The organism is Arthrobacter sp. B1I2, from assembly GCF_030816485.1.
Classification (GTDB): Bacteria; Actinomycetota; Actinomycetes; order Actinomycetales; family Micrococcaceae; genus Arthrobacter.
In genome coordinates, this window is the sequence record NZ_JAUSYC010000001.1 from 1,135,748 (window position 1) to 1,190,709 (window position 54,962).

Sequence of the window (54,962 nt, forward strand, 5' to 3'; positions counted from 1 at the left end):
CCTGGCACAGTGGGCCATGGCTGCTGTCTACGTGGTGATGGTGCGCCGCAGTGCCGTGCGGCATGGGGTAAGCCTGCTTCCCAGCTGGCGGGGCATCCGCAGCATGACGCGCGTGGGATCGTGGCTGATGCTGCGCACGCTCAGCCTGCGCGCGGCAATCCTGGCCACGGTGCTGGTGGTGACCGCCCAAGGTGAGGTCAATCTTGCTGCCCACCAGCTGGCCATGACCATCTTTTCCTTCCTGGCATTCGCCCTGGATGCCCTGGCGATCGCGGCGCAGGCACTCATTGGGAAGGAGCTTGGCGCGTCCAATGCGGCCAAGGCCCGGTTGCTGACCGGGACCATGATCCGCTGGGGCGCCGGGTTCGGCGTGGTGACGGGCCTGCTGCTGGCCGCGGCAGCACCCTGGGCAGGGGCGCTGTTCACTCCGGATCCCCAGGTTCAGCAGGTGCTCACCATTGCCCTCTGGATCCTGGCGGCAGGGCAACCGATCGCCGGGTACGTGTTCGTCCTGGACGGCGTACTGATCGGCGCGGGGGACGCGCGGTACCTCGCCTTGGCGGGGCTGGTGAACCTCGCCGTCTACGTGCCGTTGCTGGCATGGGTTGCGCTGTCCGGTGCCACCGCTGCCACGGGGCTCGGATGGCTCTGGGTGGCCTTCGGGCTGGGGTACATGTCGGCGCGTGCCCTGACCCTGGGCCTGCGTGCGCGGTCGGACCGCTGGATGGTGCTGGGTTCGGCCTGACAACGGGGCAGTCCGGTTAAACGTTCCAGCTGCCCCCACTAAACTGGACCGGTGACGCAACCATCCACCCCCGCGGGCGCTGCCCCCGGAACCGCCCCCCGCAGCGACCTCTGGAAGCCTGTCCTGCTCCGTTCGGCCGCTGCGCTGGTGTTCGGCGCCCTAACGGTCTTCTGGACGTCGCCTTCCGTGGAGGTCATGGGCTGGGCCGGGGGCCTCTACCTTCTGGCCACCGGCGTGGTGTCGCTCCGAACGGTTCCGGCAGCGGGGTTCGCCCAGAATTCGGCGCCCGGCAAGCTGCTGTCGGCCGGCGGCGCGGTCCTGGCCGGTGCCGGCTTTGCGGTGCTCCTCCTGCACAGCGACCTGTTGTTCGGGGTGATCGCAGCCCTTGGCCTTGGCGTGGCCGGCGTCCAGGAGCTCGTCTGCGGCCTGCAGTACAGGGGCCGCCATGTTCTTGCCCGTGACTGGATTGCCTCCGGGATTATCGGGATTGGAACCGCAGTGCTGCTGCCGTTCTTCATCAACCTCGGTGCCCATGCCCTGTTGGGCGTGGCTGGCGGTGGGGCGATTATTTCCGGCGTTCTGTGGGTGCTTTCCGGCCTGACGCTGCGGCACGATGCCGGTGCCGGGGCGGGGAAGCCGTAAACTAGGGGGAGCGCCCTTCTACTTTCTGTAGAAAATCCGGTGTGACACCGCAAGACGTAAACCAGGCCGGCCGTGCGCCGCCTGCAGGGAGGAACCACTGTGGCTGACCAGCATCAAGGAAAACCGCGCAAGCTGCGGACCTCGGTGAAGGGGCCGCTGATGTTCTCGGCGTTCTGGGCCGTCGTCGCCTTCGTCGCAGTGTTGATTTTCGCCTCCGGGGGAAGCGCGCGTGCACCGAGGTTCGACCTCGCCTTCACGGCGGCCGGCATCGCCTTCATCGCGACCCTGGTGATCGCCGCGATGCTCTCGATGAGCTACAAGGAGAACGCCGAACACCTGGGCAAGGGCTCGGGGGTAAACCTCAGTTCAGCACCCAAGTCCAGCCACGGTTTCGGGACGCAAGCCGCCCAGAACCCGCCGGTGCCGGATGATGGCGCAGACGGCACTTCCCAGCGCTAGGCGGTACTGCCGCGGCGGTGCGTTAACCGGCGGCGGCCTGCCGCGCCCGGTAAGCCGCAACGTGTGCCCGGTTGGCGCAGTTACCGGTATCGCAGTACCGCTTGGACCGGTTCCGGCTCAGGTCCAGCACGGCGGCATCGCAGTCCTCCGACTCGCATACACGCATCCGGTCCATTTCCTTGCTGCGGATCACATCAGCCAGGGCCATGGCCGCTTCAGTACTCATCCGGTCGGCAAGGGGGGCCTCCGGTGCCGTGGCATGGAGATGCCAGTCCCATCCGTCGTGCTTCATCAGTTGCGGCAGCGCATTCGCGTCCCGCAGCAGCCGGTTGACCGTCTCCACTGCAGCGTCTTCATCCGCGGTCCACACTGCCGACAGTTCGCGGCGCAGCTGCAGCACGCTTTCCAGTTCCCCGGCGTCCCTGCTCCGGGATCCGGAAAACCCTTCCGCGGCCAGGAAGCTGTCCAGGTCCGCAACGGAGGCCAACCCTTCCCTGCTGTTCGCGGCGGTGTTGATGAGGTTCACCACCGTACGCAGCGCCACTTCTGTGTCAGGGGCGAAAACCATGTTGACTCCTTACAGCACCCACGCGTAGTGTCATGGGCATTACCCCACTTTACTCCTGACAGGAGGCGACGGTGCCTGCCGCCGAGAACCACAACCCCGCCCCGGAGCTGCCTACCCGGAGGCCCGGTTTCCAAGCCTCCGGCCTCGGTATCGCGCTGTTCTCCTCCGCCGTCTTTGGCCTGTCCGGATCCTTTGCCAAGTCACTGCTGGAAACCGGCTGGTCCCCGGGGGCGGCAGTCACCGCCCGCCTGACCGGCGCGGCCCTGCTCCTCGCCGTGCCTGCCGCGTGGGCGCTTAAGGGCCGCTGGCACCAGCTGCGGGACAACTGGCTGACCATCGTGCTGTTCGGGCTCATTGGGGTAGCCGCCTGCCAGTTGTTCTACTTCAATGCGGTGGCCCGGCTCTCCGTGGGCGTCGCGCTCCTGCTGGAGTACCTGGCTCCGGTGATCATCGTCCTGTGGCTCTGGGCCGCCAGCCGCCGGCGACCCAGCGTGCTGACCGCCGGCGGGACCCTGCTGTCCCTGGCCGGGCTGGTGCTGGTCCTTGACCTCACCGGGGCCGTGAAGGTGGACCTGGTAGGGGTTTTATGGGGCATGGCGGCCGCGGTCTGCCTGGCCATCTATTTCTTCATCACTGCCAGGGAAAATGACACCCTGCCACCCATCGTGCTGGCCTCGGGCGGCCTCATGGTGGGCGCTGCCGTCATGTGGCTCGCTGCCGCCACGGGCCTGCTGCCCATGGCCTTCAGCGCTGCGGATACCGCCCTGGGTCCTTGGACCACGCCGTGGTGGGCCCCGCTTGCCGGGCTGGTGGTGCTGGCCACCGTGCTGGCGTATGTGTCGGGTGTCATGGCCGCCCGGGCGCTCGGCTCCAAGGTGGCATCGTTCGTGTCACTCACCGAGGTCCTGTTTGCCGTGGTGTGGGCGTGGCTGCTGCTGGGAGAACTGCCCGGCGCCATCCAACTCCTGGGCGGGATATTCATCGTCGGCGGGGTGATCCTGGTCCGGCTCGACGAACTGCGGGTCCCCGCCACATCTGCTCCCCGCGACGGCGGAAAGGGCACCCGCGTGCCCGCGTCACCGCTGGAGCACGCGAACGACGTCGAGCCCGTGCCTTAAGCCGCGCCCGTCACGTAAGAAGAGCCCGCGCCTTAAAGACGACGGCCCGGGCACCTTGCGGTGCCCGGGCCGCTTAGGCGGCACTTCGTGCCGCCTAAGGCATTAGCCGTTCGAGGCCTGGCTCTGCTGCTCTGCGTTCCGCTTGGCCTGGCTGCCGGCCTCTTTCAAGGCTTCGGCAACCTTGGTCAGCATGGTGGCGTGCTGGCCATCCCATTCGCCCTTGAACTTGTCCGCGTCCGGGCCCTTCCAGTCGGTCCCGTGCAGAAGCTTGGTAAGAGTGGATTTCTGCGTCTCGATCTCGGACGCCCCTGCCTGAAGCTTGCTGCCGAGCTGGCGAAGCTGCTCAACGTCTGCACCCCAAATAGCCATCAGTTTCTCCTTGTTAGATCGTGGATCCGAACCAGATCGGCATCCCCAGCGGCCCCCCGGCTCATCCGGAAGATCCATTGCCTAAAACCTATCCCGGCCCCCAAACAGTGTCGATGGGCAGCCCTGCCCATGCCGGGCTCCCCATGGACGCCGGGCGGAGACCATGACAAAGGGGTCGATCCCAGGCGTTGGAAGAGCCTAGCATGGCGTTATGTGCCGGAATATCCGAACCCTTCACAACTTCGAGCCACACGCCACGTCCGACGAAGTACACGCGGCGGCGCTGCAGTATGTCCGCAAGATCAGCGGCAGCACCAAGCCGTCCAAGGCCAACCAGGAAGCCTTTGACGAAGCCGTGCACCAGATTGAGCACGTCACGCAGCACCTGCTGGAATCCCTGGTGACGCAGGCACCGCCCAAGGACCGTGAGGCCGAAGCGGCCAAGGCCAGGGCACGCGCCGCCGAACGTTACGGCGCGGCCTGAGCTCAGCGCCGGGTATTGCCGAAGCTGCGCAGCCGCAGCGAGTTGGCCACCACCAGGACTGAACTGGCCGCCATGGCCGCGCCGGCGATCATCGGATTGAGGAGTCCAAGGGCAGCCACCGGGATTCCCACCGCGTTGTAGAAGAACGCCCAGAACAGGTTGGTCTTGATGGTGCCCAGGGTCTTCCGGGAAAGCTCAATGGCCTGCGCCACCTGGGCGAGGTCATTGCCCATCACCGTCAGGTCCGCGGCTTCGATGGCCACATCCGTTCCCGATCCCATGGCAATCCCGAGATCCGCCTGCGCGAGTGCCGCAGCGTCGTTGACGCCGTCTCCCGCCATGGCCACCGTGGCCCCGTGCGCCTGGAGTGTGCGTACTGCCTCCACCTTTCCTTCCGGCAGAACGCCGGCATAGACGTCGTCCGGAGCGATGCCGACGGCGGCAGCCACCCGGGCGGCAACGGCGGCGTTGTCCCCGGTCAACAGGATGGGCCGCAGCCCCAGCGCCTTCAGCCGGGCGACGGCGGCGGCGGAGCCTTCCTTGACGGTGTCCCTGAGGCTGATGATCCCGGCCGGCACTCCATCCACCGCGACGCAGATTGCCGTGGCGCCGCCTTCCTCGGCAGCTGCCAACTGCGCCTGCTGGCCGGTGTTCAGGACAATTCCTCCCTGCTCCAGCCAACCGCTCCGCCCAGCCATCACGTGCCTGCCCTCAACGGTTCCCCGCACTCCGCCGCCCGGGGCGGAACTGAAAGCCTGCACTGAAGGCAGGGTGCCGGCGTCGTCCGCTGTGTCTGCCAAACGTGCGGCAGAGGCTGCTGCCGCCGCAACGGCTCGGGCCACTGGGTGCTCGCTGGCGGCCTCGAGTGCTCCGGCGAGCCGGAGGACGTCCTGTTCGTCGAAACCCGGGAATGCCGTGGTGGCGTCAACGGCCAGGATGCCGGTGGTGACGGTCCCTGTCTTGTCCAGCAGGATGGTGTCCACGGTGCGTGTGTCTTCCAGGACCTGGGGGCCCTTGATCAGGATGCCCAGCTGGGCGCCACGGCCGGTGCCGGTCAGCAGGCCCACCGGGGTAGCCAGGCCAAGGGCGCACGGGCAGGCGATCACCAGCACCGCGACGGCGGCCGTGAACGCCTGCCGCAGCTGCCCGCCGTCGGCGCCTGGGCCGGAGATAAGCAGCCAAAGGACGAACGTCAGGGCGGCAACGGCCAGGACCACCGGTACGAAGACGGCGCTGATGCGGTCGGCCAGCCGTGCGATGGGGGCCTTACCGGTCTGTGCCTGCGATACCAGGCGCGCCATCTGGGCCAGGGTGGTTTCGGAGCCGACGCGGGTTGCCCTGACCAGCAGGCGGCCGGAGGTGTTGAGGGTGGCACCCGTGACGCGGCTGTCCGGCCCCACTTCGACGGGGACCGATTCGCCGGTGACCAGGGAGGCATCCACGGCGGAGGCGCCGTCCACCACCACGCCATCGGTGGCGATCTTCTCGCCCGGGCGGACCACCAGGACGTCGCCCACCTGCAGCCGGTCGGCCGGGATCTTCTCTTCCAGGCCGCCGCGCAGGACGGTGGCGTCCTTGGCTCCCAAATTCAGCAGGGCCTGGAGGGCGTCGCCGGCCTTCTGCTTGGCGTTGGCCTCCAGGTACCGGCCCAGGAGCAGGAAGGTGGTGACCACGGACGCCACCTCAAAGTACACGCCGCCGGACATGCCCTCCATGCCCGGGTGCTCCGTCATGCGCGGGTCCGCCACCAGCTGCCAGGCCGAGAACAGGTAGGCTGCGGCCACGCCGAGCGACACCAGGGTGTCCATGGTGGAGGCGAGATGGCGGGCATTGATTGCCGCCGCGCGGTGGAAGGGCCACGCCGCCCACGTGACCACCGGCAGTGCCAGGACGGCCGCCACCCAGCCCCAGTTGGGGAACTGGAACGCCGGGACCATGCTGATGAGGAATACCGGGACGGTCAGGACCGCGGCGAGGATGAGGCGCGGACGGAGGGTGCGGGCAACGCCGGGCACTCGCTCTGCATGCTCGCTCGTTCCTCGCTCATACGCATGCCGCCGCAAGTACCCGACGTCGTCGCCCGCGGGCAACGTAGCGCCAGCGACTGCGTCGACCCGCGCATGACCCTGCTGGCGGACCGTCGCCTTGTATCCGGCTGCTTGCACCGTTGAGGTGAGCTGTTCGTCGGTGATGCCTTCGGGCACCGTGACGTAGGCCGACTCCAGTGGCAGGTTGACCGTTGCCGCCACGCCGTCGATCTTGCCGAGCTTCTTTTCCACCCGGTTCACGCAGGACGCGCAGGTCATGCCCTCAATGTCCAGTTCGACGACGCGGTTGCCCGGCGGGTGCAGCAGTTCTTGGTGGCTCATGTCAGCTTTCCGGCTTGAAAGGGTTTGCTAGGCCTCGTTGGCCACCACCAGGTAGCCCGCCTCGGCGACGGCCTCCCCGATGTCGGAGGCCGGGAGTTCCTTGCTTGAGGTGATGGTCACGGTGGAAACGCCGCCGGCGTTCAGGTCGACATCGACTGCTTCAACGCCTTCGATGGCTTCGAGCTCTTCGCTGACGGCCGACACGCAGTGCCCGCAGGTCATGCCGGAGACGCTGATGGTTGTGGTGGTGGGGGAGGTAGTGCTCATGGCTTGCTCCTTCATGTCCCGGCGGTGGCCGGGGCTTGGGTGTGGGTTGGTGTCAGCGGAGCAACCGGCCGATGGCGTCGGCAGCTTCCTTGACCTTCGCATCAATGGCGTCAGCGCGTGCTTCCGGGTCCGGTTCGGAGGCTGCACCCACCACGCAGTGGCCGATGTGTTCCTCGACCAGCCCGAGGCTGACTGCATGGAGGGCCTTGGTAACGGCGGCAACCTGGGTGAGGATGTCGATGCAGTACTTGTCCTCATCCACCATCCGGGCAATGCCCCGTACCTGCCCCTCAATGCGCTTCAGGCGCCGAAGGTACGCGTCCTTGTTTCCCGTATAGCCGTGGTGGGGTGCGGCGCCGGTTCCGCTGGCCGCTGATTCGGCTGCCACGGCCGCGACGGCTTCTTCAATAGCGTCCATACCGCAACGATATACCCCGTGGGGGTATAAAGGCAAGTACCCCGGAGGGGTATCTGGAGGCAAGTTCTTATCGCGGGCCCCAACAACCGTGCAGCTGCAGTCAGGGCACAAAAAAGCTCCGGAGTGCGTTATTGGGGGATACGCACTCCGGAGCAGCTCTTGGGCAATTCCGGCTTCCACCGGGTGGATCGGTCTTGCTTGAATTAGCTTACTGGCTGGCACCGGCACTGCGCCAGCGGTGCGAATAACTACTTTCGCTTTACTTTAAAGCGGGCCGTCAGGGTATTGGCTTCCGCTTCCGCCGCTCATGGCCTGTCCACATGTGCGGGCATCCGGTAGGGAACCACCAGCACCGGCCGGCTCTGGTGGTGGCTTAACCACGCCCCCACCGATCCGTTGAGAGCCTCCGAGAGCCGGTGCGCGAAACCCCGTTCGGAGGTGCCCACAATGATCAATGGTGCGTCCATCTCGGCTGCCAGCTGCCCCAGGGCGCGGGCAGGGTCCCCGGTCAAGGTGCGGAAGGACCACTGCAGCGGCGCGCCGTCGGACGGCAGCATGCCCACGGCGGCCTGGACCTGCGCTTCCAACTCCCTTGTCAGCGCCAGCATGTCGTCGTTTGCGTCCGGGTGCCGGGACAGCCGGTGGGCGGAGCGGGCCGGGTCCCATTCCACCAGGTAGCTGGCTTCGTCCACATACGCACAGACCAGGGGCGTGCACAATCGGGCAGCCAGGGTGGCCGCGGCCCGGAGAACCTCCGGGTGCTGTTTGGGCATGATCCCCACCAGCAGCGGGCCGCCGTCGAAGTCTTCCCATGTCATGCTGCCAATTGTCCGCCCGCCGGGGCGGTGTGAACAGGTACCTTGGGCCCGTCAACTCCCGCCAGCGCCGGCCCGGAGACGCTAGGAAACACTGGGGTATGCGGTGACCACAACGTTCTTGCCCCACGGATCCTCCGTGTAGCAGCTGATGAGGACAAGCCGGTTGGGCACCATGTCCCAGACGGGACTGTCCTTGAGGCTGGACTTCAGGTACGTCGTGATGCTGTCCACCCGGTAGCTGATGGTTCCGGCCGCCGTTTCCACATCCAGCCGGTCACCGACTGCTGCTGCTGAGCTGAGGTGGTTGAAGGGCGCGTCCGCGCCTTCCCAGCTGTGGCCCACCACGTAGGTGGTGTTGCCGGAGCCCCGGCCCGGAACCCCGAACGGTGTCAGCCAGTATCCGTCCTTGGTGGCAGGCGGCTCGATGGTCCGGCTGGATTGGGCATCGCCGTCCAGGTCCAGCGGATGGATGGCAACATCGAAGGCGGCCGACGGGTAGTGGATATGGACGGGCTGGGCAGCCGCGGGAAGTTCGGGTCCTGCAGGCGCCTCCGCTGCAGTCCCGCCAGGGGCCTCGGCTGTTGCGGCCTGATTCTGTGCCGTGGCGTCGTGTGCCGCCATACCATTCGGTGTGCCGGTCCCCGCTATCGGAGCCGCCCCGCCGGCGGAAGCAGGGCCGCCGGGAACCAGGGCGGCCGACGCAGGGGCCTCCGTTGCCGGCGGCGGTGCCGGGTGAAACAGGGGAGCGCCGAGGGTGAACGACAGGAAGGCGAGGACGCCACAGAACAGGATGGCAACGTCACCGGTGTTCCATCGGCGCCAGGCGCGCCGCCAAGCCCCCGGCGTGGGGGCTGCGTGCCGGCTTCGATCCTGGCGCATGGCACTCCTCACGGGTCGGGCGGGGTTGGAAGGAAGGCGTCCTGCCGGGCACTGGCAGGACGCCTTCCTTGTCAAGGGGCCACGTGTTGTGGCCGTTTGCGGGCTACCCGCCGGTGTGCAGCAGACGCGGCCGGCGGCGTACTGCCACCGCTGCTCCCGCTGCGGCCAGTGCCGCTGCGCCGGCAAGCCAGCCCGGACCGGCGTCCGGTGCTCCAACCGCCGTCTGCGCGTTGTAGCCCTGGTTCGTGCCGACGCTGACGGGGGCTGCCGCGGGGGCAGCCTTGGGTGCTGCCTTCGGTGCGGCGGCAACCTGCTTGGCCGGTGCGGGCTGGGCGGTTACAGTAGCCGTGGCCACTTCGGCCGGGGCTTCCACCGATGGGGTTTCCGCTATGGCTTCCGTCAGCGGTTGCACCACGGGCTGCTCCGGCACAGAATTATCGACGACGACGGGCTGCTCCACCACGGGCTGGTCGACGACCACGGGCTCCTCGGCGGGAGGCGTCACGGGAGTATCGACGACGACGGGTGGCGCCGGGACCGTCGCAACACAGCCGTTCGCGAAAATGGCCTTGCCAGTGTCCCAGTTCAGGCCGTCCGGGAGCCCCTCACCCGGTGGGATGATGTCCCCGTCGTGCCGGTCGTGACCCTCGAATCCGGAACTCGAGATGCTCACGGTTAAGTAGCCGTTCCCAACGGCGTGGCAGAAGGATTTGTTGTTGTTGTCCGCGGTGGCGGGGGCAGCGACGGCCAGTGCCGCCAAGCCCACGGCGCCCAGAGTGGCTAAGGTGCGTTTCATGTTGTCTCCCCATATTTGTGTGAAACGGACCATGGTGGGGAAAGGCCAGCGGTGGCACCGTTTGCCCCAGCAGCACGGTCAGCTTGCTTGAGATTTCAGGCTAGGGGCGCCGCTTGGGGCAGTCGCCAGTAGGCGATACTCGTCTTTTCCTGGCTTTTAGGTGCGGTGTTACTTGTGGGTACCCGAATAATCCACACAGCTACTTGCTGCCTGCACAAGTCCTTGTAGCCATTCCCGGCCCGACCTAACGTTGAACCAGGCGACGAAAGGGTGCGTCATGGAAATCTTCATGTGGTGGCTGGACCTGGATCTTGAGAGCAAGGAATGGCTGCGCGAAAACCTGCGCGCCGAGGAACTGCCGCTCCCGGTCCTGCAGGGGATCGCCGAAGCCGGCGGACCCCACCCCGGCAACCCGGCCGCCGTGCTGACCGCCGCGGACTGGGACTTCATCCAGACACAGTCCGAGTTCGTGGACTGACTCCTGCCGAGTAGATTGGCTCCTCTACCTACACCACTGGGGAGCTGGGGGGGCTGACAACCGTTGCGCAGCGGCCCATCCGGTGGTTGCATGGTCCGCATGGCAACGGCGGCAGAATCATTTGTCCTGGCAATCGGGACCAAAAAAGGGCTGTGGCTGGCCACGAGCCGGGACAGGCAGGAGTGGTCCTTCACCGGTCCCCACTTTTTGATGGCGGAGATTCCCAGCATCGGGATCGATACCCGGGAAGGCCGCACCCGGATCCTGGTGGGGGTCCGCAGCCCGCACTGGGGACCCACGGTTGCACATTCCGATGACCTCGGCGCCACCTGGACCGAGCCGGAGCAGGGCGCCATCACGTTTCCCGGGGATACCGGGGCAGCAGTGGAGCGCGTGTGGCAGATTTACCCGGACGCCGAGTCCCGTCCCGGGGTTGTGTGGGCGGGAGCCGAGCCCATTTCCGTCTGGAAATCCACGGACGGCGGAGAGCACTTCGAGCTGAACCGCGGCCTGTGGGACCACCCGCACCGCAGTGACTGGGGAGCAGGCTACGGCGGTGCGGCGGCGCATTCGATCGTGGTGGACCCGGCGGGCGAAACGGTGCACGTTGCCATGAGTACCGGCGGCGTTTACCGTTCGCTCGACGGCGGCACCTCCTGGGAGCCGCGCAACAAGGGCATCTCGGCCTACTTCATGCCGGATCCCAATCCGGAGTTCGGCCAGTGCGTCCACAAGATCGCCGCGGACGCCGCAGTGGCGGGACGCCTCTACGCCCAAAACCATCACGGGGTCTACCGTACGGACGATAACGCAGACAGCTGGAACTCCATTGCGGCGGGCCTGCCGGCAGACTTCGGCTTCGTGATGCTCACCCATCCCCGCCGGGACGGCACCGCCTGGGTTGTTCCACTGAAGGCCGACGGCGAACGCATCCCTCCGGACGGAAAGCTCGCGGTCCACCGCACGGATGACGCCGGGAACACCTGGAAGCGGCTCAGCAGCGGACTCCCTGAGCACGAATACAACAGCGTGCTTCGGGACGCGGCGTCGGTGGACACCGCAGAACCCGCCGGGGTGTACTTCGGTACGCGGGGCGGGACGGTCTACGCGAGTGCGGACGAAGGGGAAACGTTCCGGGAGGTGGCTTCCCACCTGCCGGATGTCCTGTGCGTCAGGGCGGCCGTGGTGGCCGGTGCCTGAGATTTCGCTGCTGCTGCCCAGCGTCCTGCAGCCCCTGGCCGGCGGGCGGTCCGTGCTGACTGCGCCCGCTGACGGGCCGGTGACGGTGGCGCGCCTGCTTGATGCGGTTGCCTCCGACTATGCCGTGCTGGGCCGGCGGCTCCGCGACGAGACGGGCGCACTGCGCAGGTTCGTCAACATTTACGTGGACGGTGATGAGGTGCGGCGGCTCCAGGGACTGGATACCCAGGTAGCACCCGGCCAGGAGGTCCTGGTGATCCAGTCCGTTGCCGGCGGCTGACCGGGAAGTGGGCAAGGCGGCGGGCAGCCCTTACTGGCTACGCCCGCAGCCCAACGGCCATCTCCCTATGCCACGCGCCATACGCTGCATTCGTCCGTATTGATAGCTTTCCGGACCCCCGTGATCCGGTCCAGGATCCATACCACGCCGATGCCCGGCGCCGTTTCCTGCACGCTCCCGCGGCGGATCACCACGTCGTCGTAGGACGGGCCCACGGAGAGGCGGGCTTCGATTTCGTCACCGCGATGGAGCTGGTCCAGTGCTCGGACCCTGGTTACATGCGTGGTCGCTTTCTTCAACATCGGGGGCCTCCTGGCTGGAGCTGGTGCCGGCTCTTGCCTGCACTAACCAGTGTGGGCGGAGAATGTTGCGTCCCCGTTTCCCCGCGGTTATGGCGCGGTTAGTTCTTGGAGCCGCTGCTGTTTCAGGCGTCGACGCTGCTGCGGTAGGCAGCCAGGAAGGTGGAGATCCTTTCCACCGCCTCTTCGATCTCCAGCACCGACGGCAGGATCACGAAGCGGAAGTGGTCCGGCGCAGGCCAGTTGAAGGCGGAACCGTGCGACACCAGGATCTTTTGGTCCCGGAGCAGGTCCAGGACAAACTGTTCGTCGCTGGAGATGGGGTACACCTCAGGGTCCAGGCGCGGGAAGAGGTACATGGCGCCCGACGCCGGGACGCACGTTACGCCGGGGATGGCCGTGAGGAGCCTGTGGGCGAGGTCCCGCTGCTCGCGGAGCCGGCCGCCCGGCTTCACGAGCGTCTCAATGCTCTGGTAACCGCCCAGGCAGGTCTGGATGGCGTGCTGGGCGGGAACATTGGCGCACAGGCGCAGCGAGGCCAGGAGCTCCAGGGCTTCCCGGTAGCTTTCGGTGGCTGCCCGTGGCCCGGTAATGGCCACCCACCCCGCCCGGTAGCCGGGCATCCGGTACGCCTTGGACAGGCCGCTGAAGGTCAGGCAGCACAGGTCTTCGGCCACGGCAGCGGTGTGGATGTGCCGCGCTTCTCCGTACAGCACCTTTTCGTAGATTTCGTCGGAGAAGAGGACCAGGTTGTGCTTCCGGGCCAGGTCCGCGAACTGCTCCAGGATGTGGCGGGGGTAGACCGCGCCCGTGGGGTTGTTCGGATTGATGATCACGATGCCCTTGGTGCGGCTGGTGATCTTGGCCTCGACGTCCGCCATGTCCGGCCACCAGTTCTCTTCCTCGTCGCAGAGGTAGTGCACGGGCTTCCCGCCGGTCAGGGTCACCGCGGCGGTCCAGAGGGGGTAGTCCGGCGCGGGGACCAGGATCTGGTCGCCGTTTTCCATGAACGCCTGCAGGCACATGGAGATGAGCTCGCTGACACCGTTGCCGATCACGATGTCCTCGACCCCGATGTTCATCAGTCCACGGGTCTGGTAGTACTGCGAAATGGCTGTCCGGGCTGTGAAGATGCCCTTTGAGTCGCTGTAGCCCTGGGCCCCGCGAAGGTGGTGGATCATGTCCACCACCACGGACTCCGGCGCTTCCAGCCCGAACGGTGCCGTGTCCCCAAGGTTCATCTTGAGGATCCGGTGCCCTTCGGCTTCCATGTTCCTGGCGGCCTGGAGGATGGGTCCGCGGAGTTCGTAGCGGACGTCCCGGAGTTTGCTGGAATGCTGCATGGCGTGCATGGTTGATCTTTTCACAAACGCACGACGGCGGCGCGCGGCTACGGTGCCAGCCGGTCGCCCTTGCGGTGCACGCGGAACCAGCGGTACCCGTACCGCCCCAGCTCAACGCTGAAGCTGCCGTCAGGCTCCAAGGGGGCGTTGCCGCCGTCGAACAGGTCCAGCAGCAGGGCGTCCCGGTAAGCCTGGCGCGGGCCGTCCTCCGGTCCCACCATGCCGCTGACCTTCACCGTGTCTTCGCCGAGGTTGTGCAGCAGCACCAGCGTCCCGCCGTCGGAACTGCAGGTGTGGGCGAACACCGCAGGCTCGGGCTGGTCGATGACCGCGAACTCGCCCCAGCCCAGCTCGGGCGCCTCGCGGTACCGGGCGATCAGCATGGCCATGAAGTTGAACAGCGAGCCCGGGTCCCGCTTGGCGGCTGCGGCGTTGACGCGGTCGGGGCCGTACTCGCCCCGTACCAGGGGCGCCACCAGGTCCGACGCCCTGGCGTTGGAGAAGCCGCCGTTCCTGTCGCTGTTCCACTGCATGGGCGTGCGCACGGCGGCCCGGCTCTTCTGCCGGAGGTCCTCACCCATGCCGAGCTCCTCGCCGTAGAACAGCACTGGGGTGCCGGGCAGGGAAAACATGAGCGAGTACACCATCCGCAGGCGCTCCTGGTCCCCGTCCAGCATCGGCGGAAGCCGCCGCCGCAGGCCCCGGCCGTAGATCTGCATGTTCTTCTCCGGCCCGAACGCGGCAAAGACCTCCTGGCGCTCGCCGTCGCTCAGCTTGTCCAGCGTGAGCTCGTCATGGTTCCGCACGAACATGGCCCACTGGTTGTCCGGGTGGATCGGCGGGCGGCTCTTGAGCGTCTCGGCCAGCGGCCGCGCATCCTGCCGGGCCAGGGACAAATAGATGTGCTGCATGGACAGAAAGTCGAACTGCATGTTCAGCTCGTTGCCCTCAGCGCCGCCAAAATACTCCAGCTGCTCCTTGTAGGGCAGGTTCACCTCCCCCAGGAGTACGGCGCTGCCGTTGCGCCGGGTCAGGAAACTGCGCAGTGCACTCAAATAGCCGTGGGGATTGATGTTCGCTGCCTCGTCCTTGGGCTGGCCCCGCGTCTCCAGGAAGAACGGCACGGCGTCCAGCCGGAAACCGTCCAGCCCCAGTTCCAGCCAGAGCCCCATGGCCTTGGCGATCTGGTCCCGGACCTGGGGATTGGTGACGTTGAGGTCCGGCTGGTGCTTGGCGAACATGTGCAGGTACCACTCGCCGGTGGCCTCGTCCTGGGTCCAGAGCGAGTTTTCCTCCCCGGGGAACACAACCTCGGAGGATGTGTCCGGGGGAGTGTCCTTCCGCCACACGTAAAAGTCGCGGAACGGGTTGTTGGTGGATTTCCGGGCTTCCACGAACCACGGGTGCTGGTCAGACGTGTGGTTCACCACGAAGTCCGCGATCACCCGCATGCCGCGGTCCTTGGCGGCGCGGATGAACTCCACCAGGTCACCCAGGGTGCCGAGCCGCGGGTCCACGCTGAAGAAGTCCGTGACGTCGTAACCGTCGTCCCGGTCGGGGGACGGGTAGAACGGCATCAGCCAGATGCAGGTCACGCCCAGTGCGGCGAGGTAGTCCACCCGTTGGGTGAGGCCGGCGAAGTCCCCGGTGCCGTCGCCGTCGTCGTCGAAAAACGTCTCCACGTCCAGGCAGTAGATGACGGCGTTCTTCCACCACAGGTCCGACGTCTCGGCGATCCTCATGCCGAAGCGTCCGACGCCGGGTTGGCGGCTGCCGCCGCCAGCTGCGGTTCCGTATGGGTGCGGTCAGGGGTGCCTCCGGTAGTGCGAACCTGCGGGAGCACTTCCGCGGCGAACGCGTCGATGAAGGGAGCCTGCTCCTGGCCCACAAAGTGCAGGTACAGCTCGTCGAAGCCCAGGTCCACGTATTCGGACAGCCACTCCACGTGCCGGCTAAGGCTGGCCGAAACATTCACCGTGCTGCGCACATGCTCCTCGCGCACGTGCTCGGCAACACCGTCGAAATGCCCTGCCGTGGGCAGGTCCCAAGGGATGGGCGGCGCGAACGTGTTGGTCCGCCACTGGTCCAGGGCGATGGCCGCCGCCTCCTCCTCGCTGCCGGCCCAGGACAGGTGGACCTGCAGCACCGCCTTGCCCTTGCCCCCATTGTCCCGGTAGGCGGTCAGCATGTCCCGGAGCTTCGACGCCGGCTGGTTGACGGTGACCAGACCGTCCGCCCAGGCCGCGGCCCGGCGGGCGGTCTCCACACTGATGGCAGGGGCGATGAGCGGCGGCGGGGAGTCGGGGACATCCCAGATCCGCGCCTGTTCCACGGTCACCAGGCCCCGGTGGGTGACCTCCTCGCCGCGGTGCAGCCGGCGGATCACGTCCACGCACTCCTCCAGCCGCCGCTGCCGGATGTCCTTGGGCGGCCACGCGTCCCCGGTGACATGCTCGTTCATGTTTTCACCGCTGCCCGGGGCGAACCAGAACCTGCCGGGGAACATGCCGGCCAGTGTTGCGGAAGCATGGGCGATGATGGCCGGGTGGTAGCGCTGGCCCGGTGCGGTCACCACCCCGAACCGCAGGCCCGTGGTGGCCAGGGCTGCCCCCAGCCAGGACCACGCGAAGCCGGAGTGCCCCTGCCGGGCGGACCATGGCTCGATGTGGTCCGAGCACATGGCCGCGTCAAAGCCTGCGCGCTCCGCGTGCTGGACGTCCTTGAGCAGCTGGCCGGGACTGATCTGTTCATGGGAAGCGTGAAAACCGACAGTAACCATCGTTAAGCTGTACCGTCCCCGGAGGTGCCATGTCGAGGGGTACCCCGGACAGGCCTGTTGGACAGGTGGCGGGGCATGGGCGACTTGTTCGATAAGTTTGAGGCTTGTAGTACGGGCTCTGCGGCAGTGCAGGGCACGGCGGAACCGGAAGGAAGTACCCCAAGTGGGCGGTGTGCTCATCGGACTGGCGGTGATCGGCGTCGTCATCGCCGTGGGATACATCGCGGCACGCTGCGGGCTGGGCGATGAAGCCACCATCTCGGCACTGACCCGTACCGCCTTCTTCATTACCAACCCCGTGCTGCTCTTCACCGTGGTGCTGAAATCAGACCTCTCGGTGGTCTTCTCCGCGTATGTTCCGCTTGCCATGATCACCGCGGCGGTCACCGCGCTCCTCTATGTGGCCGCCAGCCGCATCTGGTTTCGAAGGCCGCTCGCCGAGACGGCGGTCGGCGCGATGGCAGGCTCCTACGTCAACGCCAATAACATCGGCATCCCCATCACGCTCTATGCCCTGGGGGACGCCACCCCCGTGGCTCCGGTGCTGCTGGTGCAGCTGCTCCTGTTCGCCCCGCTGGTCCTGACCCTGCTGGACCTCTCCGAGGCCGGCCGGTTCTCGCCCCGGCTCATGCTGACGCAGCCCTTCCGCAACCCCATGATCATCGCCTCGCTCCTGGGCGTGGTCCTGGCTGCGTTCCGCGTGCAGCTTCCGGCGCCCGTCATGGCACCGCTGACGCTCCTGGGCGGCGCGGCCGTCCCGGTGGTGCTGCTGGCATTCGGGATGTCGCTGCGCGGAACCAGGATGCTTCGCAGCGGCGGCCACACCGCCGAAATCCTCGCTGCCACGGCACTCAAGTCCGCGGTGATGCCGGCGGTGGCGTTCGTCGTCGGGCGTTTCCTCTTTGACCTGGACCACCACATGCTCCTGGGCGTGGTGCTCATGGCGGCGCTTCCCTCAGCCCAGAACGTGTTCCTGTTTGCGAGCAAATACGGGCGGGGCGTGGCGGTGGCGCGCGAAACCATCCTGCTCTCCACGGCCGCCGCGGCGCCTGTACTGGTCCTCGTGGTCTGGCTGCTGGCCGCCTGAGCACCCCAGCGCAGCGCGCCGCCCTACCGCGCGGGGCGCCGTCCGGGCAAGAATGGGCACTATGGAACTTCCCGTGATGCCGCCCGTCCCGCCCATGCTCGCCAAGGCCGTCAGCGGCATCGGCGGCATCCCGGAAGGCGGCGGCCTCAGTTACGAGCCCAAGTGGGACGGCTTCCGGTCCATCATCTTCCGTGACGGCGATGACCTGGAGATCGGCAGCCGCAACGAGAAGCCCATGACGCGCTACTTTCCAGAGCTGGTGGCGGCTCTGAAGGAAAACCTGCCGCCACGGTGTGTGGTGGACGGCGAGATCATCCTGGTGGGAACCTCCGGGGACCGGCTCGACTTCGACGCGCTGCAGCAGCGCATCCACCCCGCCGCCAGCCGGGTGAAGCTGCTGGCCCAGCAAACGCCGGCAAGCTTTGTGGCCTTCGACCTGCTGGCGCTGGGCGGCGACGACTACACCGGCAGACCTTTTTCGGAACGGCGGGCCGCGCTGGAGAAGGCGCTCGCGGCCAGCAGCGCACCAGTCCACCTCACGGCCGCAACCACGGACAAGGACACCGCCGCCCAGTGGTTCGAGCAGTTTGAGGGGGCCGGGCTGGACGGCATCGTGGCCAAGCGGCTGGAGGGGCGGTACGAGCCGGACAAGCGGGTCATGTTCAAGGTCAAGCACGAGCGCACCGCCGATTGCGTGGTGGCCGGTTACCGTCTCCACAAGAGCGGGCCGGACGCCATCGGCTCCCTGCTGCTGGGCCTCTACAAGGACGACGGCGGCCTGGCCAGCGTGGGCGTGATCGGCGCCTTCCCCATGAAGCGCCGCAGGGAATTGTTTGAACAACTGCAGCCGCTGGTCACCGACTTTGATAACCACCCGTGGGCCTGGGCCAAGCAGGAAGAGGGTGAACGGACACCGCGGAACGCGGAAGGCAGCAGGTGGAGCGCCGGCAAGGACCTGTCCTTCGTTCCGCTCCGGCCCGACCTGGTGGTGGAGGTCCGCTATGACCACATGGAGGGCGACCGATTCCGCCACACCGCACAGTTCAACCGCTGGCGGCCGGACCGGGACCCGGAGTCCTGCACCTATGAGCAGCTGGAAGAACCGGTCAACTTCGATTTGGCATCGGTGCTGGAGACCGGCCGCGCCTAGGGTCCTGCCCCGCGGCAAAGGGTGCCAAATCAGCCCAGTTTTAACAGGGGAAAGCCCGCCATTTGGGGGAATGGCGGGCTTTCCGGTTCCAAAACCGGGCTGGAATGAACGCTTTCGGCGCCTACTTCAGGCCCAGCTGTGTGGTGGGGGTCCGGAAGGACTCCTTGGCCGTCAGAGCGGAGATGGCAGCGATGCCGCAGATCACGGCCGTGAAGATGCTGATCTGAACCCAGCCGCCGGGCTTGATGCCGCCCATGGCCGCTACGATGGCCGGCGCGAACCCTGCCATCAGGAAGCCCAGCTGTGTGCCAATGGCCAGGCCGGAGAAGCGGACCTTGGTGCTGAACATCTCGGCGTAGAAGGAAGGCCAGACGGCGTTTGAGGCTGCGTAACCGAAGGAGAAGAAGCCGATGGCGGCCAGGAACATCAGCGGCACGCTGCCGGATTCCAGGCTGAGCAGGAAGACCGGTGTGAGGATGGCGCTGGCTACGGCGCCGTAGATGAAGACCGGCTTGCGGCCAATCTTGTCGGACAGCATGCCGAACAGCGGCTGGGTGCCCAGGGCCACGAGGTTGGCGCCGACGACGAGCCACAAGGTGGTGGTGCCGTCAACACCGGCGACGGTCTTGGCGTAGCTGATGGCGAGGGTGCCGAACACGGTGGATACTGCGGCGATGAAGGCGCAGGCAATCACGCGGAGGACGTCGCGCCAGTGGCCCTTGAGAAGGTCGGCGACGGGGAGTTTGGAGATCTGGGCGGTCTTCCGGGCTTCCTCGAATGCCGGGGGCTCGTGGAGGGTGCGCCGGATAAAGAAGGCAACAATCACGACGACGGCGCTGAGCCAGAACGGGATGCGCCAGCCGATGCCGTACTTGATCTCGTCCGGCAGGGCCAGGACTGGAATGAAGACGAGGGCGGCGAGGATCTGGCCGCCCTGGGTGCCGGTGAGGGTCCAGGAGGTGAAGAAGGAGCGGCGGTTGTCCGGGGCGTGCTCCAGGGTCATGGAGGAGGCGCCGGCCTGCTCGCCCGCGGCTGAGAGGCCCTGGCACAGGCGGGCCAGCACCAGCAGCGCCGGAGCCCACCAGCCGACAGTCTTGAAGTCGGGCAGGCAGCCGATCACGAAGGTGGAGGCGCCCATGAGCAGCAGGGTGAACATCAGGACCTTCCGGCGGCCCACCCGGTCGCCGAAGTGGCCAAGGATGATGGCGCCGATGGGCCGGGCGACGTAGGCGAAGCCGAAAGTCGCGAAGGACATGATCGCGGCGTTGGTGTCTGCGTCCGGGAAGAAGACTTTGGGGAAGATCAGTGCGGCGGCGGAGCCGAAGATGAAGAAGTCATAGTATTCGACCGCGCTCCCCAGGAAGCTGGCGAGGGCGGCCTTCTTGGGCGTCCCGGCGGAGGTGAGGGCACCCGCCCCGGCGGACGGAAGTGTCTGGCTCATGGTGTTCCTTTGATGTGACGACATTGTCGCGGATGGATCTGGGGTCGCAGCCGCCGTTGCCTTGGTGCGGGCGGGGGATGCGGCTGGAGTCCGGAAGAAGACCCGGCATTTGTAGCCACATGGTGGGAGCTACTTTTGCGATACAGAAACTATGACTGTGAGGGCAGTCACCTGTCAAGAAAATAATCACCATCTAGAAATAGCTCTCACAATGTGGCAACATCGAGGCATGAGTGTGAATCAAGCCACAATGAACGAAGACGTTCAGCCCGACCCTTCGGGCCCGTCGCCGGGCGTGGGTAGCGAGCCGAACGCCGGCGGGAAGAAGGCCTCTGACCGGACCGACATGGTGGGCAAGGCGCTTGGCCTACTGGTCCTGCTCGGTGACGAGCCCCGTGGGGCAAGTGCCGCCGAGATATCGCGCCGGGCGGAACTGCCGTTCAGCACCACCTACCGGCTGCTTGGTTCGCTGACCCGCGACGGCTTTGTCGACTACGAGCCTGAAGGCCGCCGCTACCACCTGGGCCTGCGCATCTTCCAGCTGGGCCAGCGGGTCTCGAACCATCACGGCTTCGCGGGGACGGCCATGCCCGTTTTGCGCAGGGTGACTGCCGCAACCGGTGAAGCCACCATCCTCAGCGTCCGCGACGGGCATCATCATTTGACCGTCAGTAAGGTGGATGGCCCGCAGACCTTCCGGGTGACCAGCGACCCTGGCCACCTGGGCTCCCTGTCCACCACCGCCGTCGGAAAGGCCCTGGTGGCTTTCACCGAGGAGGGGGAGCGGGAAAGGCTCCTGGCGGAGTTGCCGCTCGAGCCGCTCACCGGGAAGTCCATCACGGACCGCGACGCCTTCCGGGCCGAGATCGAGCAGGTGCGCCGCCAGGGTTATGCCGTCATGGATGAGGAAAACGAGGCAGGCATGCGTGCCGTGGCCGTCCCGCTGCTCAACAGCCAGGGGTACGCGTTCGCGTCCCTGGCAACTGCCGTGCCGGTGTTCCGGCTGGGCCTGGAGGAGCTGAAGGCCCACGTTCCGCTGCTGCAGGAGGCCGCCGCGGAACTCGCCGCCAGGCTTCCCCAGCGCTAGCAGCCGGGCTTTTACTGCGCCTTATGAAGCCCTTGTGTTCGTATCTAGAACAAGAGTGCGATAAGTGAACAATTGATGTACCGTAATCCCTATCACCCTGCAGCACAGATTCGCGGCTGCCTGGTGCCGTACCAAAGGAGCTGCACGCATGAGCAATCGAACTGAGTCCTACCTGGTGGGACTGGTCGGTGACGGCGTCGCGCCATCGCTCACGCCGCCCATGCACGAACGGGAAGGCGACGTGCAGGGCCTGCGCTACCTGTACCGGCCCATCGACCTGCTCGAGCTGGGGCTGACCGCGGCATCGGTCGGCGGCATCCTGCACAGTGCCCGCACGCTGGGTTTCAACGGCCTGAACATCACCCATCCCTGCAAGCAGGTGGTCCTGGAGCACCTGGACGAAGTGAGCCCGGACGCCCGCAGGCTCGGCGCCGTCAACACAGTGGTCATCCGCGATGGCAGGTTCATCGGCCACAACACCGACTTCTCCGGCTTTGCCGCCGCCTTCGCCGCCGGCCTTCCCGGCGCGAAGCTGGACCGTGTGGTGCAGCTCGGTGCCGGCGGTGCCGGATCTGCCGTCGCCTACGCCCTGCTGACCGCCGGCGTGCGGACGCTGGACCTGGTGGACATGGACCCTGCCAGGGCCACGGCGCGGGCCGCCGAGCTGCAGGGCTTTTTCCCGGACAGCACCATCACGGCAGGCACGACGGCGGAGCTGCCGCAGCTGATGGGCCTGGCCGACGGCCTGGTGCACTGCACCCCGGTGGGCATGGCCGCCCACCCCGGCCTCCCGCTGGACCTGGACCTGCTGGAGTCCCGGCACTGGGTGGCGGACATCGTCTACCGCCCCATCGACACCGAACTGGTCCGCGGCGCCCGCGCCAAGGGCTGCCAGGTCCTGGACGGCGGCCGGATGGCCGTTGGCCAGGCCGCCGACGCCTTCCGCATCTTCACCGGCCTCGAAGCTGACCCGGACCGCATGCGCAGCCACTTCCTGGAGCTTGTGGCCTCGGAAGAGGTGGCCGCCTGATGCGCACCGGAATCGCCACCGTCTGCCTGTCCGGCACCCTGAGGGAAAAGATGCGGGCCTGCGCCATTGCGGGCTTCGACGGCATCGAAATCTTCGAACAGGACCTGGTCACCTCGCCGCTCAGCCCCGAGGACGTGCGGAAAATGGCCGCGGACCTGGGCCTTGGCCTGGACCTCTACCAGCCGTTCCGGGATTTCGACGGCGTCACGCCGGACCTGCTGAAGGCGAACCTCCGGCGCGCGGAGGCGAAGTTCAAGCTGATGTCCCGCCTGGGCATGGACACCATCCTCGTTTGCTCCAACGTTGCCACCGCCACCATTGACGACGACGGCCTCCGGGCCGATCAGCTGGCACAGCTGGCCAACCTGGCCGGGGACCACGGCGTCAAGGTGGCCTACGAAGCGCTGGCCTGGGGCAAGTACGTCAACGACTACGAGCACGCCTACCGGCTGGTGGACATGGTGGACCATCCCAATTTCGGAACCTGCCTGGACTCCTTCCATATCCTGTCCCGGGACTGGGAAACCTCCCACATTGAGGCGTTCAACCCCGGGAAGATCTTCTTCGTGCAGGTGGCGGACGCCCCCAAGCTCACCATGGATGTGCTGTCCTGGAGCCGGCACTACCGGGTGTTCCCGGGCGAGGGACAGTTTGCGCTGGCCAAGTTCATGGGCCACGTGGTCCGTGCCGGCTACACCGGACCCGTCTCGCTGGAGGTCTTCAATGACGTCTTCCGGCAGTCCGATGTTGAGCGCACGGCCGTGGATGCCATGCGTTCGCTCATCTGGCTTGAGGAGCAGAGCGCCAACTGGCTGGCAGGCACTGAAAGCGTGCCGGGCAACGGCGCCGCGCACCGCCGTCGTTATCCCATGGAACTGGCCACGCTGCCCAAGGTGAACGAACCTGCCGGCTTCAACTTTGCCGAGGTCAAGGCGGACGATACCGCCCAGCTGGAGAAGCTCCTGGGCCAGCTCGGCTTCGCGTTCGAGGGCCGGCACCGCACCAAGGACGTCCAGCTGTGGACCATGGGGCAGGCCCGGGTGATCATCAACGAACAGGCCGCGCAGCATGCCGAGCCCGCCATCGCCGCGCTGGGGTTCGACGTCGATTCCCCCGTGATTGCCTCCGCCCGCGCCCAGCAGCTCAAGGCCCCCGTGGTGGCCCGCAAGGTGCAGGCGGACGAGGAAGTGTTCCAGGGCATTTCCGCGCCGGACTCCACCGAAATCTTCCTCTGCCAGGGCAGCCCGGACGGCACCGCGGCGTGGACGCACGAGTTTGGCGAAGGGCTGGAACTTCCTTCCCCCGGAACCAATGCGGTCATCGACCACGTCAACCTTGCCCAGCCGTGGCAGCACTTCGACGAAGCCGTTCTGTTCTATACCAGCGCCATGGCCCTGGAACCGCAGCCGTTCGCGGAAGTGCCCAGCCCCAGCGGCCTGGTGCGCTCGCAGGTCATGCAGACCTCCGACGGCGCAGTGCGGCTGGTTCTGAACCTCGCTCCGATCCAGCAGGCCAGCGGCCAGAAAACCTACCAGGAACATATCGCCTTCGCCGTGGACGACCTCGTGGCCACCGCCCGGGCCGCCCGGGACCGGGGCCTGGAATTCCTGCAGATCCCGGCCAACTACTACGAAGACCTGGACGCCCGGTTCGGCCTTGAGCCCGGCTTCCTGGCCACCCTGCAGGAGCTCAACCTGCTGTTCGACCGGGATGCGGACGGCGAATTCCTGCACTTCTACACAGCCACCGTGGGCAGTGTGTTCTTCGAAATGGTGGAACGCCGCGACGGCTATGACGGCTACGGCGCCCCCAACGCCCCGGTGCGCCACGCGGTCCAGTACGACTCGCTCCACCGCAGCTGAGCCAACCCAGACCCCAGACGCAAGACACCAAACAGATCAGAAAGGAGCCAGCCGTGCCGGAAGACATCACCGCGGAGCTGGAGTCGGAGGAACTCGTGCCCCCGGCCGAACCGAAGGCTGCCCACCAGCCCCTGGACAAGGCCATCGAGTCGCAGGCTGACCTCAGTGCAGAGATCAACGCCATGGGCGAGGCCTACCAGCGGGCGCTAAAAGACGGCGGGCAGCAGGAAACCCAGCCGCGCCTGGACTACCCGCCCTACCGCAGCAGCATCCTGCGCCACCCCACCAAGAGCCTGCACCACGCCGACCCTGAGACCATCGAGCTGTACTCGCCGGCCTTCGGGCACCAGGACGTGCACGCCCTGGAATCGGACCTGACCATCCAGCACAACGGCGAGCCGCTGGGTGAGCGGATCATCGTCTCCGGCAAGGTCCTGGACGGCGACGGCCGTCCCGTGGCCGGACAGCTCGTGGAGATCTGGCAGGCCAACGCGTCCGGCCGCTACATCCACAAGCGCGACCAGCACCCGGCCCCGATCGACCCCAACTTCACGGGCATCGGCCGCTGCATCACCGGCCCGGACGGCTCCTACCGGTTCACCACCATCAAGCCCGGCGCCTACCCGTGGAAGAACCACCTGAACGCGTGGCGCCCGGCACACATCCACTTCTCGCTGTTCGGCACCGAGTTCACCCAGCGCATCATCACCCAGATGTACTTCCCGGGCGACCAGCTCTTCCCGCTGGACCCGATCTACCAGACCATCGTGGACCAGGACGCCCGCGACCGCCTGGTGGCCACCTACGACCACAGCCTCACCGAACCCGAATGGGCCCTGGGCTACAACTGGGACATCGTCCTGACCGGGCCCAAGCGGACCTGGACAGAAAACGAGGCGCTGGGCGCAGAAGCTGACGAGGAGTAGGAAAGATGAGCACCCAACTGGTACCCACCCCCGGCCAGACCGTCGGACCGTTCTACGGTTACGCGCTCCCGTTCGAAAAGGACAACGAGCTGTTGCCTCCGGGCTTCCCCGGCTCCATCCGGCTGCAGGGCACCGTGTACGACGGCGCCGGCCACACCATCCCGGACGCCATCCTGGAAATCTGGCAGCCGGACGCCGCGGGCAAGGTTGTCCAGCGCACCGGCTCCCTGGTCCGCGACGGCTACACCTTCACCGGGTGGGGCCGCGGCGCCGTCGGCAACTCCGGCGTCTTCACCTTCACCACCGTCAACCCGGGCCCCACCAAGCCAGGTGCGGCACCCTTCATCTCCGTGGCCATCTTCGCCCGAGGCCTGACCAACCGCCTGTTCACCCGCATCTACCTGCCGGAGGACACCGGGGCGCTGGCAAGCGACCCCCTGCTCAGCTCGCTGGATCCGGAGCGCCGCAAAACGCTGATCGCCCGCCGCGACCCGGATGGCGGCCTCACCTGGGACATCCGCCTCCAGGGTGAGGGCGAGACGGTTTTCCTGGACTTCCAGTGACCCACGCCGCCCCGGGAGATCTGCGCGCCTTCGCGGAAGAAGCCGACGCCGGCCTGCTCAGTCCCGTATCAGCGTCACCGTTGGTGGCGGCGCTGACGGGGGACCGGGCAGTGCTGGCGGCCATCCTCGCCGTCGAGTCCGGCTGGGCCGCCGTGCTGGAACGCGCGGGCCTGGCACCTGCCGGGTCCGCCGCCGTCGTCGCCTCCGCTGCCGAGGCGGGGCGTTACGACCTGGCCGATGTCGCGTTGCGTGCCCAGGGCGGCGGCAACCCGGTCATCCCGTTGCTGGCCGACCTCCGGAAGAAGGTGGCGGCGCTGGATACCGCCGGTGTCGGTGCCGGAAAAGCCGTTCATACGTCGCTGACCAGCCAGGACGTGCTTGATACGGCCCTGATGCTGATGGCCCGCAACACCGTCCACGCCGTGCTGGCCGACCTGAAGGGCACCGCGACGGCGCTCGCCGCCTTGGCGGGGCAGCACGCGGAGACGCTGTGCGTGGGCAGGAGCCTGACACAGCATTCCCTCCCGTATACCTTCGGGCTGCGGGCTGCGCAGTGGTTCCACGGCGTGGCCGCCGCAGGCCGGCAGCTTGAGGGCCTGGCATTCCCGGTCCAGTTCGGCGGGGCGGCGGGAACACTCGCCGCGGGAACCGTGCTGACGGACGGCTCCTCCGCCACGCCCTTCACCCTGGCCGATGCCCTGGCAGCCCAGCTGGGCCTGGCCCCCGCGGCGGCTCCGTGGCACACCAACCGCCTGGCCGTTACGTCCCTTGGGCATGCGCTGGCTTCAGTCCTGGACGCGTTCGGCAAGATCGCCGCGGACGTCCTGTTCCTGAGCCGGCCCGAGGTGGCCGAGCTTGCCGAGCCGCGCGCCGCCGGGCGCGGGGTTTCCTCTGCCATGCCGCAGAAGCAGAACCCTGTCCTGTCCATCCTGGTCCGCAGCGCCGCGCTGCAGGCACCCGGCCTGGCAGCCCAGCTGCACCTGGCCGCGGCCACCTTTAATGACGAGCGCCCGGACGGGGCCTGGCACATCGAGTGGCCGGCTCTCCGGCAACTGCTGGCCCTGGCCCTCGGCGCCGCCGGCCATATCCGCGAACTCGCGGAAGGGCTGCAGGTTTTTCCGGACTGCATGCGCCGCAATTTGGATCTTGCCGGCCCGCTGCTGCTGGCCGAAGGCGTCAGCGCCGCCCTGGCGCCGCTGCTGGCGGAGAAGGACGGCCGCAGCGGCAAGCAGCAGCTCCAGGATGTGGTGGACCGGACGCTGCAGGCACCCGCCGGGGAGCAGGCTGCCACCTACCGCAAGCTGCTCCGCGAAGCTGTCCCCGCCGCCGTCGTCCCGGATTCCCGGCTGGAAGGGCTCCTGGACCCTGGCAGCTACCTCGGCCAGGCCGCCGAGATCTCCCGCCGCATCCTTGCGGCCTTCCCCGAATTTGTTTCCCAGACCACCCATGCGAATGGAGCTTCCCGTGGCTAAACCGGCCCTGAAGGCAGCGCTGCTGTCCCCCCAGCGACCCCTGGGCGACCACCCCCTGCTGGTGGCGGGCCCGTCCCTGGGCACCTCGTCCATCCTGTGGAACAGGGCCGCGTCCCTGCTCGGCAATGATTACGACGTAGTGGCCTGGGACCTGCCCGGCCACGGCGTCTCGCCGGCCGCCACCGAAGCCTTCGACGTCGCGGCGCTCGCTGACGCCGTCGTGGACCTTGTTGATTCCATCGCCCCGGGTGAGGCGTTCCACTATGCCGGTGTTTCGCTGGGTGGTGCCATCGGCCTGCAGCTGGGCATCAAGCATGGGGAGCGGCTGAAGAGCCTCTCCGTGCAGAACAGCGGTGCGAAGATCGGCACCCCGGAGGGCTGGCTGGAGCGCGCCGAAACCGTGCGCACCCAAGGCACGCCAGTAATGATCCAGGGGTCCGCGCAGCGCTGGTTCGCGCCGGGCTTCATGGAGCGGGAACCCGAGCTCAGCAGCCGGCTGCTGCACGCCCTGCGCGACGCCGACCGCTACAGCTACGCCTTCTGCTGCGAGGCCCTGGCCGCATTTGACGTCCGCAACGAACTCGGCGGCATCAGTGTCCCCACGCAGGTCATCGCCGGCGCGCTGGACGGCGTCGCCACCCCTGCAATGGCAGAAGAAGTGGCAGCCGGCATCACCGCCGGGGGCGGCACCGCCACGGCCGTGACGCTCGAAGGCGTCGCCCACCTGGCACCCGCAGAGGCACCCGCGCATGTTGCCGACCTGATGCGCAGCCTGGTCGCCTGGGCCGAATCACAGAGAGCAGCCAAATGAGCGGCAGTGAACGGCACACTGCGGATGAGCGGCACGGGGTGGTCCAGCCCGGCGCCACCAGCCAGGAGATTTACGACGGCGGCATGGTGGTCCGGCGCGAAGTCCTGGGCGACGCGCACGTGGACCGGGCCATCGCCAACAAGGATGGGTTCACCGAGGACTTCCAGGACATGATCACCCGGATTGCCTGGGGTGGCATCTGGACCCGGCCCGGGCTCCCGCGCCGGATGCGTTCCGCCGTCACCATCACCGCCATGGTGGCGCACGGGCACTGGGAAGAGCTGGCCATGCACATCCGCGCCGCCCTCCGGAACGGCCTCAGCAGGGATGAAATCAAGGAGATCCTGCTGCAGACCGCCATCTACTGCGGCGTCCCCTCCGCCAACACCGCTTTCAAGACCGCCCAGCAGGTCTTCCACCAGATCGATAGCGAAGAAACGGACAACAAGTCATGAACCAGGCTTTTGTGTACGACGCCGTACGCACCCCGTTCGGCAAGTTCGGCTCCGGCCTCGCAGCAGTGCGTCCGGATGACCTTGCTGCCCACGTGATCAGGGAGTCCGTGAAGCGCGCCCCCGCCCTGGATCCGGAGCGGATCGACGAGGTGGTGTTCGGCAACGCGAACGGTGCCGGCGAGGAGAACCGGAACATCGCGCGGATGGGCACGCTGCTGGCAGGCCTGCCGGTGTCCATCCCCGGCACCACGGTCAACCGGCTCTGCGGATCTTCGCTGGACGCGGCGATCATCGCTTCCCGCCAGATCAACGCCGGCGACGCCGACCTGATGCTGGTCGGCGGGGCCGAGTCCATGTCCCGCGCGCCCTGGGTTCTGCCCAAGACCGAGAAGCCCTACCCGGCAGGGGACATGACCCTGGCGTCCACCACGCTGGGGTGGCGGCTGGTGAACAAGGCGATGCCCAAGGAGTGGACCATCTCCCTGGGCGAGGCCACCGAGCGGCTCCGCGAGAAGTACAAGGTGACCCGTGAGCAGCAGGACGAGTTCGCCGCCGATTCGCACAACCTCTCCGCCGCGGCGTGGGACGAGGGCTTCTACGACAACCTGGTGGCACCGGTGCCGGGAACGGACCTGGTGCGTGACGAGGGCATCCGCCCCGGCTCCACGGCGGAGAAGCTGGCCGGGCTGAAAACGGTGTTCCGCAAGGAACCCGAAGGCGCCGAGGTGGGCGGCACGGTCACCGCCGGGAACGCGTCGCCGTTGTCCGACGGCGCCTCCGCGGCATGGATCGGGTCCGAGGCCGCCGCCGGGCTGCTGGGCCTGGACCCGCTGGCCCGGATCGCCGGCCGCGGCGCGCATGCGAACGACCCGCAATACTTTGGCTACGCCCCCGTGGAGGCGGCAAACAAAGCCCTCGCCAAGGCGGGCATCGGCTGGGACCAGGTGGGCGCCGTCGAACTGAACGAAGCCTTCGCCGCCCAGTCCCTGGCCTGCATCAACGCCTGGGGCATCGACCCCTTGATCGTTAACCGGCATGGCGGGGCCATCGCCATGGGCCACCCGCTGGGCGCTTCGGGCACCCGGATCCTGGGCACCCTGGCCCGGTCCCTGCAGGACTCCGGGGAACGCTGGGGCGTCGCCGCCATCTGCATCGGCGTGGGCCAGGGCCTGGCCGTCGTGCTCGAAAACGTCACCGCTGGAAAGGACCAGTAATGCTGAACTTCGTAGGTTCCGTCCAGGAGGCCGTGGCCGGCATCAAGGATGGCTCCACCGTGATGATCGGCGGGTTCGGCAACGCCGGCCAGCCCTTCGAACTGATCGACGCGCTGCTGGAGTGCGGTGCCACCGGCCTGACAGTGGTCAACAACAACGCCGGACAGGGCGACCAGGGCCTGGCCCTGCTCATCAAGGAAGGCCGCGTCCGGAAGATGATCTGCTCCTTCCCGCGGCAGTCCGACTCCTGGCACTTCGACGCCAAGTACAAGGCCGGGCAGATCGAACTGGAACTGGTCCCGCAGGGCAACCTCGCCGAGCGCATCCGCGCTGCAGGCGCCGGCATCGGCGGGTTCTTCACCCCCACCGGCTACGGCACCGTGCTCGCCGAGGGCAAGGAAACCCGGATCATCGACGGCCGCGGCCAGGTGTTCGAAACACCCATCCACGCCGACGTCGCCCTCATCAAAGCCCTCAAAGCGGACGGGAGGGGCAACCTCGTGTACCGCAAAACCGCCCGGAATTTCGGCCCCATCATGGCCGCCGCCGCAAAGCAGACCATCGTGCAGGTCTCCGAGATCGTCCCCACCGGCGGCCTCGACCCGGAAAACGTGGTGACCCCCGGGATCTACGTCAACACCGTCGTCCGGGTGGCCGGCAATGGCAACAAGTCAGAAAAGGCGGCCTGAGATGAGCCTCACCGAAACGTCCCTCCAGACCTCTGCCACGCCCCTGGGCCGCGACGACCTCGCCCGCCTCGTGGCCAGGGACATCGCCCCCGGGTCCTTCGTGAACCTCGGCATCGGCCAGCCAACCCTGGTGTCCAACTACCTCACCGAGGAACAGAACATCACCCTCCACACGGAGAACGGCATGCTCGGCATGGGCCCGGAGGCCAAGGGGGACCAGATCGACGGCGACCTCATCAACGCCGGCAAGATCCCCGTCACCGAACTCCCGGGTGCGTCCTACTTCCACCACGCCGACTCCTTCGCCATCATGCGCGGCGGGCACCTGGACATCTGCGTCCTGGGCGCCTTCCAGGTCTCGGCCACCGGCGACCTCGCCAACTGGCACACCGGTGCCCCCGGGGCCATCCCCGCGGTGGGCGGTGCTATGGACCTGGCCACCGGCGCCAAGGACGTCTTCGTGATGATGACCCTGCTGACCCGCGAAGGCGCGTCCAAGATCGTGGAGTCCTGCACCTACCCGATCACCGGCGTCGGCTGCGTCACCCGGGTCTACACGGACAAGGCCGTCTTCCTCACCGGCACCGGGGGCGTCACCGTCCGCGAAACCTTCGGCTGCACCCTTGAAGAACTCCAGGAACTCCTACCCGTCCCGCTCAAGGCCGCACCGGCCGCCTAAGGGACGGCCCTAGGATTGGTAACCATGAGCGATGCCGTCCGCACGGACACCCAACCCCCGCAAGCCAGCGACCAGTACGTCCAGTCGCTGGCCCGCGGGCTGGCGGTGATCCGTGCCTTCGATGCTGACCGTCCGGTCATGACGCTCACCGAGGTGGCGGGCCGCACCGGCCTGACCCGCGCCACGGCACGCCGGTTCCTGCACACCCTGGTGGAGCTCGGGTACGTGCGAACCGACGGCAAGACGTTCGCCCTGACGGCCAAGGTCCTGCAGCTGGGGTACGCGTACCTTTCCGGACTGTCCCTGCCGCAACTGGCCCAGCCGCACCTGGAGGAACTGTCCCTCAAACTCGGCGAGTCGACGTCGGCCGCCGTGCTGGACGGCACCGACATCGCCTACATCGCCCGGGTAGCCACGCGCCGGATCATGACGATCGGCATTACCGTGGGGACCCGCTTCCCGGCCTACGCCACCTCCATGGGCCGGGTGCTGCTCGCCCACCTGCCCCCGGCGGAGCTCAAGGCATACCTGGCAGCGGCGGAGATCAAGCCGCTCACGCCTCGGGCCATCGGCACTGTTAAAGAGCTGCTCGCGGTGCTGGACACCGTCCAGGAGCAGGGGTGGTGCCTGCTTGACCAGGAACTGGAGCTGGGCCTGATGTCCGTTGCCGCGCCCGTGTATGACGGATCCAAGGTGGTTGCCGCGGTCAATGTCTCTCTGCAGGCCCAGTCCGTGGACGCCAAACCGGACCGTGAAGCCTACCTGGCGTCAGTGGCGCAGGAGATCGTGGCCACTGCCAAGCTCATCTCAGCAGACCTCACCGCGCGGGGCTAGCGGAACGCAGTATGAGTAACACCTAGGGTGGCTCCTGCATTGCATCCCAAAACGCGGGTACTGCCTACTGGTGCTTCGGTCCCGCCGTCTTCCTAGGCTTCGAAGGCCGGCCCGGCGAATCCCGCCGTGCCGGAACGTGAAGCATGATGAGAGGGAAACTGGGATGCCAATCAGAACTACAGCGATAAAGGTCGGTGCCGGAGCAGCGGTCTTCGCGGGGCTTTTTGCCCTTGCCTCACCCGCGGTTGCAACCGTTACTTTTGATCCCGCCACGGGTGCAGGTTTCGTCGGAAAGGGCGATGTGCAGCTCGTTTACGGATGGAACAACAAGGCCCTGCAGGACAAGGCAGGTGCAGTGGATTTCCGGGTCAACTCAAGCAGTGAAACATCCTGGACCTGCACCAAGGTGGTTGTCCAGGGCAATGATGAGACCCGCGACGTCGTCCAGCAGCGCAACTCCAGCATCACCTTCCAGGGCCTGGTCACCACGGTTGCGCGTGACAACTCCAAGGGCAAGGACGGCCCGGTAACCGGCTTCTACCTTCAGGGCTACGAAAACGGTGCCACGGTGGAAACCTCCGGTCCGGCAGTCGGCAGCTGCCCTGCCGATCCCAGCGGATTCGTCTATGACGACAATGCTGTCACCACGGGGTCCGGTGGAGGCCTGGAGGTCAGCGCGGACGGCACCACCTGGTACCACATCGGGTAGCGCCCTTTGTGGGCAGGGCGTGGTCCCTGAACGTGCGGGGGCGAATCGTTACAGCAACGCCTCGCCCCCGCACTCCCGCAAGGGCAGTGCGGGCCATAGACTCTAGCCAATTACGTGAAGCAGCGCCGCTCCGCGAAGCCTGGCCTTGGAGGATGGATCTGGGGCCTTACCAGCCCGGCAGCGCTGCAGTTATCGTTCTGTGATGGGAGTGGGCGGTGAAACTGGGGATTCCGCGGGAACGCCGGGAGGGTGAACGGCGCGTCGCCGCCACTCCGGATACAGTCAGGCAGCTGGCCGGGATGGGGCTGGAGGTCCTGGTGGAGACCGGGGCAGGGGATGGCGCCGGGCACGCTGACCGGGAATACCAGAACGCGGGGGCCGCCATCGTCCCGGAATTGGACTTCGCTGACCTCGACATCCTGGCCCACGTCCGGCCCCTTGAGCCGAACACCGCCGCGTCCCTGAAAAGGGGAGCGGTCACCGTGGGGCTCGCGTCGCCGTCGTCTGAGCTGCCGGCCGTTCAGGCCCTCGCGGACGCCGGGGTGACCTCCTTCGCCCTGGAACTGGTGCCGCGCATCTCCCGCGCGCAGTCCATGGACGCGCTGACTTCGCAGGCGCTGGTGGCCGGGTACCGCTGCGTGCTGGAGGCGGCAATCCGCCTGCCCCGGTTCTTTCCGCTCTACATGACCGCAGCCGGCACCGTCCCGCCGGCCCGCGTCCTGGTGCTCGGCGCCGGCGTGGCCGGACTGCAGGCCATCGGCACGGCAAAGCGCTTGGGTGCGCGGGTTTTCGCCAACGACATCCGGCCCGCCTCCGCCGACGAGGTCGCCTCAATGGGCGGCACCTTCATCCGGCTGGACCTGGAAACAGCGGAGGCCGCGGGCGGGTACGCCCGCCAGCTCAGTTCCGACGCCGGCACCCGGCAGCGGCAGCTGCTGGCACCGCACGTGGGGCAGTCGGATGTGCTGATTACGACGGCGGCCGTCCCCGGGCGGCCCGCGCCCCTCCTGGTGACCCGCGAGATGGTGCAGGGCATGCGCCCGGGATCGGTGGTCATCGACCTCGCTGCGGAGTCCGGCGGCAACGTGGAAGGATCGGTGCCGGGCCAGGACATCCCGGTTCCCACCGCCGATGGAACCGGATACATCACCCTGGTCGGCCTGAAGGACCCGGCCTCGGCGATGGCCTCGGACGCCTCCCGCCTGTACGCCAAGAACGTGGCCAACCTGCTGGCGCTGCTGGTCCGTCTGGATGATGCCGGTGGCAGCGCGCTGACCCTGGATTTCGGCGACGAAGTAGTGGCCGGAGCCTGCCTGACCCATGACGGCGCTGTGCGGCACCGGCCCACAGCTGAACTGCTGGCCGCCCGGACAGCTGCCGCGCAGCCCGCCGCAGCCGCGGCCCGGCAGGAAGGAGCGCTCTGATGGACGGAACAGCCCTGCTGACCATTACGGTACTGGCGGTGTTCGTCGGCTTCGAGGTGGTGTCCAAGGTTTCAAGCACCCTGCACACGCCGTTGATGTCCGGCGCGAACGCCATCCACGGCATCATCCTGGTGGGCGCCATCATCGTGGCGGGCCAGGCAGCAGACCCGTGGGTCCTGGCGGTGGCGCTGCTCGCCGTCGTCCTTGCCACGGCCAACCTGGTGGGCGGGTTCGTGGTGACGGACCGGATGCTGCACATGTTCCATGCCAAAAAGGCTGCAGTGCGGCCCAGGGCAGGCGGCAAATGAATCTCCTCGACCCCGTCTGGACCTCGCTGCTCTATCTCGCCGCGGCGGTCTGCTTCATCCTGGCCCTGCGCGGGCTCAGTTCACCCCGCACGGCCCGGCGCGGAAACCTGATCGGCGCGCTCGGCGCCCTGATCGCCGTCGTCACCGTGTTCCTGTCTGCCCGGCTGGAGAACATTCCCTGGATTTTGGCCGCCATCGCGGTTGGCTCCATGGTGGCGGCACCCGTGGCCCGCCGCGTGAAGATGACGCAGATGCCGCAGCTGGTGGCCCTGTTCAACGGCGTGGGCGGCGGCGCGGCAGCCCTGGTGGCCCTGCTGGAACTGGGCCATGCGGACATTCCCTGGGTCCGCGTGGCCATCGTTTTCACGCTCCTGGTGGGGGCCGTTTCCTTTGCCGGCTCGGGCATCACCTTCGCCAAGCTGCAGGAACTGATGACCACCCGGCCCGTGGTGTTCCCCGGGCTCCCTCTGGTCATGTCCGTGGTGCTGCTCGCCGCGGTGGCCGCCGGCGTGGCCGTGGTCCTCACTGGGTCGCTGCCCCTTGCGGTCCTGCTGCTGCTCCTGGGCCTGGCCGCCGGTGTCCTGCTGGTGCTGCCCGTGGGCGGCGCCGACGTGCCCATTGTCATCTCGCTGCTGAACGCCTTCACCGGCCTGGCCGTGGCGGCGTCCGGCCTGGTGCTGGGCAATGTGCTGCTGGTGGTGGCCGGCACCCTGGTGGGAGCCTCGGGCACCATCCTCACCCGGGCCATGGCCGCGGCCATGGGCCGGAGCGTGACGGGCATCCTGTTCGGGGCTTTCCGGGGAGGTTCGACGGCGGGATCCACCGCCGTGAGCGAGCGTCCCGTCCGTTCGTCCTCGGCCGAGGACGTGGCAGTGCTCTTGGGCTACGCGCAGCGGGTGATCATCGTCCCCGGGTACGGCCTGGCGGTGGCCCAGGGCCAGCACACCGCCGCCGAACTGGCGCTGGCCCTGGAAGCCCGCGGCATCGAGGTGGATTTCGCCATCCATCCGGTGGCCGGCCGCATGCCGGGGCACATGAACGTGCTCCTGGCCGAGGCCAACGTGCCGTACGAGTCCCTCAAGGAGATGGGGGAGATCAATCCCGAGTTCAAGACGGCGGACGTGGCGCTGGTGGTGGGCGCCAATGACGTGGTGAACCCAGCCGCCAAGACCTCCTCCGGCTCACCGATTTATGGCATGCCCATCCTTGAGGTGGCGGAGGCCAGGCAGGTGGTGTTCCTGAAGCGGTCCATGCGCCCGGGGTTCGCCGGGATCGAAAACGACCTGCTGTATGAACCGCAGACTTCGCTGCTCTTCGGCGACGCCAAGGAATCCCTGGCCCAGGTGCTGGGCGCGGTCAAGGCCCTGTAGGCGCCGAACGGCCCCCGGTGCGGGTTACCCTTCTCTCAGAAGCTTGCTTTCCATCCGCCATCAGAGGACCCCATGACTGACAACAGTTCCACTTCCCCCAAACGTGCCGCCATCATCGTCAATCCTGCCAAGCCGGTGGATATCGACGTGCGGGGCCTGGTGGCCAAACACTGCGTGGAAAACGGCTGGGGCGAGGCCATCTGGCTGGAGACCACCAAGGAGGATCCGGGCGTGGGCCAGGCGAAGGAAGCGCTGGCCCAGGGCGCGGACATCGTGATCGCGGCCGGCGGCGACGGCACCGTGCGGTGCGTCGCCGAGGTCCTTGCCGGCGGGGACACCCCCATGGGCCTGCTTCCCCTGGGAACCGGCAACCTGCTGGCGCGCAACCTGGGCATGGACGTGACCGACTACGACGGTGCCATGGCCGGGGCACTGATCGGCACGGAGCGGAAGATCGACGTGGTCCGCGCCCGCCGCAGCGATCCGGAGAAGGAGCAGCTCTTCCTGGTCATGGCCGGCTTGGGCTACGACGCCACCATCATGGCGGACACCAACGAGGACCTGAAGGACAAGGTGGGCTGGCTGGCCTACGTGGACGCCGGGATCCGGAACCTGCCCGGCAAGCCGATCAAGGCAACCGTGGCGATCGACGGCAAGGCCGTGGTGCACCGGGGCGTCCGCAGCGTGATGGTGGGCAACTGCGGCAAGGTCCAGGGCGGCCTGGAGATCTTCCCTGACGCCAAGATGGACGACGGCCTGCTGGACATCGCGGTCCTGGCGCCCCACCACGGCAAGCTGGGTTGGCTCTCCGTAGTGGCGGGGATGATCGGCAAGGGCCGCGGCAAGGACACCGCCGTGGAGTACTTCCAGGGCAAGACAGTCGAAATCACGCTGGAGCACAAGGACGACTACCAGCTGGACGGCGACCACGAGGGCCGGGGCAAGCACGTGCTCATGACCATGGAGCCCGGTGCCCTGACCCTGCGGATGTAGCAGCCCTGCGGATGGAGGTTCGCTACCCCAGCAGCCGCCCCCAACGGGGCTCCAGCAGCGCCGCGTCCACCAGTTTCAGGGCATGCCAGAGGGTGACCGCCACCGAATCCAGGACCGGAACACCTGTCGCTTCTTCGATTTCGGTGGTGATGTTGGCCCCGTAAAGGTTGGTGCAGAGGTAGACGAGCGCGTCGGGTGCTTCGGCCGCGAGTTCCAGGGAGCCGGGCCGCATCTCGTCGTCGGTGACGCGGGCAAAGGACTCGTTGTCGCTCAGGCCCAGTGCCCGGTGGTCCACAGTCTTAATGCCTTCGTTCTCGTAGGACGCGATGACCCGGTGGTTCACGTCCTCTGTGTAGGGGGTGAAGAGACCGATGCGTTGGGTGCCGAAGGTTCGGAACGCTTCCAGGTACGCCAGCGTGGAGGTGGTGGCCGGGATGCCGGTGGCGCCGGTGATCTCTCCGGCCAGTTCCTGGTCGTGTGCCGAACCCAGCCACGAGCCTGATGTCCCGTTCCACGCAATCACATCCACGTCCGCCGTCGCCAGCAGCTGTGCCGCCTCCCGCATCACGGCGGGGTCGAACTGGCGGTCCGAGGAGTCATCGAGGGCGATGCGCGTGACGGGGATCCGGGTGAAGTGCACCGTGACGTCCGTCCGGACGCCCAGGATGCGGTACGTCTGAGGTTCGAGGCAGGTGTTGGAGGATGGCACGATCATGCCGATCCGGCGGGGGCGGGTGGTGGCAGGCATGGGACTCCTAGAGGGCGGCGGCGGGCAGCTGGGAGGCTTCGGCGGCAGCTCCTTGGTGCTGCCGGAAGCCGTTTCGGTTGATGAAGCGGCCCACCGCGCCGGGGTCGTGGAAGCCGTCCGCGTCCAGGACCACCCGCCCGTTGGAAACCACGACGGCGGGCCAGCCCGTGAGTGCCTTCCCGTCGAATGGTGAGAAATCCGTCCCCATGTGCAGGGCTGCGCCGTTCACCGTGCGTTCCTCGGCGGGGTCGAAAACCACCAGGTCGGCGTCGAACCCCTCGGAGATGCTCCCCTTGCCGGGAACGGCGTTGATCCGTGCGGGTTCGGCGGAGAAGGCGCTGACGAACTGCTCTACCGTTGCCCCGGCCGAGGTCATCGCCGTGAAGGTGACCGGCATGCGCGTCTCCACGCCGGGGAGTCCGTGCGGCATGGCGCGCACGTCATCAGTGCGCTCGCGCTTCTGGGACAAGTCGTAGCAGGAATGGTCTGAGGACATCGTGTGGATGGCTCCGGACACCAGCCGCTCCTTGAGGGCGGCCACCGTTTCAGCGCTGCGCATGGGCGGGCAGCAGGCGTACCACTCGGGGAACGTGGAGGCGTAGACGGTGTCGTCCAGCGTGACGTAGTGCGGGCAGGTTTCGGAGTACGCCTGGAGCCCCCGGTCCCGCGCCTGCGACACCAGGTCCACGGCGCCGGGCGTGGACTGGTGGACGAAATAGACCGGTGCACCCGTGTATTCGGCCATGGCCAAGGTTTCCTTCACGGAGATCTCCTCGGCCAGTTCCGGCCGGGTGCGGTGCAGGTGCTCGATGCCGATCCGGCCGTCCTGGGCGTGCTGTTCGGTGCAGTCGGCAATGATGGAATCGTGCTCGGCGTGGATGTAGGCCAGGCCGTCCAGCCGGACCATTTCCCGCATCACCTTCAGGATGGTGTCTCCGTCAGCCATGGTGGTGCCGCGGTTGGTGGTGTACATCTTTACCGAGCGGACGCCTTCAGCGGCAAGCTGCTCGAGCTGCCAGGGGACAGTTTCGTCCCAGCTGATGACCGCCCCGTGGAGGGCGACATCGCAGCGGGACCCGGTGGCGAGTTCCTTCTTATGCAGGACGGCGGCGAGCGGTGTTTCCTGGGCGTCGCGGGGGATGCCAAAGTCAATGATGGTGGTGGTTCCGCCCCACAGCGCCGCGGTGGACGTGGTCCGGTAGTCGTCAAGGGTACGGAAGCGTCCGGTCACCTGGGCCACGTGGCAGTGTCCGTCAACTCCGCCCGGGATCACGAGTTTGCCCGTGGCGTCGATGGTGCGGTCCGCGGAAGGGACCGGCTGGGCGGCGTCGACAAGGGCTGCGATCCGGCCGTCAGAAACCACGATGTGCGCTTCCTGGCGGCCGGTACTGTTGACGACGGTGGCGTTGGCGATGACAAGGTCTGGCTGGTGGGACATCGGTGTCCTCCTGGGTTGGTGAGTGGTGGCTTAGGCAGCGGGCTGCGGGGTTACTGCGTGCTCCTGGCGGGCGGCAAGGGCGGCGTCCAGGCTGCCTGGCAGGCCCTTGCGGTTCTTGGCCGGGGGCGGGGCAAAGGCACCGGCGCGGTGCGTTCCGGACTGCAGCGCGGCCACCGTCTCCGCCATGCGGATGCCGGCGGAGATGCCGTCCACAACAGGGACGGGGATCTGCCCCCTGAGTTCACGAGCCAGCCCCGCCAACGGGGCGCCGGCAAGGATCACGACGTCGGCGCCGTCCTCGGTGACGGCCTGCCGGCTGAGTGCCAGCAGCGTTTCCTTGAAGTCCTGCTGGACGGAGGCGATGCTGTTGAGGGAGTCATTGATGGAGCGGATCGAGGCCAGCCGGCCAGCCAGGCCGAAGCGCTCCACGCACTCGCGGTACCAGGGTTTGATGCGGTCCGAGATGGCGATGATGGAGAAGCGGTGGCCCTGCAGCGCCGCTGCGCACAGCGCGGCCTCGGTAATGCCGATGACCGGTACGTCCGCCAGTTCCTTGAGGGCCGGCATGCCGGGGTCGCCGAAGGCTGCCACCACGACGGCATCGACCGGGTCTGCGCCGGGGCGGGTGTGTTCGGCGATGATTTCGGCCACGGCACCGGCGGCGATGAGGGACTCGAAACGCGTCTCGATGTATTCCACGCCGTGGCCGGCCGTACGCACCAGCAGTTCGGTGCCGGGAGCGGCGGATCGGAGCGCCTCGGATTCGATCAGTGCTGTGACATCCGCACTGATGTTGGGGTTGATGACCAGAATTTTCATTTTCTCTTCCGGTGGAATTCTTGTTCGGTTTTCTGGAAGTCCTCGGGAAACTGTTCCCGGTACTTGCCGATGTGGGATGCTGACTGGGCTGCTGCCCTGTCCGGGTCACCGCTGGCGATTGCGGCATAGAGTTCGCGGTGTTCACGGATGAGTTCGGGCAGGTCGGCCACATGCCGGAACAGCCAGTGCATCCGGCCCTGGAGGGGTTCCAGGGCGGACTTGAGGAAGTTGTTGTCCGCGATGCCGGTGATGGCGTCGTGGAATTCGCTGTTGGAGCGGTGTGCCTCCACCACCGCCCCCTTGGCCAGGAAGGCCTCGGCGTTGTCCAGCAGCCCTTTGAGGTAGGCCAGGTCCTCATCGGTGGCCCGCTTGGCGGCGAGCCGGCAAGCCAGGACTTCCAGGGACTGGCGGACGTCGAAGAGGTCCTCCACGTCCTTGGGGCTGAGGCTGCTCACCTCGGCCCCGCGGGCGCCGCGGTCGCTGATGAGGCCTTCCTGGCGGAGCATGCGCAGGGCCTCGCGCACCGGCAGCCGGGATACGGAGAATTCGGCGGCCAGGTCGCGCTCCACCAGCCGCGTGCCGGGAGCATAGTGTCCTTCGAAAATCCGGGTGCGGAGGGTGTCCCGGACAGTCTCCCGGAGCGGGCGTTCCTTGTCCTGGGTCTCTTCTGCGGTCAGCATGATGCTCCATTCGGATTTTGTGCGGGCACAGCCCCCGGCTGCGGGGGCGTCGGTTGCAAGTTTCCCTGCGAGGGTCAGCTTAGACAGGAAGCCGTTTGTTGTAGTTCAAGGTAAGGACGGAGGCGCCCATAATTACCGCCGAACCCACGAAGTACAGCAGCGCCCAGGTGTAGGAGCCCGTGGCCCCGACGATCAGGCCGACCGCGATCGGGGTGACGAACCCGGAGATGTTGCCGCTGAAGTTCATGGCGCCCCCCAGGACGCCCGCGTTGGTGCGGCCGCCGAGGATGGAGGGGATGCTCCAGAACAGGCCCACCCAGCGCAGGAAGAACATGACAAGGGAGAGCAGGACCACTGCGGTGGTGGGGTCCGGGACCACGGTGACGCCCACCAGGCCACCGATCACCACGGCGCTGGAGATGCCCAGGAGGGTGCGCATTACCCGGTTGGCTGAGGCGCCGGACGCACGCCACTTGTCCGCAATGGTGCCCCCAAGAATTTCACCTACGAAGCCGGCACCGAAGATGACGAAGGTGGACCAGCCGATGGTCTTCAGGTCGAAGCCCTTGGCCTGGGCCAGGTACAGCGGACCCCAGGTCAGCAGACCATAGAAGACGCCGTTGAAGCCCAGCCAGCCCAGGCACATGGCCCAGAAGGAGCGGAATTTGAGGTAGGGGAGCAGCGCGCGCTTGCCCTTGCTGCCGTCGAGTTCGGCTTCGGCATCCTCGGCTGCGTGCGACGCTTCAATGTACTCGGCTTCGGCGGCGTTGACACCGCGGTGTTGCCGCGGGTTGTCCCGGACGTACCACCAGACGGCCAGGCCCATCAGGACTGTTGCAGCGCCGGCGATGACGAACGAACTGCGCCAGCTGCCCGTGGCGGCGATAAGGCCGGCGATGAGGATGCCGCCAAGGCCTGCACCCAGCGGGGCGCCGGCGTCCAAAATGGTGGCGCCGCGGCCGCGCTCCGACTTGTGCATCCAGATGGCGTTGAGCTTGCCGCCGGCGGGCATGACGCCTGCTTCAGTCACACCGATGCCGAGGCGGGCGATAAACATGCTCAGGAAGCCTCCGGCCATGCCCGACGCGGCCGTTGCCGCGCCCCAGCCGACACAGGAGGCGGTCATCACCTTGCGGGGACCGAACTTGTCGATCAGCAGGCCCACAGGGATCTGCATCAGGGCGTAGGTCCAGAAGAAGGCGGACAGCAGCAGCCCAACCAGCTCGGGCGCCAGGTTGAATTCCTTTTGGATGATGGGCAGCGCCACGGAGATGGATCCGCGGTCGATGTAGTTGACGGCAACCAGGACGAGCAGGAGCAGGAACATTTTCCAGCGGACGGCAGTGCGCCGTTGCGTGCCGCCCTTTCCGGCTTGTTCGGTGGTCAGGGGTGTGGCCTCGTCGGACGTGGCCGTTGTTTCAGTATTTGGGATGGACACAGCTTCTCCTTTGCGGGGAAGTTTACGGATGGGGAGGGAAAGGAAGGTGCGTGGAGCCCGACCGGCAGGGCAGCTGGCCTGCCGTGCGGAGGGAGCGGTCCGCTGGACGATCCGGAGCGTCCAGCGTGAGGATCCGGTTTGGGATCCCAATTTGGGATCCCAAAATCAAAGGTAGAAGTGACTCCCGCCACTGTCAAGGGTTTCTTCTGCCGGGGCAGCACACAGGTCCTGCAAACGGATTGTGACTGCCCGTAGTCCCCTATGAGGGTGCGCCCGCCAGCCGGTAGGACATGATTTCGGCCAGCTCCGCCAGCCGGTGGGCCCGTGCGGATTCGGCCGGAGTGAACGGCTCACCCGGCCGGGAGAAGGTGATGGGGCCGTGCCATGCGGTGGGGATCTTAAGGTGCGTGCCGTCGTCGGACGCTTTGGAGCCGGGGTCCGACGACGGCACAATCCGCGCGTGCAGCAGCTCGGCCACCGCCAGGGGCAGTTCGTCCGGGGCGGCAGCGATCCTCGCTGCCAGGCTGAGCGCCCTGGTCTGCCCGTCAGCCATGGCCAAAGCGGTGGTGGGCCAGGCGTGCGGACTGCTGCCGCCGCCGTCGTGAAGTGCCGCCAGCAGCTCGCGCTCGCCTACGTCCCCGGGGACCGACAGGACAAACTCATCCAGGACGCCGCCCGGCACCGGGTGGACATGGATGCTCAGGATGTTGGTGTCCAGCCGGGCCAGCGCCCCGGTGATCCGCTGCAGCGCACCGGGCTGGTCCCGGAGCAGTGTCCGCGCCCGCCACAGGGACGGTGCCGCCGCAAGCTGGCGGCGGTGCCGCAGGGCCGGGGCGTGCAGCCAGCGCAGCAGGATCCGGGCCGCCGATGGCTCGGCCACCCAGATGACCAGGACCGTCGCCGTGAGGGTCAGCACCAGCACCTTGGCCACATAGGGAAGGTGCGTCTCCACCACCAGGGCGTGGACCAGCAGTTCGATGGGCAGCATCACGGCGATGTTGGCCAGGGTCAGCCGCGTCTTGGGCGGCTCGGGCATCAGGCCGCAGACCTCGCAGCGCAGTTCAGCAGCGGGCGTGTTGTGTGGAGGTCGCTTCATGACTCAAGCATTGTGGGGTGCTGTTTCCGCCGGATTGCCTCCTGATTCCATTCATGGGAACGTGCCGGGTGGTTTCCGGGGCCTGCACCGTAGGATTTATCAGGAACGTCAGCGCGGCCGCCCGTGAGAATCCACTCCCAGGAAACCGCAGGAAGGCGCTGCCCGTGAAGATGTTCGCTGAAATGTTCAGCATTGACCCCGGCAACAAGGACCACCACCCCGCGTTCAGGTGTGCCGTGGGCGTCTTCGTCCCCCTGATCACGCTGGTGCTGCTCGGCAGGCTGGACCTGGCAATCTTCGCGTCCTTCGGCGCCTTCACCGGGATTTACGGCCGCGGTGAACCGCACGCCGTCCGGTTTGTGCTGCAGCTGCGGGCCGGGCTGCTGATGCTGCTGGTCATGTTTCTGGCGGCGCTCGCGGCCCGGATGGGTCCCGCCTGGGGCCTGGATGCTGCTGCCCACACCTGGCTGCTGGTCCTGGCCACCACGCTGGTGGCGGGAGCCTGTTCCGTTGCCATCTCCTGGCTTCGACTGCGCCCTGCGGGTTCGCTCTTCCACATCTTCGCGTTCGCTGCCATCGCATCCATTCCCAACCAGCCGCCGCTCTGGCAGGGCATGCTGGTGGCCGCCCTCACCACACTCTTCTGCCTGCTGGTGGGTTTCTCGTCCCGGATCCTTCCCAGCCACCGCACGCCCTGGACCAGGCCTCCGCGCATCCGGCGCACTCCCGCGGAGAAGCGCACGGCCTGGCTTGAGGGCCTCGGCTACCTGGTGGCCGCGGGCCTTGCCGGAACGCTGGCCACGTGGGCGGGGGAGCGCCTGGGGTTCGGGCACAACTACTGGGCCATGGTGGCTGCCGTGGTGCCGCTGGTGGGCCATACCACCAGGCACCGGGTCCGCCGCGGCATCCAAAGGATCATCGGCACGGTCCTGGGCCTGCTGGTCCTGGCCGCCGTGCTGCTGGTGGGCCTGCAACCGTGGCAAACAGTCCTGGTGATGGCGCTGTGCCAGTTCGGCGCCGAGATGTTCATCATCCGCCAGTACCTGCTGGCCCAGGTCTTCGTGACACCCCTGGCCCTGGTTTCAACACTGCTGGTGGTCCCGGCCTCCCCGTCCATCCTGCTGCGCGACCGCATCATCGAGACCGTGATCGGTGCCGCCGTCGGCATTGCCGTTGTGCTGGCTCCGGGCGCGTGGCGCCGCGTCAGGCAGCGGATCCAACAGCAGGGCACGACGGCGGCCTGACCGCCTTTTCGGGCGACGCGCCGGGACTGGCTGGAAAGCGGACCCGCTATCCCCGTTCCGGAGGGGCTTCGGCGGCTGCGGGACGGATGGCGTGCGGAACCGTCATAAGCGCTGCCACGGCGATAGCGGCAGCGGCAGCGAAGACATAGAAACCCCAGGGGTAAGCGATGTTGGCAGCAACCAGCGTTCCCGTGACGGCAGGGCCCACGATGGCGCCAAGCCGGCCTACTCCGGCTGCGAATCCCAGGGCAGTAGCACGGAGGGTTGCCGGGAACAGCTGGCTGACCCATGCGTAGACAAGCACCTGCGCGCTGAACACAAAGACGCCGGTGACGAAGACTGCCGCGTTGAGCAGCAGTTCACTTTGGATCTTGACGCTCAGGACAGCCAGGAAGACGGCAGAGAGCCCAAACCACAGCAGCACCACCCGTTTGGTGCCGTGCTTGTCAGCCAGGATCCCGGCAATCACCAGCCCGGCCACAGCCCCGACGTTGAGGACCAGCAAGAGCACCAGGCCCGTGCTGACCGTGTACCCGGCGCCAGCCATCAGCTGCGGAAGCCAGGTGTTCAGTCCGTAGACCAGGAGCAGGCCCATGAAGGAAGCTGCCGCGATGGCCAGCGCCACCAGGGGATAGGGCTTCCGCGCCAGCTCCCGGAAGCCTGTGCGGGCGGCAGCTGCCTCCTGCCCTTCCCCGGCTGAAGGGAGGGTTTCCGGGAGCTTGAACCACAGGAAGGGTGCAAGGGCAAAGCCTGCGAGGCCGCCCACTATGAACATCATCCGCCAGTCCGGAACCAGAAGCAGGGCCAGGAATGCCGTGGCCACCGCGCCGGCGTGGTAGCCGGTCATGGTCCTGGTGGTCGACTTTCCGGCGGCGCCTGCCGGGGCATAGTCGTTCATGTAGGCCAGTGCGGCCGGCAGGCAGGCACCCAGCCCCAGTCCGGCGAGAAGCCGGAAGGCGCAGAACACGGCAACGTTGGGTGCGAACACCACGGCAATAGTGAAGAGCGAAAACCACAGGACGCAGGCCACAAGAAGCCGGCGCCGGCCAAAGCGGTCAGACAAAGGGGCAATGAAGAGCGCGCCGGCACCAACGCCAACCAGGGAAATTGTTGCGGCATATGTCGCACCAAGGGCGTCGAAGCCCAGCTCATGGGTCTTGATCAGGGTTGGGATGACGGTGCCCAAAACCACCAAATCGAAGCCGTCGAGGACCATCGCCAGCCAGCAGAGCCAGACCGGCCATTTCGAACGGTGCTGATGTGGCGTGATTGACATAGAAATACCTCGGCGTATCTTCCAGAGAGTTTGTGGGGCTGGCTGCTTTGCCCCCCGGATCCGGCCGCGGCGGCCAGGACCCCGGTGAGATTTGTATCACCAGGGCGTGTAATCTGGGACATCTTCCCCCATTGAACGGAAGGATGTGGCGGTGGCGAACTCGAGCTCGGGTGATTCGGTGGTGGACCGGATCGTGCGTTTGATCTCCGCCTTCCCCCCGGACGTCAGCGCCCTGCAGCTCAGTGACCTTGCGGGTCGGGCCGGCCTTCCGCTGACCACTACCCACCGGCTGGTGAGCCAGCTTGCCGGGCACGGGCTGCTGGAAACCGCTCCCGGTGGGATGGTGCGCCCGGGGCTCCGGCTGTGGGAACTGGTGAACCGCGCCTCGCCCGCGCTGGCGCTCCGGCAGGCGGCCATGCCCTTCATGGAGGACATCCAGCAGGTCCTGAACCAGAACGTAAACCTGGCCGTCCTGGACGGCTGGGAGGCGCTCTTCGTTGAGCGGCTGTCCCGGCGGGGATCAGTGGCCAACCGCGCCCAGGTGGCGGGCAGGATGCCCATCCATATCTCGTCTGCCGGACTGGCGCTGATGGCCCACCAGGACAAGGCGCTTCAGCAGGCGTACCTGGGCCAGTTCAGCGACCCCGACGGGAAGCTGGTTAAGAACGACGTCCGGGCGCTACTGGCCGAGACCTCGCGGCAGGGCTTTGCGCAGCTGAAAGGGGTGGTGGACCCCGATACGTGGGGAATCGCGGTTCCGGTGCTGGACCGGCAACAGCACGCTGTGGCGTCGCTGGGCGTGGTGGTTCCCCTGCAGGAGATGCGCCTGCAGGCGCTGGTTCCGGCGTTGCAGACGGCGGCCCGTGGCATTGCCCGGAGGTTGGCCGAGGCCTGACGTTCTCTCCGCAGCGTCCATTCAACGGAATTGATGTAACCGCAGTCACCTGCCGCGGCGCACACTGGGAGCCAGACCCACCGATTCCGGCACCGCGAACAGCGGGCCCCGCAACGAAGCGAGACGCAGTCATGGCACGAAAAGTCATCACCACCCAGGTGGCCATCATGGGAGGCGGTCCGGCAGGGCTGATGCTCTCCCATCTCCTGGCGAAGGCGGGCATCGAGTCCACGGTGGTCGAAGTCCGCAGCCACGAGGAAATCTCCCACACTGTACGCGCCGGCATCCTGGAGCACGGCACGGTAAACCTGCTCGTGGACAGCGGCGTCTCGGACAGGGTGCTGCGCGATGGCGACCGGCATGACGGCATCGAGCTGCGCTTTAACGGCGAAAGCCACCGCGTGGACTTCAAGGACCTCGTGGGGGAATCGGTGTGGCTGTACCCGCAGACGGACGTGTTCCTGGACCTCGCGGCCCGAAGGAAGGACGACGGGGGCGACGTCCGCTACAGCGTCACCGACACCTCCGTCCATGATCTGGAGGGCAAGCCGAAAGCCTGGTTCACCGATGCCGACGGCGTGGAGTTCGAGATCCAGGCCGACTTCCTGGTGGGCGCAGACGGCTCCCGCAGCCACTGCCGATTCCAGATCCCGGAAGCCCACCGCAAGTGGTATTTCCACGAATACCCCTTCGCCTGGTTCGGCATCCTGGCCCAGGCGCCGCGCAGTTCCGACGAACTGATCTACGCCAACTCGGCCAACGGCTTCGCCCTGATCAGCCAGCGCACCGAAACCGTGCAGCGGATGTACTTCCAGTGCGACCCCAAGGAAAACGTCGCCGAGTGGGATGACGACCGGATCTGGGCCGAGTTCCGGAGCCGCGTCAACGGCAACGGCTTCGAGCTCAATGAGGGCCCGGTCCTGGAAAAGATGGTGCTGCCGTTCCGCAGCTTCGTCCACACTCCCATGCGCCACGGCAACCTCTTCCTGGCCGGAGACGCCGCCCACACCGTGCCGCCCACCGGCGCCAAGGGCCTCAACCTCGCGATCAACGATGTCAAGGTCCTCTTCGAGGGACTGGACAGCCACTACAACTCCGGCTCCGAGCGGCTCCTGGAGACCTACAGCGACCGCGCCCTGGACCGGGTGTGGAAGGCGCAGCAGTTCTCCTACTGGATGACCACCATGCTGCACACCCCCGCCGACGCGGACGATTTCTCCCGCGCCCGCCAGCTCGGTGAACTGAATTCCGTGGTCTCCTCCCGGCACGGCATGGCCTACCTGGCCGAGGCATACACGGGCTGGCCCGCCGCCTCCTAAAACATGGAGTACGACGGCGGGTGGTCAAGGCGGGTCAGGGGCCCAGCAGGCGCCGGATAGCCCCTGCGATGACCTTAGGGTCAGGATTGTCCGCACTCCTCACGGTGAGCAGGTGCAGCAGGAGGCCGTCGCCGTAGTCCGCCACGTCCCGGGCGCGTGCCTCCGCATCCGCCACCCCTAAAGCCGTCAGCGCCCGGCTTAGGCCGTCAACCAGAAGGTGATGGCCGGCGGTGACTGCCTCGGGGTGGTCCAGGGAAAGGGCCAGCCGCGCCCGGGTGAGGCCTGCATGCTGCCGTGCCAGCGCGAGCACCAGGGCGGCCAGTTGGCCTGCCAGCTGGTCGATGTCCTGCGGTGGCCCGGCCGGGCCGGTGTCCTGCAGGAGCTCAGCGTCCAGCTGCAACAGGCGGTCCAGCACCGCCTCCACCAGGGCGGCCCGGTTCCGGTAATAGTTGGACGTGGTGCCTTGGGGGAGTGCTGCGGCGGCATCCACTGCCCGGTGGGTGAGGCCTTTCATCCCCTTCTCCGCCACTACAGCCAATGCGGCATCAAGGAGCTGGGTGCGTCTGTCGGGCATGGCCACAGTCTAATGAAACCCCTTCCACTTCACTACAAAAGTAGTAAAATCTGTGGCATGGAAGTTGTCTCGATCGTTGGCGGCGGCATCGCCGGGCTTGCGCTGGCGGCCTGCCTCGAGCCGGACCGCTTTCAGGTGACCGTCTACGAGAAACGGCCGGACCTGCCCACGGTCGGCACCGTGCTCGGCATGTGGCCCAATGCCCAGCGCGCGCTGGCGCGGGTGGGGATCCTTGCCCAGGCCAGGGCCGTAAGCCCCGTGATCGGCAGCGGTTCCATCCGCAACGGCGCGGGCGAACCGTGGGTCACGGTCAACGGCGGAGAGTTGTTCGGGATTTCCCGGGTGGACTTGTTGCGGCTCCTTGATTCTGCCGTCCCTGACACTGTCCGCCGGGTCACAAGGCACCTCCACGAATTGCCGGGTGGTGAGGGCCTGCTGGTGGGCGCCGATGGCGTGCACAGCCTGGTCCGCCGCGAGGTGTGGGGTGCTGCCACGAATGCCCGGCTCACATCCTGCCTCGCCGTCCGCGGCACCATTCCGGCACCCGTCAATCCCGACGAGGTAGGGGAGTACTGGGGCCGGGGGGATCTGTTCGGCATCGCCGCCTCGGCGGGCGGCACCAACTGGTATGCGAGCTGGCGTTCGGACCTTGGCCCCACGGCGATCGACGTGAAACAGGCCCTGGACCAGGCCCGGCTGCGTTTCTCGGGCCACGCCCCCGCCATCCGGCAGGTCCTTGCAGCCGCTGTTCCCGGGCTTTCGCTCGCCCAGCGGATCTGGACCACTCCGCCGTTGCGGTCCTACGTGCGCGGCAGCGCGGTGTTGGTGGGCGACGCGGCCCACGCCATGACGCCCAACCTCGGCAGGGGTGCCTGCGAATCACTGGTGGATGCCGTCACCCTCGCGGATCTGTTGAACAGCCTTCCGCAGGAGAAGGCGCTTGCCGCCTATAACAGGCAGCGGCGGCTGCGGACCCGTGCCCTGAGCCTGGGGTCGGCGGCGCTGATGCGCGTGGCGCTGGCTGAAAACGCCCAGCCGCTGCGTGACCGCCTGCTCAACCTGGCCCGACGGCGGAACGAACGCGCCGCCGTCGGCACCGGCTCCAACAGCTAATCAGCGCACGGCAGCGGCCGGACGCGTGGCATCGTCTTCACCCGGCGCCTGTGCGGCGGGACCTCCGGGGCCGGGGACCTGCGGGGCGGGGGTTACCTCGGTCAGGCGCTTCCTGGCCCGGCGCCGCCCGGACCTGCCGTAGACCAGGTACATTGTCACGCCGGTGATGATCATGAGGAGCACCGTGTAAACGAACGTATTCGCGATGCCCTCAGTGCCGTCCGCGCCATCCGTGTTGGCCTTGATCACCAGGCCCAGCGGCTGAACCAGCGGGTGTGCCAGGAAGATGGCCGTGTCATAGTCATCCAGCAGGCTGTTGAAGTTCAGGGCCGTAATGGCTGCTGCCGCAGGCAGTACCAGTGGCAGGAGGATGCGCCGGAAGACGTACAGCGTCTTGGCGCCCATGATGGCAGCAGCCTCCTCCAGGGAAGAATTCACGGACGCAAAGGACGCTTTGAGCATCCGGAGTGTGAACGGAATTTTCACCGTGACGAATGCGATGAGCAGGATCACCGTTGTTCCGGTGAGCACGGCACCGCCCACCAGCGGGTTCGGGTGGTCGTAGCTGACGATCAGCCCCAAGGCCAGCAGCGCAGACGGCAGGATCCAAGGGATGTGCAGCAGGTACTCGAATGCCGAGGCCAGCCAGTTCTTGTATTTCTGCAGGAGCCTGGCCACGAAGAGCAGCCCGCCGACGGCGATGACGGCCGCCAAGGCGCTGTACACAATGCTGACGATAAAAGGACGGAGCCCGGACTGCTGGGTGAGGACGCGGACGTAGTTGTCCAGCGTCAGGTTGGCCGGCGAGAGTTGCCCGGTCTGGATGGCCGCGCCGTCGGCAAACGAGTAAAGGACGATCAACACCACCGGGAGCGTGTAGATGGCAAACAGGAGATATGCCATGGCATGTACGGCCATGTTGGCTACGGGGTTTGTAATGTCCTGCTTCTGCAGCTCAGAGGACACCTTGGACACCGAGAAGTAGGTGCCGCCCTTCTCCAGCCGGGACATGACGGCGAGCATCAGCATGGTGGCCAGGCCCAGGATCACGGCCAGCAGCGCCGCGAGGTCCCTGGAGGTGGGGCTGTTGGTGAAGGTCAGGATCATCGGTGTGATGGTCTGGAAGTCGCGGCCCCCCAGCACCTGCGGGGCGCTCAGAGCCCCCAGGCCGGTCAGGAACGACAGGATGGTGACGGCGAACAGGGTTGGCTTGAGCATGGGCAGGACGATGCGCCGAAGGATGGTCCAGGTGGAGGCGCCAAGGTTCCGTGCGGCCTCGATGGTCTGGTAGTCGATGCCCTTGAGCGCGTTCGCGACGAACAGCATGTGGTTGGTGGTGGTGGCGAAGGTCATGACCACCAGGACGGCGAAAAACCCGGAGAACCAGCCCGGGTCCATTCCGGGGATCAGCTTGACCAGCAGCGAGGTGACTATGCCCTTGTCGCCGTAAATGAATTTGTACCCCGCGGCCAGCACGATGCCGCCATAGATGAAGGTGGAAGCGTACCCCAAGAAGAGGATGCGCGAGCCGCGGATCCGGAAGTAGTGCGTGACCAGGACGATGAAGACGCCCACCAGGTTGACGGTGACGGACAGCGCCGCGGCCAGGAGGAAGCTGTTGCCCAATGCCTTCATGGCCCGCTGTGAGGAGAACAGCTTCTCCGCGGCGCGGCCCGAAAAGCTCCCGTCGGGAAAGAAGGTGGCAATCAGGATGTTGACGTTGGGCCATACCAGGAACGCGGCAATAAACCAGGTGAGGACGGCGCCCACCACCAGGACGAAGGGTGACCGGGCCATGCTGCGCACTGTGGTGTTGGCGCTCATGGCCTGGCAACCGCCTGGTCCTGGCGCAGCGAGGCACCAGTTCCCGGATGGTACTGGAGGACGTGGTCAGCCTGCACGTAGACCGTTGTGTTCGTGCCCGCCGCCGGGTGCGTGCCGCCGTCCTCCCGGACCAGGAGGCGGATGTCCGCGCCATGGCTGCTGACCACGTAGCGGCTGTGCAGGCCATGATAGGTGCGCGAAACCACGGTGGCGGGAAGCCCGACGGCGGTGCCTCCGTCAGCGGGCCTGTTCAGGGAGGCTTTTTCCACGCGAAGGTAGGACCTGGCGTCTGTGCTGAGGCCTGCCCCCGAGAGCCGGTTCACCTCCGAAACAAATTCCGGCGTCAGCGTGGAGCTGTCGCCAATGAAATTACAGACAAACTCCGTGGCCGCATTGTCGTAAATGTCCTGGGGCGTCCCAACTTGCTCAATGACGCCCTTGTTGAACACGGCGACGCGGTCACTCATGGCAAGTGCCTCGTCCTGGTCGTGGGTGACATATACGGTGGTGATCCCGAACTCGCTTTGCAGGTCCTTGAGCTGCTGGCGCAGCTGGTGGCGAAGCTTGGCGTCAAGGTTGGACAAGGGCTCGTCCAGCAGCAGGATCTTGGGCCGCAGCACCAGTGCGCGTGCAACAGCCACCCGCTGCTGCTGGCCGCCGGACAGCTCGGCAACGTTCTTCGCCAGTTGCTCATTGCTGAGCTCCACACGCCGTGCAATGTCCCGCACAAGGCGGTCGCTGTCTGCAGGTTTTTCCTTCCTTACCCGGAGCCCGAAGGCGATGTTCTCCCAGACGCTCATGCTTGGGAACAATGCGTAGTTCTGGAACACCATGCCCACCTGCCGCTTGTCACTTGGGAGGCGGGTGACATCCTTTCCATCCACACGGACCTTGCCCCTGGCCGGCTGGATGAAGCCGGCCAGGGTGCGTAGCGCCGTTGTCTTTCCACAGCCGGAGGGCCCCAGGAGGGTGAAAAACTCACCGGGGCGGACATGCAGGTCCAGATGCGGGATGGCGGTGAAATCGCCAAAGGTAACTTCAATGTTTTCCAAGCGGATCATGGCATACCTGTCTGGTGGAACGCGGGAACGGCGGCTGGCAGGGCGGGCTACGTCATGTATTCAAGCTCGATCTTCTCCACCCACGCGCCCATGTTCTTCTGGACGAAGTCCCAGTCGATGTCCTGCTGCTTGAGGTCTGCAAAGAAGCCCACCACCTCCGGGTTGGCCTTTGCCTGGGCGCCCTTGTTAACCGGCATGGAGTTGAACTGCTGCGCGAACTCGCCCTGGACCTCTGCGCTGCCAAACCAGTCAATGAATTTCTGCGCCTGCTCCTTTTTCTTGGTGCCCTTCACCAGGGCTATCTGCTCCACGGCCAGTGGGACCCCCACGGCAGGGATGACTGTGTCAACGTTCACCTTGAAGGACTTTTCACGCTCGGCAATGATCGAGGACGGCATCTGGCCCATGTCCACCTCGCCCGACGCGATGCGGGCAAACAGGTCGGTCTTGGCCACGGCGGGACTGCCGTTTTTGAAGTACTGCTCAACCTGCTGCCAACCGTCATCGGAGATCCCCAGATCGCCGGAGTCGTCCCGGTAGCGGGAGAGGATGCCGGCAAAAACCAACTGCGCTGTGGCCGTGCCCAGGCCGGTGACCCGTTCATAGCGGGTCTTGAACTCGTCCTTGGTCCACAGGTCCGTCCAGTCCTTTGGTGCGGCGTCCTTGTCGAACTTGTCCGAGTTGTAGCCAAGCAGGATTGCCTGTTTCACCAGGGGCCAGTACGTTTCCCCGTCAGCAAGGCCCTTGTCCACCTCGCCCGCCCACGCTGGCTGGTAGGCCTCCAATGCTCCCTCGTTCTTAATCTGGGAGAAGTACATGTTGTTCAGGCCGAATGCGACGTCGGCGATGGGGTTGTTCTTTTCCGCAATGAGTTTGTTGGTGGCGTCGGCGCCACCGGCCCCCACAATCTCAATCTTGAACCCGGCAGCGGCCGCCTTGGTGGCCAGCCAATCGCCCCGGCCCTCACCGTTGGAGTTGGTGTAGAGAACCAGGGTGTCCCCGGATGCACCTGCCGGCGCTCCGGAGGATTCCCCGGATGAAGTTGGTGGCGTGGAACCACCACCGCATCCGGCGAGGAGGGTGACGGCGACGGCGGCGGCAACCAGGGTCTGCAATTTACGCACGATCAGGACTCATTTCTGGACTGGAATCGGAGCATGTCCGCACAGCCTATAGCCGGGCAGGACAAAAACCGGGCTGTTATAGCTATCGATTCGATAAACAGCCCGGCTGCTCACTTTGGACCAGTTGGGGAAACGGGTGGTGCCCTCGGCGTGAACCGGGGGCGAACGTTAGTCCTTGGCCGCGGTTGCGCTCAGGTGGTGGGTGGGGATCCGGTCCCGGTCGTACGTGATTTGGGTGTAGCCGAGCGGCTCCGGCTTGCCGTCCTGGCTAATTAGCTGACGGGACTGCGAGGCCCTGGAGTGTGACGGCCCAAGGGCTGGTGCTAGGCCATGGCGGTTTGGGCGGCGCTGCGCGCGTTGATGCTCTTCGCGTAGCAATACGAATGCTCCACCCCGATATAGGGGCCGAAGTTCGGGATCGGCTCGAATCCTGAATTCTCGTAGAAGTTCCGGCCGTCCGGCTGGGCTGATCCGGCCTCCGCCTTGATGCGGGTAATGCCCTTGCTGAAGGCCTCCGCTTCCAGGGCCGCCAGGATGGAGCTGGCCACCCCCGAGCCGCGGGTGTAAGGCAGGACGTAGAGGCGCTTGATTTCGGCCGTAGGTGCGTCAAGGAGCCGCAGGCCGCCGCAGCCCACGGGCTGCCCCGACCCCTTGTCATAAGCCACGAGGAACACTGCACAGTCGGCGCCCGACGGCGGCGGGCCGGGTTCGTGGTCAGGCCGGCCAAAGCGGGCGTCGAGTTCGGCCTGCTGCGCGCGGCGAAGGTCGGCGCCCACGGGGTTGGACCAGGAGACCTGTCGGATGTTCAGCCTGGGGTTGGTCTGTATGTCTGCCTCGATTCGCCGGAGGGGTATGCCAGATAAGGCTAGGCGCGAGGGGTTACGGAGGTGTTTCCTTGCGGTAAGCACCTGGATAACGTGGCAGCGCGCGCTTACAGCAAGTTTCTTGTCCGTCTAGTTACAAGCTGGTCTAAAATAATTCCATGGCTTCTACGGGCAACGAGGGATCCGGCTACTGGTACGGGCCTGACGGGCAACTCGACTACAGCGCGGCGGTGTTGAAGTCGCTCCGGGATTACCGCACGGCCGAGACGGAAATGCGCCGCAGCACCAGGGACTCAATGGGCATGGGCGAAACCGATATCCTCGCCCTTCGGTACCTGCTCCGGGTCCAGGCGTCTGGCAAGCGGGTAGTCCCTAAAGACCTCAGCCGATTCCTCAATATTACTAGTGCCTCAACCACCTCACTGATCGACCGGTTGGTGGCCAGTGGTCACGTCCGCCGCGAAGCGCACCCTTCCGATCGCCGTTCCGTCGTGGTGGTACCCACTGCCGAATCCGACAAGGAAGTCCGCGAGACCCTTGGCGCAATGCATAGCCGGATGATGAGGGTCGCGGAAGGCCTCTCCGCTGACGAGGCGCGGGTTGTGGTCGATTTCCTCCAGCGGATGACCCGGGCGCTGCAGTCCCCGGAGGCGGAAGAAACGATAATTCACTAGGTGTACTAGCTAGATAGCCTAGTTATATGTATGCTTACGATTGTTTCCAAAGTTGCTTCCCAACGGAGTCGTGAGTGTGTTGGTTACCTTCACCGAAGTTTCACCGCCTGATCCCCCCGCGTCCGGGACAGCCCTGAAAAGCGATCTGCTGCAATACACCCTGGACGGCACCACTGCGCCGCAGGGAAAGCAGCCGGTCCACTGCGGTGCCGGCATGCAGCTGGTAACTCCGGCTGTGGGATGGGAGCAAGCGAGCTATACCTACGCCCCAACCCGTGGCGGAGGTACTGAACTTCCGCCCGTATGGCGCTGCGCCTGCGGATTCCAGCTCGATGCCTGGCCTGTTGAAGATATCGGCGCAAGTCGCGCAACAGCCGCCCTCTACGCATGAGCATCGCCG

58 protein-coding genes (2 of these 58 running past the window's edge) are annotated in these 54,962 nt (G+C 66.8%); 33 read left to right on the forward strand and 25 right to left on the reverse strand.

What is annotated here, in order from left to right:
- The 3 genes from QFZ57_RS05295 to QFZ57_RS05305 all read left to right on the forward strand — a co-directional run.
- Window positions 1–745, forward strand: the 3' portion of a protein-coding gene (locus tag QFZ57_RS05295) for an MATE family efflux transporter (protein WP_306901535.1). Its footprint begins 581 nt before the window's first position; the window shows 745 of its 1,326 coding nt (coding positions 582–1,326); the start codon falls outside the window, past its left edge; it ends in the stop codon at window positions 743–745.
- A 51-nt stretch (window positions 746–796) separates the two neighbouring features.
- Complete coding sequence (locus QFZ57_RS05300) at window positions 797–1,387, forward strand: hypothetical protein (RefSeq protein WP_306629394.1); 591 nt, start codon at window positions 797–799, stop codon at window positions 1,385–1,387.
- A gap of 99 nt (window positions 1,388–1,486) precedes the next feature.
- Complete coding sequence (locus QFZ57_RS05305; RefSeq protein WP_306629395.1) at window positions 1,487–1,846, forward strand: hypothetical protein; 360 nt, start codon at window positions 1,487–1,489, stop codon at window positions 1,844–1,846.
- Window positions 1,847–1,868: 22 nt separating this feature from the next.
- On the opposite strand, the gene QFZ57_RS05310 is transcribed toward QFZ57_RS05305, so the two are convergent.
- Window positions 1,869–2,414 carry a CGNR zinc finger domain-containing protein gene (locus QFZ57_RS05310; RefSeq protein WP_306898534.1) on the reverse strand — a complete coding sequence of 182 codons (546 nt, stop codon included), beginning with the start codon at window positions 2,412–2,414 and terminating at the stop codon, window positions 1,869–1,871.
- A gap of 71 nt (window positions 2,415–2,485) precedes the next feature.
- On the opposite strand from QFZ57_RS05310, the gene QFZ57_RS05315 reads away from it, so the two are divergent.
- A complete protein-coding gene (locus QFZ57_RS05315; protein WP_373461185.1) occupies window positions 2,486–3,532 on the forward strand; it encodes an EamA family transporter in 1,047 nt (348 codons plus the stop codon).
- Between the two features lie 102 nt (window positions 3,533–3,634).
- Here QFZ57_RS05315 and QFZ57_RS05320 read toward each other — a convergent pair whose 3' ends face one another.
- Window positions 3,635–3,901, reverse strand: coding sequence for a WXG100 family type VII secretion target (locus QFZ57_RS05320; protein ID WP_306629398.1), 267 nt, complete (start codon window positions 3,899–3,901; stop codon window positions 3,635–3,637).
- A 211-nt stretch (window positions 3,902–4,112) separates the two neighbouring features.
- Between QFZ57_RS05320 and QFZ57_RS05325 the strand changes: the two genes are divergently transcribed.
- Complete coding sequence (locus QFZ57_RS05325; protein WP_306629399.1) at window positions 4,113–4,385, forward strand: DUF2277 domain-containing protein; 273 nt, start codon at window positions 4,113–4,115, stop codon at window positions 4,383–4,385.
- Between the two features lie 2 nt (window positions 4,386–4,387).
- Here QFZ57_RS05325 and QFZ57_RS05330 read toward each other — a convergent pair whose 3' ends face one another.
- The 6 genes from QFZ57_RS05330 to QFZ57_RS05355 all read right to left on the reverse strand — a co-directional run bounded on the left by QFZ57_RS05330 (window position 4,388) and on the right by QFZ57_RS05355 (window position 9,932).
- Window positions 4,388–6,754, reverse strand: coding sequence for a heavy metal translocating P-type ATPase (locus QFZ57_RS05330; RefSeq protein ID WP_306898537.1), 2,367 nt, complete (start codon window positions 6,752–6,754; stop codon window positions 4,388–4,390).
- Window positions 6,755–6,781: 27 nt separating this feature from the next.
- Window positions 6,782–7,021: a heavy-metal-associated domain-containing protein gene (locus QFZ57_RS05335; protein ID WP_306629401.1), complete on the reverse strand. Its 240-nt coding sequence runs from the start codon at window positions 7,019–7,021 to the stop codon at window positions 6,782–6,784.
- A 52-nt stretch (window positions 7,022–7,073) separates the two neighbouring features.
- The gene (locus QFZ57_RS05340) at window positions 7,074–7,439 is read right to left on the reverse strand and encodes a metal-sensitive transcriptional regulator (protein WP_306898541.1); all 366 of its coding nucleotides are present in this window, start codon (window positions 7,437–7,439) and stop codon (window positions 7,074–7,076) included.
- 305 nt (window positions 7,440–7,744) lie between these two features.
- On the reverse strand, window positions 7,745–8,257 hold the full coding sequence (locus tag QFZ57_RS05345; protein ID WP_306898543.1) for a universal stress protein: 513 nt from the start codon (window positions 8,255–8,257) through the stop codon (window positions 7,745–7,747).
- A gap of 81 nt (window positions 8,258–8,338) precedes the next feature.
- Complete coding sequence (locus QFZ57_RS05350) at window positions 8,339–9,136, reverse strand: class F sortase (RefSeq protein ID WP_306898546.1); 798 nt, start codon at window positions 9,134–9,136, stop codon at window positions 8,339–8,341.
- Window positions 9,137–9,239: 103 nt separating this feature from the next.
- Window positions 9,240–9,932 carry a hypothetical protein gene (locus QFZ57_RS05355; protein ID WP_306898547.1) on the reverse strand — a complete coding sequence of 231 codons (693 nt, stop codon included), beginning with the start codon at window positions 9,930–9,932 and terminating at the stop codon, window positions 9,240–9,242.
- A gap of 277 nt (window positions 9,933–10,209) precedes the next feature.
- Here QFZ57_RS05355 and QFZ57_RS05360 point away from each other — a divergent pair, with 277 nt between their 5' ends.
- The 3 genes from QFZ57_RS05360 (at window position 10,210) to QFZ57_RS05370 (ending at window position 11,890) form a co-directional block, all read left to right on the forward strand.
- Window positions 10,210–10,410, forward strand: a complete 201-nt coding sequence (locus QFZ57_RS05360; RefSeq protein WP_306898548.1) for a hypothetical protein — start codon at window positions 10,210–10,212, stop codon at window positions 10,408–10,410.
- Between the two features lie 90 nt (window positions 10,411–10,500).
- Window positions 10,501–11,610 (forward strand): WD40/YVTN/BNR-like repeat-containing protein, encoded by a 1,110-nt coding sequence (locus QFZ57_RS05365; RefSeq protein ID WP_306898549.1) that lies wholly within the window; start codon window positions 10,501–10,503, stop codon window positions 11,608–11,610.
- Window positions 11,570–11,890 (forward strand): MoaD/ThiS family protein, encoded by a 321-nt coding sequence (locus QFZ57_RS05370; protein ID WP_373461186.1) that lies wholly within the window; start codon window positions 11,570–11,572, stop codon window positions 11,888–11,890. The genes QFZ57_RS05365 and QFZ57_RS05370 overlap by 41 nt, the downstream gene beginning before the upstream one ends.
- A 65-nt stretch (window positions 11,891–11,955) precedes the next feature.
- On the opposite strand, the gene QFZ57_RS05375 is transcribed toward QFZ57_RS05370, so the two are convergent.
- The 4 genes from QFZ57_RS05375 to QFZ57_RS05390 form a co-directional block, all read right to left on the reverse strand.
- Entirely contained in the window at window positions 11,956–12,192 is a 237-nt protein-coding gene (locus QFZ57_RS05375) for a hypothetical protein (RefSeq protein ID WP_018762891.1), read from the reverse strand.
- Between the two features lie 122 nt (window positions 12,193–12,314).
- A complete protein-coding gene (locus QFZ57_RS05380) occupies window positions 12,315–13,541 on the reverse strand; it encodes a pyridoxal phosphate-dependent aminotransferase (RefSeq protein WP_306898553.1) in 1,227 nt (408 codons plus the stop codon).
- Between the two features lie 38 nt (window positions 13,542–13,579).
- Window positions 13,580–15,274, reverse strand: coding sequence for an alpha-amylase family protein (locus tag QFZ57_RS05385; protein WP_306898556.1), 1,695 nt, complete (start codon window positions 15,272–15,274; stop codon window positions 13,580–13,582).
- Window positions 15,271–16,311: a TIGR03885 family FMN-dependent LLM class oxidoreductase gene (locus tag QFZ57_RS05390; protein WP_306898557.1), complete on the reverse strand. Its 1,041-nt coding sequence runs from the start codon at window positions 16,309–16,311 to the stop codon at window positions 15,271–15,273. Before QFZ57_RS05390 ends, QFZ57_RS05385 begins: the two co-directional genes overlap by 4 nt.
- A 163-nt stretch (window positions 16,312–16,474) precedes the next feature.
- On the opposite strand from QFZ57_RS05390, the gene QFZ57_RS05395 reads away from it, so the two are divergent.
- Together QFZ57_RS05395 and QFZ57_RS05400 are read left to right on the forward strand one after the other, a co-directional pair.
- Entirely contained in the window at window positions 16,475–17,398 is a 924-nt protein-coding gene (locus QFZ57_RS05395; RefSeq protein WP_306898559.1) for an AEC family transporter, read from the forward strand.
- A gap of 61 nt (window positions 17,399–17,459) precedes the next feature.
- Window positions 17,460–18,548: an ATP-dependent DNA ligase gene (locus QFZ57_RS05400; RefSeq protein ID WP_306898561.1), complete on the forward strand. Its 1,089-nt coding sequence runs from the start codon at window positions 17,460–17,462 to the stop codon at window positions 18,546–18,548.
- A gap of 121 nt (window positions 18,549–18,669) precedes the next feature.
- Here QFZ57_RS05400 and QFZ57_RS05405 read toward each other — a convergent pair whose 3' ends face one another.
- Window positions 18,670–19,989, reverse strand: a complete 1,320-nt coding sequence (locus QFZ57_RS05405) for an MFS transporter (RefSeq protein ID WP_306629414.1) — start codon at window positions 19,987–19,989, stop codon at window positions 18,670–18,672.
- 346 nt (window positions 19,990–20,335) lie between these two features.
- Between QFZ57_RS05405 and QFZ57_RS05410 the strand changes: the two genes are divergently transcribed.
- From QFZ57_RS05410 to QFZ57_RS05490, 17 genes are all read left to right on the forward strand, one after another.
- On the forward strand, window positions 20,336–21,076 hold the full coding sequence (locus tag QFZ57_RS05410; RefSeq protein WP_373461298.1) for an IclR family transcriptional regulator: 741 nt from the start codon (window positions 20,336–20,338) through the stop codon (window positions 21,074–21,076).
- Window positions 21,077–21,224: 148 nt separating this feature from the next.
- Entirely contained in the window at window positions 21,225–22,106 is an 882-nt protein-coding gene (locus tag QFZ57_RS05415; RefSeq protein ID WP_306629416.1) for a shikimate dehydrogenase, read from the forward strand.
- On the forward strand, window positions 22,106–23,968 hold the full coding sequence (locus QFZ57_RS05420; RefSeq protein WP_306898566.1) for a bifunctional sugar phosphate isomerase/epimerase/4-hydroxyphenylpyruvate dioxygenase family protein: 1,863 nt from the start codon (window positions 22,106–22,108) through the stop codon (window positions 23,966–23,968). Before QFZ57_RS05415 ends, QFZ57_RS05420 begins: the two co-directional genes overlap by 1 nt.
- 53 nt (window positions 23,969–24,021) lie before the next feature.
- A complete protein-coding gene (pcaH, locus tag QFZ57_RS05425; RefSeq protein WP_306898569.1) occupies window positions 24,022–24,894 on the forward strand; it encodes a protocatechuate 3,4-dioxygenase subunit beta in 873 nt (290 codons plus the stop codon).
- A 5-nt stretch (window positions 24,895–24,899) separates the two neighbouring features.
- The gene (gene pcaG / locus QFZ57_RS05430; RefSeq protein WP_306898571.1) at window positions 24,900–25,457 is read left to right on the forward strand and encodes a protocatechuate 3,4-dioxygenase subunit alpha; all 558 of its coding nucleotides are present in this window, start codon (window positions 24,900–24,902) and stop codon (window positions 25,455–25,457) included.
- Entirely contained in the window at window positions 25,454–26,929 is a 1,476-nt protein-coding gene (locus QFZ57_RS05435; protein WP_306898573.1) for a lyase family protein, read from the forward strand. Before pcaG ends, QFZ57_RS05435 begins: the two co-directional genes overlap by 4 nt.
- Complete coding sequence (locus tag QFZ57_RS05440) at window positions 26,922–27,740, forward strand: alpha/beta fold hydrolase (RefSeq protein ID WP_306898574.1); 819 nt, start codon at window positions 26,922–26,924, stop codon at window positions 27,738–27,740. The genes QFZ57_RS05435 and QFZ57_RS05440 overlap by 8 nt, the downstream gene beginning before the upstream one ends.
- Window positions 27,737–28,195, forward strand: coding sequence for a 4-carboxymuconolactone decarboxylase (pcaC, locus tag QFZ57_RS05445; protein ID WP_306898576.1), 459 nt, complete (start codon window positions 27,737–27,739; stop codon window positions 28,193–28,195). Before QFZ57_RS05440 ends, pcaC begins: the two co-directional genes overlap by 4 nt.
- Window positions 28,192–29,409 carry a thiolase family protein gene (locus tag QFZ57_RS05450; RefSeq protein ID WP_306898578.1) on the forward strand — a complete coding sequence of 406 codons (1,218 nt, stop codon included), beginning with the start codon at window positions 28,192–28,194 and terminating at the stop codon, window positions 29,407–29,409. The genes pcaC and QFZ57_RS05450 overlap by 4 nt, the downstream gene beginning before the upstream one ends.
- Complete coding sequence (locus QFZ57_RS05455; protein ID WP_306898580.1) at window positions 29,409–30,098, forward strand: 3-oxoacid CoA-transferase subunit A; 690 nt, start codon at window positions 29,409–29,411, stop codon at window positions 30,096–30,098. Before QFZ57_RS05450 ends, QFZ57_RS05455 begins: the two co-directional genes overlap by 1 nt.
- Window position 30,099: 1 nt before the next feature.
- Window positions 30,100–30,777, forward strand: a complete 678-nt coding sequence (locus QFZ57_RS05460) for a 3-oxoacid CoA-transferase subunit B (protein WP_306898582.1) — start codon at window positions 30,100–30,102, stop codon at window positions 30,775–30,777.
- Between the two features lie 24 nt (window positions 30,778–30,801).
- Window positions 30,802–31,611 (forward strand): IclR family transcriptional regulator domain-containing protein, encoded by an 810-nt coding sequence (locus tag QFZ57_RS05465; RefSeq protein ID WP_306898584.1) that lies wholly within the window; start codon window positions 30,802–30,804, stop codon window positions 31,609–31,611.
- Between the two features lie 163 nt (window positions 31,612–31,774).
- Window positions 31,775–32,320, forward strand: coding sequence for a hypothetical protein (locus QFZ57_RS05470; RefSeq protein WP_306898586.1), 546 nt, complete (start codon window positions 31,775–31,777; stop codon window positions 32,318–32,320).
- A gap of 215 nt (window positions 32,321–32,535) precedes the next feature.
- Window positions 32,536–33,744 (forward strand): Re/Si-specific NAD(P)(+) transhydrogenase subunit alpha, encoded by a 1,209-nt coding sequence (locus QFZ57_RS05475; protein ID WP_306898588.1) that lies wholly within the window; start codon window positions 32,536–32,538, stop codon window positions 33,742–33,744.
- Window positions 33,744–34,052, forward strand: coding sequence for an NAD(P) transhydrogenase subunit alpha (locus tag QFZ57_RS05480; protein ID WP_306629428.1), 309 nt, complete (start codon window positions 33,744–33,746; stop codon window positions 34,050–34,052). The genes QFZ57_RS05475 and QFZ57_RS05480 overlap by 1 nt, the downstream gene beginning before the upstream one ends.
- Window positions 34,049–35,422, forward strand: a complete 1,374-nt coding sequence (locus QFZ57_RS05485) for an NAD(P)(+) transhydrogenase (Re/Si-specific) subunit beta (protein WP_306898590.1) — start codon at window positions 34,049–34,051, stop codon at window positions 35,420–35,422. Before QFZ57_RS05480 ends, QFZ57_RS05485 begins: the two co-directional genes overlap by 4 nt.
- Window positions 35,423–35,494: 72 nt before the next feature.
- Entirely contained in the window at window positions 35,495–36,415 is a 921-nt protein-coding gene (locus QFZ57_RS05490; protein WP_306629430.1) for a diacylglycerol/lipid kinase family protein, read from the forward strand.
- Between the two features lie 22 nt (window positions 36,416–36,437).
- On the opposite strand, the gene QFZ57_RS05495 is transcribed toward QFZ57_RS05490, so the two are convergent.
- The 6 genes from QFZ57_RS05495 to QFZ57_RS05520 form a co-directional block, all read right to left on the reverse strand.
- The gene (locus tag QFZ57_RS05495; RefSeq protein ID WP_306898593.1) at window positions 36,438–37,163 is read right to left on the reverse strand and encodes a maleate cis-trans isomerase family protein; all 726 of its coding nucleotides are present in this window, start codon (window positions 37,161–37,163) and stop codon (window positions 36,438–36,440) included.
- 7 nt (window positions 37,164–37,170) lie between these two features.
- Window positions 37,171–38,601: an amidohydrolase family protein gene (locus tag QFZ57_RS05500; protein ID WP_306898594.1), complete on the reverse strand. Its 1,431-nt coding sequence runs from the start codon at window positions 38,599–38,601 to the stop codon at window positions 37,171–37,173.
- A gap of 30 nt (window positions 38,602–38,631) precedes the next feature.
- Window positions 38,632–39,420 carry an aspartate/glutamate racemase family protein gene (locus QFZ57_RS05505; RefSeq protein ID WP_306898596.1) on the reverse strand — a complete coding sequence of 263 codons (789 nt, stop codon included), beginning with the start codon at window positions 39,418–39,420 and terminating at the stop codon, window positions 38,632–38,634.
- Window positions 39,417–40,100 (reverse strand): GntR family transcriptional regulator, encoded by a 684-nt coding sequence (locus tag QFZ57_RS05510; protein WP_306898599.1) that lies wholly within the window; start codon window positions 40,098–40,100, stop codon window positions 39,417–39,419. The genes QFZ57_RS05505 and QFZ57_RS05510 overlap by 4 nt, the downstream gene beginning before the upstream one ends.
- A gap of 79 nt (window positions 40,101–40,179) precedes the next feature.
- On the reverse strand, window positions 40,180–41,538 hold the full coding sequence (locus QFZ57_RS05515) for an MFS transporter (protein WP_306898601.1): 1,359 nt from the start codon (window positions 41,536–41,538) through the stop codon (window positions 40,180–40,182).
- Between the two features lie 259 nt (window positions 41,539–41,797).
- Window positions 41,798–42,634, reverse strand: coding sequence for an ACT domain-containing protein (locus QFZ57_RS05520; protein ID WP_306898603.1), 837 nt, complete (start codon window positions 42,632–42,634; stop codon window positions 41,798–41,800).
- Between the two features lie 164 nt (window positions 42,635–42,798).
- Here QFZ57_RS05520 and QFZ57_RS05525 point away from each other — a divergent pair, with 164 nt between their 5' ends.
- Entirely contained in the window at window positions 42,799–43,878 is a 1,080-nt protein-coding gene (locus QFZ57_RS05525; protein WP_306898604.1) for an FUSC family protein, read from the forward strand.
- A 46-nt stretch (window positions 43,879–43,924) separates the two neighbouring features.
- On the opposite strand, the gene QFZ57_RS05530 is transcribed toward QFZ57_RS05525, so the two are convergent.
- On the reverse strand, window positions 43,925–45,154 hold the full coding sequence (locus QFZ57_RS05530) for an MFS transporter (protein ID WP_306898606.1): 1,230 nt from the start codon (window positions 45,152–45,154) through the stop codon (window positions 43,925–43,927).
- A 151-nt stretch (window positions 45,155–45,305) separates the two neighbouring features.
- On the opposite strand from QFZ57_RS05530, the gene QFZ57_RS05535 reads away from it, so the two are divergent.
- Window positions 45,306–46,049 carry an IclR family transcriptional regulator gene (locus QFZ57_RS05535; protein WP_306629434.1) on the forward strand — a complete coding sequence of 248 codons (744 nt, stop codon included), beginning with the start codon at window positions 45,306–45,308 and terminating at the stop codon, window positions 46,047–46,049.
- A 131-nt stretch (window positions 46,050–46,180) separates the two neighbouring features.
- The gene (locus QFZ57_RS05540; protein ID WP_306629435.1) at window positions 46,181–47,368 is read left to right on the forward strand and encodes a 4-hydroxybenzoate 3-monooxygenase; all 1,188 of its coding nucleotides are present in this window, start codon (window positions 46,181–46,183) and stop codon (window positions 47,366–47,368) included.
- A gap of 34 nt (window positions 47,369–47,402) precedes the next feature.
- Here QFZ57_RS05540 and QFZ57_RS05545 read toward each other — a convergent pair whose 3' ends face one another.
- A complete protein-coding gene (locus tag QFZ57_RS05545; protein ID WP_306629436.1) occupies window positions 47,403–47,942 on the reverse strand; it encodes a TetR/AcrR family transcriptional regulator in 540 nt (179 codons plus the stop codon).
- A gap of 57 nt (window positions 47,943–47,999) precedes the next feature.
- On the opposite strand from QFZ57_RS05545, the gene QFZ57_RS05550 reads away from it, so the two are divergent.
- Window positions 48,000–49,055, forward strand: a complete 1,056-nt coding sequence (locus tag QFZ57_RS05550) for an FAD-dependent monooxygenase (protein WP_306898609.1) — start codon at window positions 48,000–48,002, stop codon at window positions 49,053–49,055.
- Here QFZ57_RS05550 and QFZ57_RS05555 read toward each other — a convergent pair whose 3' ends face one another.
- The 4 genes from QFZ57_RS05555 to QFZ57_RS05570 form a co-directional block, all read right to left on the reverse strand.
- Complete coding sequence (locus QFZ57_RS05555) at window positions 49,056–50,879, reverse strand: ABC transporter permease (RefSeq protein ID WP_306629438.1); 1,824 nt, start codon at window positions 50,877–50,879, stop codon at window positions 49,056–49,058. It lies immediately after the preceding gene.
- Complete coding sequence (locus QFZ57_RS05560) at window positions 50,876–51,940, reverse strand: ABC transporter ATP-binding protein (protein ID WP_306898612.1); 1,065 nt, start codon at window positions 51,938–51,940, stop codon at window positions 50,876–50,878. The genes QFZ57_RS05555 and QFZ57_RS05560 overlap by 4 nt, the downstream gene beginning before the upstream one ends.
- Before the next feature lie 47 nt (window positions 51,941–51,987).
- Window positions 51,988–53,064, reverse strand: a complete 1,077-nt coding sequence (locus tag QFZ57_RS05565; protein WP_306629440.1) for an extracellular solute-binding protein — start codon at window positions 53,062–53,064, stop codon at window positions 51,988–51,990.
- A 323-nt stretch (window positions 53,065–53,387) separates the two neighbouring features.
- Complete coding sequence (locus QFZ57_RS05570) at window positions 53,388–53,891, reverse strand: GNAT family N-acetyltransferase (RefSeq protein ID WP_306629441.1); 504 nt, start codon at window positions 53,889–53,891, stop codon at window positions 53,388–53,390.
- A gap of 155 nt (window positions 53,892–54,046) precedes the next feature.
- On the opposite strand from QFZ57_RS05570, the gene QFZ57_RS05575 reads away from it, so the two are divergent.
- Window positions 54,047–54,562, forward strand: a complete 516-nt coding sequence (locus QFZ57_RS05575) for a MarR family winged helix-turn-helix transcriptional regulator (RefSeq protein WP_306898615.1) — start codon at window positions 54,047–54,049, stop codon at window positions 54,560–54,562.
- Window positions 54,563–54,949: 387 nt separating this feature from the next.
- Window positions 54,950–54,962: the start of a serine/threonine-protein kinase gene (locus QFZ57_RS05580; protein ID WP_306898616.1), read on the forward strand. The gene runs 917 nt beyond the window's last position; only the first 13 of its 930 coding nucleotides appear in the window; it begins with the start codon at window positions 54,950–54,952; its stop codon lies beyond the right edge, outside the window.

What these genes read in the sequence shown, in the direction of transcription:
- QFZ57_RS05310 (WP_306898534.1), bottom strand. Translation starts at nt 2,414, where the DNA reads ATGGTTTTCGCCCCTGACACAGAAGTGGCGCTGCGTACGGTGGTGAAC.
- QFZ57_RS05320 (WP_306629398.1), bottom strand. Translation starts at nt 3,901, where the DNA reads ATGGCTATTTGGGGTGCAGACGTTGAGCAGCTTCGCCAGCTCGGCAGC.
- QFZ57_RS05325 (WP_306629399.1), top strand. Translation starts at nt 4,113, where the DNA reads ATGTGCCGGAATATCCGAACCCTTCACAACTTCGAGCCACACGCCACG.
- QFZ57_RS05330 (WP_306898537.1), bottom strand. Translation starts at nt 6,754, where the DNA reads ATGAGCCACCAAGAACTGCTGCACCCGCCGGGCAACCGCGTCGTCGAA.
- QFZ57_RS05335 (WP_306629401.1), bottom strand. Translation starts at nt 7,021, where the DNA reads ATGAGCACTACCTCCCCCACCACCACAACCATCAGCGTCTCCGGCATG.
- QFZ57_RS05340 (WP_306898541.1), bottom strand. Translation starts at nt 7,439, where the DNA reads ATGGACGCTATTGAAGAAGCCGTCGCGGCCGTGGCAGCCGAATCAGCG.
- QFZ57_RS05345 (WP_306898543.1), bottom strand. Translation starts at nt 8,257, where the DNA reads ATGACATGGGAAGACTTCGACGGCGGCCCGCTGCTGGTGGGGATCATG.
- QFZ57_RS05350 (WP_306898546.1), bottom strand. Translation starts at nt 9,136, where the DNA reads ATGCGCCAGGATCGAAGCCGGCACGCAGCCCCCACGCCGGGGGCTTGG.
- QFZ57_RS05355 (WP_306898547.1), bottom strand. Translation starts at nt 9,932, where the DNA reads ATGAAACGCACCTTAGCCACTCTGGGCGCCGTGGGCTTGGCGGCACTG.
- QFZ57_RS05360 (WP_306898548.1), top strand. Translation starts at nt 10,210, where the DNA reads ATGGAAATCTTCATGTGGTGGCTGGACCTGGATCTTGAGAGCAAGGAA.
- QFZ57_RS05365 (WP_306898549.1), top strand. Translation starts at nt 10,501, where the DNA reads ATGGTCCGCATGGCAACGGCGGCAGAATCATTTGTCCTGGCAATCGGG.
- QFZ57_RS05370 (WP_373461186.1), top strand. Translation starts at nt 11,570, where the DNA reads ATGTCCTGTGCGTCAGGGCGGCCGTGGTGGCCGGTGCCTGAGATTTCG.
- QFZ57_RS05375 (WP_018762891.1), bottom strand. Translation starts at nt 12,192, where the DNA reads ATGTTGAAGAAAGCGACCACGCATGTAACCAGGGTCCGAGCACTGGAC.
- QFZ57_RS05380 (WP_306898553.1), bottom strand. Translation starts at nt 13,541, where the DNA reads ATGCACGCCATGCAGCATTCCAGCAAACTCCGGGACGTCCGCTACGAA.
- QFZ57_RS05385 (WP_306898556.1), bottom strand. Translation starts at nt 15,274, where the DNA reads ATGAGGATCGCCGAGACGTCGGACCTGTGGTGGAAGAACGCCGTCATC.
- QFZ57_RS05390 (WP_306898557.1), bottom strand. Translation starts at nt 16,311, where the DNA reads ATGGTTACTGTCGGTTTTCACGCTTCCCATGAACAGATCAGTCCCGGC.
- QFZ57_RS05400 (WP_306898561.1), top strand. Translation starts at nt 17,460, where the DNA reads ATGGAACTTCCCGTGATGCCGCCCGTCCCGCCCATGCTCGCCAAGGCC.
- QFZ57_RS05405 (WP_306629414.1), bottom strand. Translation starts at nt 19,989, where the DNA reads ATGAGCCAGACACTTCCGTCCGCCGGGGCGGGTGCCCTCACCTCCGCC.
- QFZ57_RS05410 (WP_373461298.1), top strand. Translation starts at nt 20,336, where the DNA reads ATGGTGGGCAAGGCGCTTGGCCTACTGGTCCTGCTCGGTGACGAGCCC.
- QFZ57_RS05415 (WP_306629416.1), top strand. Translation starts at nt 21,225, where the DNA reads ATGAGCAATCGAACTGAGTCCTACCTGGTGGGACTGGTCGGTGACGGC.
- QFZ57_RS05420 (WP_306898566.1), top strand. Translation starts at nt 22,106, where the DNA reads ATGCGCACCGGAATCGCCACCGTCTGCCTGTCCGGCACCCTGAGGGAA.
- pcaG (WP_306898571.1), top strand. Translation starts at nt 24,900, where the DNA reads ATGAGCACCCAACTGGTACCCACCCCCGGCCAGACCGTCGGACCGTTC.
- pcaC (WP_306898576.1), top strand. Translation starts at nt 27,737, where the DNA reads ATGAGCGGCAGTGAACGGCACACTGCGGATGAGCGGCACGGGGTGGTC.
- QFZ57_RS05450 (WP_306898578.1), top strand. Translation starts at nt 28,192, where the DNA reads ATGAACCAGGCTTTTGTGTACGACGCCGTACGCACCCCGTTCGGCAAG.
- QFZ57_RS05455 (WP_306898580.1), top strand. Translation starts at nt 29,409, where the DNA reads ATGCTGAACTTCGTAGGTTCCGTCCAGGAGGCCGTGGCCGGCATCAAG.
- QFZ57_RS05460 (WP_306898582.1), top strand. Translation starts at nt 30,100, where the DNA reads ATGAGCCTCACCGAAACGTCCCTCCAGACCTCTGCCACGCCCCTGGGC.
- QFZ57_RS05465 (WP_306898584.1), top strand. Translation starts at nt 30,802, where the DNA reads ATGAGCGATGCCGTCCGCACGGACACCCAACCCCCGCAAGCCAGCGAC.
- QFZ57_RS05470 (WP_306898586.1), top strand. Translation starts at nt 31,775, where the DNA reads ATGCCAATCAGAACTACAGCGATAAAGGTCGGTGCCGGAGCAGCGGTC.
- QFZ57_RS05480 (WP_306629428.1), top strand. Translation starts at nt 33,744, where the DNA reads ATGGACGGAACAGCCCTGCTGACCATTACGGTACTGGCGGTGTTCGTC.
- QFZ57_RS05485 (WP_306898590.1), top strand. Translation starts at nt 34,049, where the DNA reads ATGAATCTCCTCGACCCCGTCTGGACCTCGCTGCTCTATCTCGCCGCG.
- QFZ57_RS05490 (WP_306629430.1), top strand. Translation starts at nt 35,495, where the DNA reads ATGACTGACAACAGTTCCACTTCCCCCAAACGTGCCGCCATCATCGTC.
- QFZ57_RS05495 (WP_306898593.1), bottom strand. Translation starts at nt 37,163, where the DNA reads ATGCCTGCCACCACCCGCCCCCGCCGGATCGGCATGATCGTGCCATCC.
- QFZ57_RS05500 (WP_306898594.1), bottom strand. Translation starts at nt 38,601, where the DNA reads ATGTCCCACCAGCCAGACCTTGTCATCGCCAACGCCACCGTCGTCAAC.
- QFZ57_RS05505 (WP_306898596.1), bottom strand. Translation starts at nt 39,420, where the DNA reads ATGAAAATTCTGGTCATCAACCCCAACATCAGTGCGGATGTCACAGCA.
- QFZ57_RS05510 (WP_306898599.1), bottom strand. Translation starts at nt 40,100, where the DNA reads ATGCTGACCGCAGAAGAGACCCAGGACAAGGAACGCCCGCTCCGGGAG.
- QFZ57_RS05520 (WP_306898603.1), bottom strand. Translation starts at nt 42,634, where the DNA reads ATGAAGCGACCTCCACACAACACGCCCGCTGCTGAACTGCGCTGCGAG.
- QFZ57_RS05530 (WP_306898606.1), bottom strand. Translation starts at nt 45,154, where the DNA reads ATGTCAATCACGCCACATCAGCACCGTTCGAAATGGCCGGTCTGGCTC.
- QFZ57_RS05540 (WP_306629435.1), top strand. Translation starts at nt 46,181, where the DNA reads ATGGCACGAAAAGTCATCACCACCCAGGTGGCCATCATGGGAGGCGGT.
- QFZ57_RS05545 (WP_306629436.1), bottom strand. Translation starts at nt 47,942, where the DNA reads ATGCCCGACAGACGCACCCAGCTCCTTGATGCCGCATTGGCTGTAGTG.
- QFZ57_RS05550 (WP_306898609.1), top strand. Translation starts at nt 48,000, where the DNA reads ATGGAAGTTGTCTCGATCGTTGGCGGCGGCATCGCCGGGCTTGCGCTG.
- QFZ57_RS05555 (WP_306629438.1), bottom strand. Translation starts at nt 50,879, where the DNA reads ATGAGCGCCAACACCACAGTGCGCAGCATGGCCCGGTCACCCTTCGTC.
- QFZ57_RS05560 (WP_306898612.1), bottom strand. Translation starts at nt 51,940, where the DNA reads ATGATCCGCTTGGAAAACATTGAAGTTACCTTTGGCGATTTCACCGCC.
- QFZ57_RS05575 (WP_306898615.1), top strand. Translation starts at nt 54,047, where the DNA reads ATGGCTTCTACGGGCAACGAGGGATCCGGCTACTGGTACGGGCCTGAC.